Source organism: Pseudoalteromonas sp. NZS71, assembly GCF_015864715.1.
Classification (GTDB): domain Bacteria; phylum Pseudomonadota; class Gammaproteobacteria; order Enterobacterales; family Alteromonadaceae; genus Pseudoalteromonas; species Pseudoalteromonas arctica.
This window is the reverse complement of sequence record NZ_JADYWS010000006.1, coordinates 1-57671: the sequence shown is the minus strand read 5'-3', so window position 1 is coordinate 57671 and position 57671 is coordinate 1. Positions and strand designations below refer to the sequence as shown.

Sequence of the window (57671 nt, the reverse complement as noted above, 5' to 3'; positions counted from 1 at the left end):
GCAATACCATCTACAAATTGTTGATGCACGGTGGCAAGTACCACTTTTTTGTTTTCGTTACGTACGCCATCTAAAAACAAAGGCTCGGTGGTATTAACCATTACCTCGCTTTTAAAACCACGCTTATGAGCGGCAAGTGCCAAACCAAACGGATGGCAACCACCATGACCCGATGTCATAAAAATGGTGGTACCTTCACGCCAAAGTGCTAACTCATGTGATTGGCTAAGCTCAGTAGTTGGCTCAAGTGCCCCCATTGCCATTAATAGCGCAGCAGGTCCGCACGTAAACTCGGTAGTTTGCTGATACCACGGCGTTAAACGCGCCACTTTTAACTCACTCGTTTGTCGAATGTTTTTTTGCATTCGTAGTGCGTCACTGTGGTCGTCGTAATAATCGCTATATTGACCAAACACTCTGTAGCCTAAGCTTTTGTAAAGCCCAATCGCACCTTCGTTATTTACAGCCACTTCTAAACGAAGGTAAATACGAGCCCGCTCACACGTTTCTTTTTCTAGACTAGTAAGCAGTGCTTTTGCAATGCCTTTACCTTGCATTGTGGGTTTTACAGCAAGCGAATATAAACGCGCTAAGCGAGTCCCTTTATGGCACCATACTAGCCCATAGCCGCATATTTGCTCGCCACTTTCTGCAACGAGTAAAATACCGTGTTTTGCACTAAGCCAGCGCTTTAAACTGCGCGGGCTAAGTTTGTCGTTATTAAAGCAAGCGTTTTCAACGTCAATCAGTGCAGTTAAATCACTGCCAAGCGCCTTTCGAATAACAAGGTTGCTCATGTTATTACCCACGGCCTCGTGCTTCTAAGCGTTGTTTAAACTCATCCATAATGATCATGTATAGCTCGTCGCCTAAATAGCCGTCTTCTACTTTGTGATCAATACTTGGGTTGTCGTTTACTTCAAGCACGTATGCTTTGCCTTGATGCTCTTTAACATCTACGCCATATAAACCCCTACCCACTGTTTTACATGCTTTTAATGCTGCATCTAATACCGCTTTTGGTAACTCAAAGGTTGGCAAGGTTTCAAAGCCACCAGAGAAAAACCGTTTAGCGTCGTGGTTATAAATTTGCCAATGGTTACGCGCCATTAAATAGCGGCATGCATAAATTGCACGGCCATTTAACACACCCACTCGCCAATCGTATTCGGTATACATGTACTCTTGTGCAAGCACTAATGCGCTAAACTCAAACAGCTCTGTAAGCTTAGCTGCTAGCTCATCACGGTTTGAAACTTTAAACACACCTTTTGAGAACGACCCTTCAGGCATTTTTAAAACAAGCGGATACGTAAACGCTTCTTCTAATTGCTCAAGCGTTTCATTTGCTTGATCAGCCACTACAACCGTTTTTAAACTTGGCACTTTTTGGTAATTAAACGCATCGTGTAAATACACTTTATTACAACAACGTAAAATAGACTCAGCGTCGTCAATAACCACTAAACCCAGGCTTTGCGCTTTGCTTGCAAGGCGATACGTTGGATGGTCAATCGCTGTAGTTTGGCGAATAAATAACGCATCAAACTGGGCAATATTGTCAATTTCGTCAAAGCTTAATGCTTGTGCATAAATCCCGTGCTTAGCCGCTGCTTTAATAAAGCGTGCAATGGCGTCTTTATCACTCGGCGGCACTTTTTCGTTATGATCAACAAGTATTGCCATGTCCCATCTAAAACGACGTTGTACCGAACTAATACGCCACTGCGTTTTAGTAAAGTTATCTAGCTTGGCTACAAATTCGCAGTACTGTTGCTCGCTTAAAGACGACATCGATCCTTGTTGTAATAAGCCTTGCTCATCAACAAATAAAATAGGCGCTGGGTATTGTTTAAATACCGACTTTGCCGCTTTTGATTGTAAATCGTTTTGGGCATTACCAAAGTAAAGAGTGCCGTCTATTTGGCCCACATTTAACATAGGTGCTTGGCCACTACGAAGAGCATTAATGGTTTTTACACTGGGTAAAACTTGGTGCTTGCGCGCTTCAGCAAGTAATGAGCAATAGTAACCTTTGCTCAAGTATTGGCTTGAGTCGCACAGATTAATAATGCGTGTTTTTGGTTCGTTATGTTTTGGGTAATCACGTAAGTAGGTATTAAACGTAATTACATTTTCGAACGATTGAGCAAGCGTTTGCTCGTTGTTATCAACCACAATTAAGGTTTTAAACACGACTTTTCCTAGTTAAGTCAAAATATAAAAAGCATGCTTAGTAAAATACTAAGCATTATAAATAGAAACACCCATCGTACTAAGTGGGCATTGCGCGTATCACTTAATATGATGGGTGCTTTAACAGGTACCTACTGTACGAGTTAGCGCTTAAATTGCTTAAGCGACATGTGCTTTATATGCCCTTTTTTTAAAACGCACAAACGAGATATTTTTAGCGTGAAGATGAAAAATATTGATTAACTAATAATGCAGATTAAAATACGCAAAACAACACCTTATGAGAGTTAAAAATGTCGCTGCCTGCTTGCCCAAAGTGCCAATGTGAATATGTTTACGAAGACCAACAACTGCTTATTTGCCCTGAGTGCGCTCATGAGTGGAACCCAAATAACACAAACAATGAAGACGCAATTTTAGTTAAAGATGCCAACGGCACTGTGCTAAGTGATGACGACAAAGTGACAGTAGCCAAAGATTTAAAAATTAAAGGCAGCTCGCAAGTAATTAAAATTGGTACCAAAGCGGTAGTTAGAAGAGTGCTTGATAAAAAAGACCACGAACTAGATTGTAAAGTAGATGGTATTGGCGAAATGATGGTAACAGCAAAGTTTGTGAAAAAAGCTACCTAAAATTGGATATTTAAAATATAGGATGTTAGATGAAAAATCATAAAAATAAATTCATCCAAGCCTTATGCTCTGTCATTGAAGCCTATTATTAGTGCGTGTAATAGATTTTTTTAACTGCTATTAGTTGGTGTATATCTAATGGTCCACCTACATTTAATAAGGCAAATTATCGCTTAGGTGTGTTTAAGCATTTAACCTCTTCACCTTAATGAGGAGGTACTTCTTGAACTGATCAGTTTACATTTCAGTTAAAGTGCTTTTTAAGCTTTCATTACCCAGTAAAGAAATCAAATACGTTACCAAGTGTTGATGATGAACCTTTATAAAATTCAGTAAAACTACATCGACTGCATGTCACAGCGGTGTACTTTTTATTTTGAACATCAAAAATTCTTGACCAAAAGCCACCCGAAACTCTTATTTCACCGGTATCAAATTCGTTATTATTACACTTAGAGCAAGACCAATTGTTATGTCTCATATTTCAACCTCCATATTATTTATGTACGGTATATTAAACACTTAAGGAACGTGTGTAGCAATTTTTTTTAATAAACAAACCATAATTTAGTTCTTATATTGGTTAAATTGGAATTTTGATAGATATTTGGATGGCTTTTTAATAATTGCTTTTTATAATAATTAGTATGGGGGTCATACTAATTTCACTCAGGGATTACCTACTTGTTAGCTGTATATTGCGTTAGCAACAAAAATTTTCGTAAGTCTCGTTCTTGTCTCATTACGTGCAAAATATATACTTTATTGTTATCTTTTTTGTAAAATATACGACAAGGATTCACGACCAGTTCAAGATAATTTAGGTTAGCTAACTCAATTGGTTTTTTACCTGATTCAGGAAAAAGTTCGAGACGTTCAACTTTTTCAAATATTTTGGAAACCAATTTTTTCGCTGACTGAAAATTGCTTAATGCGATATATTCAGCGATATCGTTAAGATCATCCAAAGCTGGATTAGTCCAAATTATTTCAGCCATTTATTCATTTTATCTTTAGCTTCAACATTCGACATGGTTTCACCACGACTTATTGCCTGCTCTCCTTTTGCAAGAGACTCAAGAATTTGCATACGCTTTTGCATAAATTCATAATCATCAACATCTACTAAGTATGCAGATGGTTGTCCATGTTCAGTTATCAACACAGGTTCTTTAGAGGAATGAAGTTCAGATAATATCTTCGTTGCTTGACGCTTCAATGTTGTTACTAGTTCTACTCTCATAATAATCCCCAAACAGATGTATCACTATAGTAGCACCGAGTAGCCAACTTGGGAAATACAACTAACGAGGCTGTATAACCACTAAAATCAATTAAAAAGGGAGCACCTAACGTCAACCCTGCTCACTTTTAAACTATTAGGTACTTCTCATTATATGCCTTTGTAGAAATTGAAATACACACCACGTTACGCTATAAAAACATAGCTGTAGGTTGGATAAATGGCGGAGCCATGCCATCCGACAATTAATTTATGAATATAAATAAGCGATTATTACGTTGGCATAGCTTTGTCAGATGGTGTTCTCTTAAAAAACCAAAGCTTTATAAAATCTCTACCACCACATATTCGTGGGCTTTACCTGCAATTGTTAACGTAATTTCATCATCAATCTGTTTATTTAGTAACTGCTTACCCATTGGTGCGCCGGGTGTTACAACAGCAATTGCGTGCTTTTTAACGTTTACTGTTAAACCACCAGCTGCAGGGCCTAAATAAAACCATTTTTGGGCTGCGTTATCATCTTCTAAACATACCAGCGAACCGATAGCTATTTTGTCGGTTGGTTTTTCATTAAAGGCAGGTTCGAACAATTCTATGCTTTTATAGCAATCGTTTACGCGCTGGGCTTGGCCTTGTGCTAAATAAGCGGCTTCGAGCCCTAGAGTATCGTATTTATTTTCGGCTATGTTTTCTTCATGTGTGGCGGTGTCGTGCGCAGTTTTTGCCGCTACTTTTGCTGTTGTAAGCTGCGCTTCTAGCGCAAAACGAAGGTGTTCGATTACGTGGGTTTTATTCATGGGGATTAGTACAATACAGGCTGTAAAAATAAGGCAGCTAGTTTAACATTTTTGCGGGGCTTAAAACCATTGTTTTAAACCCCGCAAGCTTGGTGGGAATACTAGCGGGGCTTAAATTTGCATTAAACTAACAAAGAGCCGTTGGTTGGTGCAGCTCTTTACTTGTGTTTTATTAAAAACCTTATGGCATATCTAATAATGTTTGCGTGTGGGCATCTACTTTAACTTCGTAGTTTTTAGCGCTTAAGCCCAATAGCTCCGGCAAGGTTGCCGCTATACAAATAGACGAGAACGTACCCACTACAATGCCGGTAAATAATGCAATAGCAAAGCCTTGCAGTGGTGTGCCTGCAAGTAGCCAAACGCTTGCAACCGTTGCAAGTGTGGTACCCGACGTTATTAAGGTGCGCGTTAGTGTGCTTTTAATCGCATTATTAATAATAGTCGCTGGGCTAAGTACATTGTTTGATTGAACACGTAAAAGCTCGCGTACTCTATCCCCTACTATTATTGAGTCGTTAAGTGAGTAACCAATAATAGCCAGTAAACTTGCCAGTACGGTTAGGTTAAATTCAATTTGTAATAGTGAAAATAACCCAAGTACGAGTATTAAATCGTGCACTAGCGCTACCACAGAGCCAACGGCTAATCGCCATTCAAAACGCACTGCAAGGTAAATCATTACCGCAATCATTGCAGCAAACATTGCTAAACAGCCTTGATCAAATAACTCATCGCCGACTTGTGAGCCAATATAAGCTGACGATAATACCTGTGCGTTTATATCATCGTTTTGTGTAACAGCGCTTTGCCAATCAAGGCTATTAGCTGTTGTTGATGCACTTGGCGCTTCTCTTAATTGAAAATGACTATTACCTTGCGCGGTTAGCTCAAACTCACCGTTGTGATTTTTAGCAATAAACGATTGAAGCTCTTTTAGTTCAACACTTTGGCTGGTTGTAAACTCAGTTAAATAACCGCCGGTAAAATCTAGGCCAAAATTTAGACCTTTTTGCGTAAGCGTAAATACGGATAGCAGCACTAAAATGGCACTTAAAAGCATACCCATAAAGCGTAAGCGTGTGCCCTTTTCACCTTTCAAAAAATAATTAAGCATGTGCTTTTTCTCCTACTTTTTTACCCATTTTTAAATACAACGTTTGGCTTAATATTTTTGATACGTACACACCTGTAAATACAGACGTTAAAAGTCCCAATGCTAATGTAATGGCAAAACCTTTAACGGGCCCATAGCCTATGCCGTATAAGATAAGTGCGGTGATCATGGTGGTTATATTGGCATCAAATATTGTATTTGCGGCTTGTTTATAACCCTCTTGAATAGCTTGATATGGTGCACGGCCTTGGCGACGTTCTTCTTTAATGCGTTCAAATATTATTACGTTAGTGTCTACCGCCATACCTATGGTTAGCACCAGACCTGCAATACCCGGAAGCGTTAACACAACCCCTGGTAATAATGACATTAAGCCCACAAGCGACGTTAAATTTAATATAAGTGCCACATTTGCAATAAGGCCTAAACGGCGATACCAAAGCGCCATAAATGCAAGGGTAATACCCATACCTAACATAAGCGCGGCTAAACCATTACTAATGTTTTCACTGCCGAGGCTTGGCCCTATTGTTTGTTCGTGCACAATTGTAACGGGTGCTGTAAGCGAGCCTGCACGTAGTAACAATGCCAGATCGGCTGCAGCTTGTTGGCTTTTCATATTGGTAATACTAAAACGCGAACTTAAATGCTGAGCAATATTGGCAACATTAATAACTTCGCTTTTTTTAACTACTTCGCCTTTAGCGTTTTGAGAATACTCAGAGTAAACTGTCGCCATTGGCTTACCAATGTTGGCTTTTGAAAACGCCGACATTGCATCGCCGCCTTGGCCGTCTAGGCTTAGTTGTACAAGTGGTTTACCCCAATCGTCGCGCCCTATGTTTGCATTATTAATATGATCGCCTGTAAAAATTGGCACAGGATCGAGCTTTATGGTTCCGCCCGATTGCATATTAAATGTTTGCCCGCCAATTTCTTTTAATTGATAAAAACCAAGCGATGCTGTTGCACCAATAATACGTTTTGCTTCGGTTGGATCTTGCACGCCTGGTAGCTCTATACGAATGCGGTGCTTTCCTTGGCGCTGTGTTACCGCTTCGGTAATGCCTAACTCTTCAATACGTGAACGAAGGGTTGTGAGTGTTTGCCCCATTACTTCTTTATCAAAGCTGCTGCGGCCTTGCTCCGAATAACTAAATTTGGCAGTTTTAACGCTGCCGTTATTGCTTGTTACAACGGCTAAATTAGCAAATCGGCTTTGTAGCTCTTCAATAACTGGGGTTAACTTGTCGGTTGCATTAGGCAATGCGTTTATTTCAAACCCCTGCTGAGTTTGCTGCGCTTTTACGCCATGTGCTTTTTGCTTAATAATAATTGATTTAGCTTGTTGATACGTACTGACTAACTGCTCATCAACGGCTTTATCTAAATCTACGTCTAGTACAAATAGCACACCGCCATTTAAATCAAGGCCCAGCTTTATTGGTGATAAACCAAAATCTTGTAACCATGTTGGGCTGGTTGCATGCTCAACAATTTTAACTTGCATGTTTGGGTATTGCGCTTTTATAGCCGCTTGCGCCTGAGCGCTTTTAGTTGGCTCGTTTAAAAGTACATTAATAGTCGATTGCTTATCTAAACCCTGCTCAACCTCTAACCCTTGGTTATTCAAAAAAGTAACTAGCGTTTTAGTGCTCGGTAAAGATTGCGTTTCGCTGTGCGGAGCAGCACTGATGTGCAACCACGATTTATTTGGATATAGGTTTGGTAATGCGCTGATAGCTAATAAAACCAATACTATTAGCATGGCTATATAGCTTAATTTGAACTTAGCCGAAGACGGCTTTTTATCTTTTTTAAAACTTAACATGTTGAATCCTTATTGCCAGCAAAGCTAGCAACGTGCTTTTTAAAAGCACAATTAATCTGCAGGCTAAAACTTTAAAAGTTAAAACCTAATAAAATTAAATAAGGAAAATTAAGCGTGGTAGGTAGTTACAGCTCTGTAGAGTAAGTTTACGTCTTTCCAGCCACTCAAGCGCGACTTTTTACTATTAGTTACAAGCGTATACCAAGGCTGTATAGGATTAATCGCTCTTGGTCGTAAGAATATATGCCTAACAAGATTTTGAGCAAAAAATTCAAAAACCACATCGTATTCTGGCTCACTTTGAACAGTGTGCAAAAACAATGATGAATTATTGGCTGTTAACCTTGGTTGGTGCGCGTCAAAATCGGTTTGATGCGTTTTTTTATGCTGCGAAGTATCTACAGACTTACTAATAGCCTGTATTTTAGTTAAATCGGCAATATCAGTAAGCGAAACCTGCGTACTAACAGTAGTATTTAAATTTTGTGAGGCGCCCATAGCATTGCTCTGCACACTAAAAAGTGCAGCAAGTAGCAAAAAGGCAGTTAAAAACACTCTAAATTTAAACATTCACGTTTTAAAACTAAAATAAGGGATGCGTAGTATATAAGGGCAAGCATTTAAAATACAATGCTTATTAATTAAGTATTTAGTTTTAACAGAGATCACTAATGCGCCCCAGACAAAGCACAGAAAAACGCCCAGACGCCATGAATTTACGCCAAAGTGTAATAACACTGTGGCCCTACCTTACAAAATTTAAAGGCCGTGTTTTTATTGCACTTATGGCGCTTATAGGCGCAAAAGGTGCCACGCTTTTAATGCCTTGGGCACTTAAAGAAATAATAGACTCTGTAGATAAGTCCATTAACCCACTGTTAGTTATTCCTGCTTTATTATTATTGATGTACGGTGGACTGCGTTTTGCTAGCGTATTTTTAGGTGAAATAAGAGATGCTGTATTTTCTCGTGTAACCGAGCACGCTATGCGTGATATTGGTTTAAAAGTATTTAAGCATTTGCACTCACTTGAGCTGGCTTTTCATTTAGATAGGCAAACCGGTGGCATTAGCCGCGATATAGAACGCGGTACGAGCGGGTTAAGCTTTTTAATGCGCTTTTTAATGTTTAATATAGTGCCTACTTTGTTTGAAATACTTACCGTTGCGATTATTTTTGGCACGTTGTTTTCTGTTTGGTTTGCGCTTATTACATTACTGGCAGTCGCTATTTATATTACCTTTACTGTGGTGGTTACTCAGTGGCGAAACCGCTTTATTAGAGAAGCAAATGCTGCCGACAATCAAAGTAATACCCGCGCCATAGACAGCCTACTTAATTATGAAACTGTAAAGTATTTTAATAACGAACAGTTTGAAGCAAAAACGTACGACACCTTTTTAGCAAACTGGGAAAAAGCCCGTTTAAAAAATAGAATGTCGCTGCTCGCCCTCAACTCAGGCCAAGCACTTATTATTGCTTGTGCTATTACCGCGTTAATGTGGTTGGGCTCAACCGAGGTAGTTGCAGGTACGCTTTCTATTGGTGAACTTGTGATGATTAACGCGTATATGATTCAGCTATTTTTACCGCTTAACTTTTTAGGTTTTGTGTACCGCGAAATAAGACGCGCCCTAACCGACCTTGAAAACATGCTTGGGCTACTTAATAAGAAACCACAAATAACCGATGCACTTAATGCTAAAGAGCTAAATATTAGCCAAGGTGAAATAACATTTAACAATGTAAGTTTTAGTTACGATGCGCATCGCCCTATTCTTAATAACCTTAGTTTTAGTGTTAAAGCTGGCAGCAAAGTAGCCATTGTTGGTGCCAGTGGTGCTGGTAAAAGTTCATTAGCGCGACTGCTTTATCGTTTTTATGATGTAAGCGCTGGTGAAATTAGTATCGATAATCAAGCAATAAACTCAGTAACACTTAATAGTTTACGAAAAGCCATTGCTATTGTGCCGCAAGATACTGTGCTGTTTAACACCACCATTCGTGAAAATATCGCTTACGGTAGGCCATCAGCAAGTGATGCAGAAATTGATGAAGCCATTGCAATGGCGCATTTAAAAGACTTTATAGCAACACTTGATAAAGGCGATAAAACGCTGGTTGGCGAGCGTGGTTTAAAAGTATCAGGCGGCGAAAAACAGCGTATTGCCATTGCACGCGCTATTTTGAAAAAGTCCCCTATTTTAATTTTTGATGAAGCAACTTCAGCCCTCGATTCTCATTCTGAGCAAGCAATACTCGCAGCAATGCGTGAAGTTGCCAGTAACCATACGAGCGTTGTTATTGCTCATCGCCTTTCTACTATTACCGATGCAGACACTATTATTGTGCTCAAATCCGGAAAAATTATTGAGCAAGGTAAGCACGACGAGTTACTTACTCTCGCCGGAGAATATTCCCGTATGTGGGAGCTTCAGCATAAAAAATAAATAGTGTGTAACCCCTCTTAGCTCGGATACTTTCAAGTATTCGAGCTAAATAAAGCTTTTATAGCACCTATTAGCCTTTCTCTTTTATTCTATATTAGTTTTATCGAGCACTGTGGTGATTCACCTCAAAAGGTTTGTTTGTATGATTAATATCAATAACAATCGATAAGTTAAATATTCGTAACAATAAAAATGATTCACTGCTGCTTTAATTCAATCAGTGATACTCAGGAGTAAGTAATGAAAAAGAGTTTAATTGCCGCAGCATTAGCTGCCACATTTATTACCGGTTGTTCAGAGCCGCAAACAACAAAAACAGACGAGCAACAACCTAAAATAGCCACTGCAGCAGTAACAGAAAAAGCAGAGTTAGGTAGTTTTGGTGTTGACCTAACAGCCCGTAACGAAGCAGTTAAACCAGGCGATGACTTTTTTATGTATGCCAGTGGCACGTGGTATGACAACTACGTAATGCCTGCAGATAAAACCCGCTACGGTGCATTTTCAGGATTAGCTGAGCGCAGCGAAGGCGATGTTAAAGCTATTATTGAAGAAATAGCAGCACGTAAAGATTTAAACGCAGAAGAAAAACTCGTTGCTGATTTTTACAATGCGTATATGGATACCGAAACACTTAATAAACTAGGTGTAGCGCCTATTAAGCCATTGTTAAGTGAAATTAATGATATATCGTCGACTGACGATTTAGCTGAAATGTTTGGTAAGTCTTGGTTAACCGGTAATAAAGCCCCTTTTGGCGGCGGCATGTGGTTTAATCGCCTAGACCCTAATAAATATGAAATGTCACTAGGTGCTGGTGGGTTAGGCTTACCAGATCGCTCTTACTACCTTGAAGACGCTGAGCGCTTTGTAAAAACCCGAACAGCTTATGTTGCTCACATTGCTGACATGCTTGAGTTTGCAGGCACTGAAAATACCGCTGAGCGCGCTCAAGCAATTGTTGATCTTGAAACCAAAATTGCACAAGATCATTGGCCTCGTGAAAAGCGCCGTAATCGCGATTTAACCCTAAACCAAGTTGAACGTGCTGATTTAAGCACTGCTTATCCTGGCTTTAACTGGGATTTATACTTTGCGCAAACAGGTTATAAAGTACCTCAGTTAAATGTGTCTCAGCCTGAGCCAATAAAAGCGATGATTGAGCTAATCAATCAAGAAGATATTGCAGTATGGAAAGACTACCTAACGTATCACGCTATTAGCGGTAACGCAGGTTTACTATCAGAAGACGTATTTAATACTAACTTTGCTTTTTTTGGTAAAGAACTAAACGGACAGCAAGAACCTCGCCCTCGTTGGAAACGTGCAATAAGTGAAATGTCAGGCACAAGTTCGCTTGGTTTTGCTATTGGTAAAATATACGTAGCGCGTTACTTCCCTGAGTCATCAAAACAACAAATGTCAGAGCTGGTTGAAAACCTTCGAACAGCCCTTGGTGAACGTATTGATAATCTAGAATGGATGGGTGATGCAACTAAAGTAAATGCGCGCGCTAAGCTTGCTGCATTTGTACCAAAAATTGGTTACCCCGATGTTTGGCAGTCTTATGAAGGTTTAAGCATTACTAAAAACGATTTGATTGGTAATGTGAAAAACATGCGTGAGTTTTTCCACGCAGAAAGTGTTGAAAAAGAGCTACAAAAAACAGACCGTAACCGCTGGGGCATGACGCCACAACGCGTAAACGCTTACTACAATAGCTCGTTTAATGAAATTGTATTTCCGGCTGCGATACTACAACCGCCGTTTTTCGATCCAAATGCCGATCCGGCTGTAAACTATGGCGGTATTGGCGCTGTAATTGGTCACGAAATGGGTCATGGATTTGACGATCAAGGTTCAAAATCAGACGAAAACGGTGTGCAACGTAATTGGTGGACTGATGCTGACCGCGCTGCATTTGACAAAAAAGCCGACCAACTGGCTGCGCAGTACAGTAAATACGAGCCAATCGAAGGTAACTTTGTTAATGGTCGCAATAGCCTTGGCGAAAACATTGGTGATGTAGGTGGGTTATCAATGGCCTATCACGCGTACAAGCTAAGTTTAAATGGTAAAGAAGCGCCTGTTATTGACGGTGTTACTGGCGATCAACGTTTCTTCCTTGCGTGGGCACAAGTATGGAAAGAAAAACGTACTGAGCAAAGCATGCTTAACCAACTTCGTGGTGGCACACATGCCCCAGGTCGCTTTAGAGCACAAGCGCCACGCAACCACGATGCATGGTACAAAGCGTTTGATGTAAAACCAGGCGATGAGTTATACCTTCCTGAAGATGAACGTGTACGTATTTGGTAAGTAATACTTACTTTTTATTACTTAGTAAGGCAACCTGTTATACAGGTTGCCTTTTTTATTGAGTTAAATTTACAATAATAGATATAATTCCAACGTCTAAATGCCTCGATAATCTCCTCACTAAAATGCACTTTAGATGGACTTTAAACGCTACAGTTTTAATCGGCTTTAATACTTACTAGCCCTTGAATGCATTTACCTTTAGAATACGCATTATAATTTCATTCTATTATTTACATATATTAAGGCGAAACGCAGATGGGAAGAGCTTACCAAAACAAAAAAGATTCAATGGCTAAGACTGCGGGTGCTAAAACTAAAGTTTATTCTAAGTACGGCAAAGAAATTTATATTTGTGCTAAAAACGGCGGTGTAGATCCAGATGGTAACTTATCATTACGTCGTTTAATTGAACGCGCTAAAAAAGACCAAGTACCAGCACACGTTATTGACCGCGCAATCGACAAAGCAAAAGGTGGCGGCGGCGAAGACTACTCAGCAACACGTTACGAAGGTTACGGCCCTGGTAACTGTATGATTATTGTTGACTGTTTAACAGACAACAACAAGCGTACCTTTGCTGATGTACGTGTTTGTTTTACCAAAGCAAATGCTAAAATTGGCGCTCAAAACTCTGTTTCACATTTATTTGATCACCTTGCTATTTTTGTATTTGACGGTGATGACGACGAAGCAGTACTTGAAGCATTAATGATGGCTGATGTTGATGTAACTGACGTAGAAGTTGATGACGGTAAAGTTACTGTTTTTGCTCCTCACACAGAGTACAACAATACACGTACAGCGCTTGAAGAAATGGGTGTGACTGAGTTTGACGAAGACCTAATTAGCTTTGTGCCACAAATTGAAACGCCGATTGAAGGCGAAGACGTTGAAGTTATGGAACGCTTTTTAATGATGTTAGAAGATTGCGACGACGTACAAAACGTTTACCATAACGCGCAATTCTAAAGAGCGATTTAGTAAGTTAGAACGACTTTAAGCCAACAGCTATGTTGGCTTTTTCATTTTTAGAACATGGTATAAATATGAACTCCCTTAAAGAGCTTAAAAGTGGCAAACTTGTTGGTGCTACTCACCTGCAATTAGTAGAAGAGCTAACGACATTTCCTGAAGAAATCTTTAGCTTAGCTGACACGCTTGAAGTTCTCGATTTATCAAATAATAACTTATCAACACTACCTGATGAATTTGCCTGTTTAACACACTTGAAGCGTGTATTTTTATCGTTTAACCAGTTTAAGCATATTCCTAAAGTGCTCGCTAAATGCCCTGCTTTAATTATGGTCGCGTTTAAAGGTAACCAAATTTCTGAATTTGCTTTAAACAGCCTGCCAAAAAATATTGAGTGGCTAATACTCACCGATAATACGTTAAGCGAATTGCCTGAAGACTTTGGTAATTACACCCAGCTTAAAAAGCTCGCGCTTGCGGGCAATCAACTTAAGCAACTGCCAAGTAGCATGGCGCAGTGTAAAAACCTCGAGCTTGTTAGGCTCTCCGCTAATAACTTAACACACGTAGACGACTGGCTGTTTGAACTGCCTAAACTTGCTTGGCTTGCGTTTGCCGGTAACGATTTTAATAAAGCCCAGTGCCTTACAAAGTGCAGCTTAGAAAATAAGCCTCTTGACGATTACACGCTTAGTCATGTTATTGGCCAAGGTGCATCGGGCGTTATTCATTTAGCACAAGCTGCTAATAGCGCTGTAGCGATTAAATTATTTAAAGGTGCAATTACCAGCGACGGCTACCCGCTTGATGAAGTAAATTGCTGCTTACAAGCAGGCGATCACGCTAATTTAATTAAAGTACTTGCCTACATTGAACAAAGTGATCAGTTAGGTTTAGTGATGGAGCTAATAGATAAAAGCTTCGCTAATTTAGGCCTGCCCCCAAGCCTTGAAACCTGTACGCGTGATACCTTTAATAATGATTGCCATTACTCAACTCAAGCTATTTTAAAAATTGCACAGCAAATGGTAAGTACACTGCATCACTTACATGTTCGTAAAGTAAGTCACGGCGACATTTATACGCATAACACTATGGTTAACCAAAACCATGATGTTCTGTTTGGTGATTTTGGTGCTGCAACTAATTTAACGAAGCTAAGTAAGTATCAACAAAAACAACTAGAGTGGATAGAAGTAAGAGCTCTGGGCTGTTTAATTGAAGACTTATTAGGCACGGTAACCGGCGATGATAGGCAAAGTGAGCTATTTGGTGAAATGTCCGATATAGCAAAGTGTGCTATGCAACCTTCATTAAATCAAAGACCTACATTTACTGAGTTATTAGAAGAGCTAAACATATAATTGAGTAGAGTCATAAAAAAGAGCAACGCGTAGCACGTTGCTACTTTTTTAGTTTATGTTTATTCAATTAGGCGAGCTCATTTAGTGCGCTTAAATGGGTAAACCTGTTGTTTAAGCATACCTACCGGCATGTAATCCCCGACTACACCATACGCTTGTGGCCACTCTTTTTGGCCTTTAACAGCAGTACCAAACGCGTAGTCTAAAAATGAAAAATGCGCAGCGTAATTGCGGTCAATTGCGGCTTTATCTGACGCATGATGCCAATGGTGAAACTGCGGTGTAACCATAAAATATTTTAGCCAACCAAATTTCACACGTACATTTGCATGGTTAAACACAGCCTGTAAACCCACTATTATTACGTATAAACTAATTATTTGCTGTGAAAATCCAAGTACAAATATGGGTGTGAGCACTAAGCTGCGAGTTACAAGTATTTCAAGAATATGTTGGCGAGATCCCGCTAACCAATCCATTTCTTTAGCACTGTGATGTACGCCATGAAAGCGCCATAATAAAGGGACTTCGTGATAAGCACGATGCACCCAATACTGCATTAAATCGGCCACGAGTATTATTAAAAACAACTGCACTACAAATGGTGTTTGCTCTATATAACCTTGTACTGTAGATGATACAGCCCAGCCAAAACCATAATGCACAAAGTGGTTAGTAACGAGTAACACAAAACCAATAATTAAATGGTTTACGAAAAAGTGGTTTAAATCGCCTCGCCATTCGCTACGTAATATTTTTTGCTCTTTTCGATGGGGTAGCAGCTTTTCAATAACAATAAATATGAGTGTTGAGCCGAGTAAATCTAAAATAAACCAATCTAGCCCTATGTAAGGTGTGTCGCTAGCAAACTCATTTACCTCAACGTTTGGTCCGCCAAACATAATTGCCAGAACAATAAAAAACCACGCTGTAGCTCCTAAGCGTTTATTGGTATTACGTACAAAGTTAAGTAGCCCTAAACTGCCCGAGACCAATAATGATGCAAACATAAGCTGACGTAAAAAGTCGACACTGTAGCTTTTGCGTAGTTCTGGTGTGGTTAAGTATTCAGGAAAGTGAAACGCTAATACGCCTAAGCAACTCAGTATTGCTAAAAAGCAGGCTATGTAGCCACTTATGTTGCCCTCACCTATCTGAAGATGATTTGTGCGAAATACCTTTCGTAATAAAGCTCTGATCATTTTTATTATTCCTTGCTTCGTTGAGTTGATTAAATACAACGAAATTCCATTGATTTACACACCCACATATTAACAAAATTTAGGGTATAAAAAATACAAATAGTTCCTTCCATAGTCTGAGTTGCAAATATACAGATAAACCAAACGCAAAAAAGCCACGCAATGCGTGGCTTGGTTGGATAAAGCTAAAACTTTACATCATTAGGGCTGTATTATAAAAACGCACCTAATGCTTTAACTTGGTCTAACATACGGTTTGAGAAACCCCATTCGTTGTCGTACCAAGCCATTACTTTAACTAGATTGCCATCGGCTTTAGTTTGCGTTGCATCAAAGATAGATGACGCTGGGTTATGGTTAAAGTCGATAGAAACAAGCGGAAGCTCATTATATTGTAAAATATCTTTCATTGAACCCGTTGACGCTTCTTTCATGATTGCATTGATTTCTTCTGCAGTCGTATCGCGCTTAGTAATAAACGTAAAATCAACTAAAGATACGTTGATTGTTGGTACACGTACCGACATGCCGTCTAATTTACCAGCAAGTTCTGGTAATACTAAACCAACAGCTGCCGCAGCACCTGTTTTAGTTGGGATCATAGATTGAGTCGCACTACGAGCACGGTATAGATCTGGGTGGTATACGTCAGATAGGTTTTGATCATTCGTATAAGAATGAATCGTTGTCATACTCCCCTTTTCAATACCTACGGTGTCGTTAATTGCTTTTGCAAGTGGTGCTAAACAGTTAGTAGTACACGATGCATTTGAGATGATTTGGCTATCAGCGTTAATTACATCGCTGTTTACACCATGAACCACGGTTGCATCCATATCTTTACCTGGAGCAGAAACGATTACTTTTTTAGCACCCGCTGTAATATGCTTAGCAGCGTCATCACGTTTAGTGAAAAAACCAGTACATTCTAAAACGATATCTACGTTTAGTGCTTTCCACGGTAAATTTGCAGGGTCGCGTTCTTGCGTTAACGTAATTACGTCATCGTCAATTAACATGGTGTTATTTTCAAGTGTTACTTTTTTAGAAAATTGACCATGAACTGAGTCATACTGCGTTAAATGGGCATTAACGTTAGCAGGTGCTAAATCGTTAATTGCTACAATTTTAATTTCGCTGTTTTGAGCTGACTCATAAAGTGCACGTAAAACATTTCTACCGATACGGCCGTAACCGTTAATTGCTACATTAATCATTTTAGACTCCTATTTAAGTTCACTTGCTTGGCGAGCAAGCGCTTCAATTGCTTGCCAGTCTTTATTTTCAATTAGTTGTTTATCTAGCATCCACGTACCACCAACACAAATAACGTTGTTAAGCGCTAAATAGTTCGGTGCAGTTGCTAGGCTAATGCCGCCAGTTGGGCAAAAAGTAATATGTGGTAATGGGCCACCGATTGATTTAAGCATTGCTGTTCCGCCTGCAGCTTCTGCAGGGAAGAATTTTAAATACGTAAAACCATGCGACGCAAGTTGCATAACTTCACTTGCAGTTGCAGCGCCTGGTAAAAATGGTATATCTGATGTTTTAGCCAAAGCAATAAGCTCATCGCTCACACCTGGACTCACCATAAAATCTGCACCAGCGGCAACCGAAAGATCAAAACTTGCTTTATCTACTACCGTACCAGTACCTACATAGGCTTCAGGTACTTCTGCTTTCATCAGCTTTACAGCTTCTGCAGCAATAGGTGTACGTAGTGTTATTTCTAAGGCTTTTAAGCCACCGTTATATAACGCTCTTGCAAGTGGTGCTGCATCTTCTAATTTTTCGATTACAACCACTGGCACTACGGGTGCCGATGCTAAGATTTTTTCAATACTCATTACTTGTTCCTCATTACCCAGTATGGCTAATATTTATTCAAGTCCAAAAGCACTCGCGCCTAAATCGGCACTGCTTACGATATTTCTAAATCCAGTAAATAATTCGCGACCTGTACCAAATGTTGCACTTGGCAGGCTAAGTTCTGCTTCACGTTTAGCAAGTTCTTCGTCGCTAACGTGTACTTTTAATATTCCGTTTGGCGCATCAAGTGTCACTAAATCACCTTCTCGGATTTTAGCAATAATGCCGCCTTCTACTGCCTCTGGTGCTAAGTGAATAGCAGCTGGTACTTTACCTGATGCACCCGACATACGACCGTCAGTAACAATGGCTACTTTAAAGCCTTCATCTTGAAGCGTTGCCATTACTGGCGTTAATTTATGTAGCTCTGGCATACCTTTCGCTTTAGGGCCTTGCTCTTTTAGCACGGCAATAAAGTCTTGGTTTAATTCGCCACGCGTGTATGCATCTTGCAGAGCACTTTGTGAGCTAAATACTTTTGCAGGAGCAGTAACAACCTGATGTTCGATAGCAACAGCTGACACTTTAATAACAGCTTTACCCAAGTTACCCGTTAGAAGTTGCAGACCACCTTGCTTACTAAAAGGGTTACTCACTGGGCGAAGTACTTCTTCATCGTGTGAGTTTGCTGGGCAATCTACCCATTTAACTTTAGTTGGCCCGGTTGAGTTGCTCATGATCAGGCTATCGTCTTTATCCAAACGAGGCTCTGTCATGTAAGGTGCTAAACCATCGCCTAGCATTGTTTTAACGTCTGTGTGTAAGTAACCAGCGCTTGCTAGCTCTCGCATTAAGAAACCCATACCGCCAGCTGCTTGGAAGTGATTTACATCTGCAGAGCCATTAGGGTAAATACGTGTAAGTAGTGGTACAACTTCTGATAAATCAGACATATCTTTCCACGTAACCTGAATGCCCGCCGCTTTTGCTATCGCAACAATATGAATTGCATGGTTAGTAGAACCACCTGTAGAAAGAAGACCTACTAAACCGTTTATAATCGTTTTTTCGCTGATCACATCGGCCAAACACGGGCTTTCTTTATCATCTGTAAGCTGCTTAAGCATAGTTTCTACAGCATTACCTGTAAGACCATCGCGAAGCTCAGTGTAAGGATTAATAAACGAACTACCAGGAAGGTGTAAGCCCATTATTTCCATTAACATTTGGTTTGAGTTTGCAGTACCGTAGAACGTACAAGTACCCGCGCTGTGGTAAGACGCGCTTTCAGCCTCTAATAAGTCTTCGCGACTTACTAAACCTTGTGCAAATTTTTGACGAATACGTGCTTTTTCTTTATTAGGAATACCTGACTGCATTGGACCTGCTGGTAAAAAGAACACAGGTAAATGACCAAACGACAATGCACCAATTAATAAACCCGGGACGATTTTGTCGCAAACGCCTAAACAAAAAACGCCATCAAACACATCGTGTGAAAGCGATATTGCCGTAGACATAGCAATTACATCACGAGAAAAAAGCGAAAGTTCCATGCCGTCACGCCCTTGCGTAACACCATCACACATTGCAGGAACGCCACCAGCAACTTGTGCTGTAGCATCGTATTTGGTAGCAATGTCTTTAATTAAATCTGGGTAGTCTTTGTATGGCACATGAGCCGATAGCATATCGTTATATGAGTTGATAATAGCAAGATTTGGCTGCTCATCAGCCTTTAAGCGCGCTTTGTCATCACTGCTACATGCAGCCATAACATGGGCTATATTTCCGCAACCTAAACCGGCACGAACTCTTGTTTGTTTTTTTGCGTGCGAAATACGTTCTAAATAATCTTGACGGGTATTTTTACTGCGTTCGATAACGCGCTGGGTAACTTCTTGAATACGAGGATGTAACATAATTTAACTCATCTCTATTAGTTAGAGGATAAAGGCTCAGTAGCAACTACAGACTCCACGTAAATAACTGTACTGAGCATCTTTGATTTACCCGTTCAAAGGTACGCTACCAGGGAGCCTCTCACAACAGCCCTGACACCGGTGTCACTGTATTAACGCATAGCAATGACACCGGTGTCAACCCCGGGTAACAAAAATAGTTTAATATTTTAACATGACCGAATAATGACCTAATTGATTTTTAGGCACAAAGTATATTTTAGCAAGTTCAGAGCAAAAAAAGCCCGAATAAGCGTCACTCATATTCGGGCTACTGTGAAAGTGTTTTTAACTCACTATTTTATCGCAGAGGTAGACTCGCGTGTAATCAAGCGTGACTCAAGTGTTACCTGATACGGCTGTTCTTGCGGTTGAGCTATGTGTGAAATAAGTTGAGTTACGGCTTGTTTAGTCATTTCTTCAACGGGCTGTGCAATAGTCGTTAAACCAGGCCAAATATGACGTGCAATGGGTGCATTATCAAAGCCGGCTATTGAAATGTCATCAGGCACTTTTAATTGGCGCTGGGTAGCTAATTTTAATACCGCTGCCGCCATGTAATCGTTTGATGCAAATACAGCTGTTGGCCTAGGAGATAAATCTAAAATACTGCGTGCACTATCTACACCTGAGTGATAACTAAAGTTACCCTCCTCTACTAAGCGCTCATCAAACTCTATTCCATGGCTTGCAAGTGAACGCCTGTAGCCTTTAAAGCGTTGTTGCGTGGCACTGTGATCCGGGTGCCCTTTAATAAACGCTATAGATTTATGCCCAAGGCTAATTAGATGCTCAGTAATTTCAAATGCGCCTTGCTCATCATTACTACGAACTGAAATAGAATCATCTTGAAGTAAAGCTGACGCAACTCTTGCGTAAGGGATTTTTTTAGATTTTAAAAAAGCAACAAGCTCAGCAAAATCACCAAAAGGAGGTGTTAGCACAATGCCATCTAATCGAGAAGTCTGTAGTAATTGCTCAATATTATTTATAAGGGCTTCACCACGAAACTCACAAGGGTGTATCAATAAATTATAGTTATTTTCTTTACATGCTTCTAAAGCACCCGTTTGCACGCGAGTAATGTAGCTTTTACTTGGGTTATCGTAAAGACACCCAATAATAAAGCTACGATTTTGTGCGAGGCCTCGTGCAATTGGATTTGGGGTGTAATCGAGTTCTTTAAATACCGCAAGCACCTTTTCTCGGGTTGCAGCACTAACATTAGGCTCGTTATTTAAAACGCGTGATACGGTTTTTTTAGAAACACCAGCATGACTTGCCACACTGTTTATTGTTACTTTTTTCATCACTCTATTTTTCCAAATGCGAACAAGGAAAGCTCCTTATTTGCTGTTGTGCAAACACGCTGCGGCACCAATTAGTGGAATATTATCTTGTGTTACAAGTATTACAGGAATTTGCCCTGCGTATTGCGACATAATACCCTTTTGAGAAAATCGTTCAACAAAACGACTTTCTAGAAGTCTTGCTTGCATACGAGGCAGTATTCCACCGCCAATAAATAGTCCGCCTAAAGCGCCGTAAACAACGGCTAAATCGCCAGCTACACTGCCGATCCAATCACAAAATTGATTAAGCGTTGCATCGCACACAGCACATTCACCGCTATTTGCTAGGCTACTTATTTGCGCAGCATCTAAATTTTTAGCTGTTACACCCTTAACCGCAGACATCGCTTTGTATAAATGCGTTATGCCAGGGCCTGAAAATACAGTTTCGATAGAAACATGGGGATGATCTTTACGTAATTCATTTAATAGTAAAGTATCGAGTTCATTAACTGGTGCAAGCGATATATGCCCCCCTTCTGAACTTAAAACAGCGGTAGATTGCGACGTTCTAACTAAGCACGCGGCACCAAAACCAGTACCTGGACCTATAACACCAATGTTAGCATTGTCATCAGCTTGGCCTGATTTAACAATGACATTTTGTTTAGGATCTAAGTAAGGAGCCGCATATGCAAAGGCAGCAAAATCGTTAATGACCTCTAGTTGCTGTAAATCAAAATGAGTTTTAAATTCACTAACACTAAAATGCCAACCTAAATTGGTTAAATGTACCTGCCCAGCTTTTATTGGACCTGCAACGGCTAAACATGCGCGTTTAGGTGTAATATGCGAGACTGTTTGTAAATATTGCTCAAGCGCACTTTCAAGTGAACCAAAATTAGCACTAGGAAAAATATTAATGTGCTCTATTACAAATTGGTTAGTATGTTCATTAAAAGCAGTTATTAAAGCAAAGCGGGCATTAGTGCCGCCAACATCAGCAACTAAGATGGGATCAAATTGGGCAGAAGAGTTTAGGCTCATAGTATTATCTCTTTTGTTAAGCGACTCGTGCTTATTATTTTACAATGGTATACCATTGTTATTTATACTTTGAGCTATCACCTCAAAGTAGCTATCACAGTAAAAAATGCTGCCTATAAAATATATAAACAGCGAATACGTTTTGACAACAAAATGATAAAACATTTATATTATGACACCGGTGTCAGCCGTTTATCAATAAAAATATACGTTAATTCACAAAAAGCTTGAAATTATTCATTAATAACCGAAAATGGCACAATTATTTATCAAATTAATTAAGTTGTAACAATGAAAGGTAAAGCCACCTCATTTGATATTGCCCACTATGCAGGGGTATCTCAATCAACTGTATCTCGCGCTTTACGTAACAGCCATCTTGTTAATGAAGAAACACGTAAACGTGTTTTCGATATAGCTAAAAAGCTTAATTATAAAGTTGATAAAAATGCCAGCAACTTGCGTACACAACAAAGCAGCACACTTGCATTACTTCTTTTCGAAGACCCTACTTCTGATGAGTCACAAATTAATCCTTTCTTTTTAGCCATGCTTGGCAGCATTACCCGTGCTTGCGCTAAAGAAGGTTACGATTTATTAGTATCATTTCAATCGGCCAGTGCTGATTGGCAAGCAGACTATGAAGATAGCCACAGAGCCGATGGTATTATTTTACTCGGTTATGGCGATTACATTGATTACCAACCAAAATTTAATACCTTACTTGAACAAAACACTAAGTTTGTTTGTTGGGGTGCAACGGTCGATAATCGCCCAGATTTAACTGTTTGTTGTGATAACTACGGTGGCGGTAAGCTTGCCGCTGAGCACTTTATTGCTCACAGCAGAACTGACTGCGCTTTTATTGGTGATGCATCTGATCATAGCCCTGAATTCTTTAGTCGTTTTCAGGGCTTTAAAGATGAGCTACTGGCTAACAACGTAAAAATAAACGAACGTAAAATGGCTAATGCTATATCTACTGAAGAATCTGGATATCACGCCACTCGTTCGCTTATCGCTAATAATATTAAATTTAACGCCTTATTTGCTGCAAGTGACTTAATTGCTATTGGGGCTATACGTGCACTTAAAGAAGCAAATATTAACGTGCCAAAAGATGTTGCGGTAGTCGGCTTTGATAACATAGCCATTGCTAGTTATGTAAACCCACCGCTGACGACGATAGAGCAAAACACCACTGTTGCTGGGCAAATGCTCGTAGAGAACTTATTAAAACTGATACGTGGTGAAGAAGTACAAAGTACCCTATTAGCTCCTATTCTCATTCCTAGAAGGTCAAGCTGAGCCTATTTTTTAAGCAAACACCGGCTACATCTGTTCACATCCATTTACAAACAATAAAATTGTATAATAAACAATAGATTAAAATAAAAATAATCTGAAAAACTATACTTTTCCGTCAAAAAGACATCAATTCCTCCCCCCTTAGCAATAGCTAGTCGTTAACTGTATTTACTATTTTGTTTCTGTAATGTAAATTTATTGTGCCGCTATAACCTTACTCTGTAACTTTATAGCTTAAATAACAATAATACCTCAGGGATTTACATATGTTTAAAACTAAAGCTCTATCAAATGCAATAAGATACTCTTTATTGCTAGGCTCTGTAGCCTTAGCGCCTAACGCGCTAGCTCAAGAAAATGACTTGAATTCAGACGTAGAATTAGAAGAAGAAGCACCTGAACGAATAGTTGTAACAGGCTCACGTATAAGAAAAGCTGAATTTTCAAATGCATCACCAATTCAAATTATCAATGGCGACTTATCTCGTGAAATGGGTTTATTTGATGCAGGCTCAATGCTTCAATCGACCAGCCAAGCGGCTGGTGCTCAAATAGATAATACATTTGGTGGTTTTGTACTAGATAACGGTCCGGGCGCTGCAACAATCGGATTTCGTGGTTTAGGTGCTGAACGAACTCTTGTACTTATTAATGGCCGAAGAATGGCTCCTGCTGGCGTTGGTGGTGCACCAACATCACCTGATTTGAATTTAATACCTGGCGTAATGATTGAGCGTGTAGAGAATTTATTTGATGGCGCATCAACCGTTTATGGTTCTGATGCGGTAGCGGGTGTAGCTAACGTAATATTGAAAAAAGATGTTGAAGGTTTTATTTTTGATGCATCTTATCGTCAACCTAAAGGTGAAGGCGGTGAAGAAACTGTACTTTCGGGTATGTGGGGCAAAACCATGGATAATGGTTTTATCACTGTAGGCGTTGAATATTCAGAACAAAAATCTCAATCTTTATCTGGTAACCCTTTTGTTAAAGGGTGTGAAGAGCGTATTTGGGAAGCTGAAGATGGCAGTATCGTAACGAGAAACAGTGGCTATGGTCCTGTGGCGAGTGGTGAAGATTCATGTGATATTTTCCCTCTAACAAATCGTATTAGCGTACCTTCTTTCTTTGGCAGTGTTTATTACACTCCTAACTTCACAAATACTGGTATTCCAAACTTCAGCGAATCAACTGTACCATCAAGTCTTGAAGGATTTTTACCTTCATGGGTAGCTGGCGATTTCGATGGCGATGGTATTAACGATGGTGTATTTGTTGATGGTAACGGAGATGGTTTCCGTGACGTTGATTTCCAAGACCCTCTATACGCTTTCCAACAATCTGATTACTACAAAAGTGGTGATTACAGAAGTAAAAATGAACGTATTTCACTAATGCTTAATGGTGAATATAACTTCCAAGATGATAACGATACAACTTTCTACTACGAAGGTTTATATGCGAGTCGTAAATCACCAATTTTTAGCCCTGGTGCACAAATATTTCAACAAGTAGCGGCATCAAACCCATATAACCCTTGTGGAACAAACGGTATTGACTGTTTTGGCGTGTTAGGTGTGGGCCCTGGTGGACCAGAAGCCGTTCAGCCAATCATCAATATTCGTGGTGACCGTGATCAAACTGAAGTTGAAGTTTCACAATATCGTTTAGTTACTGGTGTTACTGGTAACCTCGGTATGTTTGAAAACATTGGTTTAGACAATTGGTACTACGACGCGTCTGTATCGTACAGCGCATCTAAAGGTACTGACCACCGTGTTGGTATTGATGAAGAGCGCTTAATTAACTCATTAGAAACCGCTGTTCTTAATGATGATGGTACTGTTACCTGTGGTACCGGTTCTGATGGATGTGTTCCTGTTAATTTATTTGCAGACAGTATTTACCAAGAAGGTGGCGGTACGCTTTCACCTGAAGAAGCGGCCTATTTATTTATTGATCGCGACATCGAAACTAAAGTAAACCAGTTTGTTTTTAATGCATTCATGGGTGGTGACTTCTTTGCACTACCATGGAATAACGAAACTGTTGCAGGTATCGTTGGTATTGAATATCGTCGTGATGAGATTGAATCAAATCCTAATGCAGCAGCATCACAAGGCTTACTATGGGGCTACTTTGCTGACCAAGGCGCTGATGGTTCTCGTAATCTAAAAGAAATATTCACAGAAGTTGACTTCCCTTTACTTAAAGGAGTTAAAGGTGCTGAAGAACTTACATTTACAGCTTCTGGCCGTGTTTCTGAAGAATCTTTCTACGATGCTGAATCAACTTATAGTCTTAAAACTATCTACCGTCCTGTTGATTGGTTTACTCTTCGTGCTACAAAAGGTACTTCTTATAGAGCGCCAAACTTACGTGAACGCTTCTTAAACGGTACGTCTGGTTTTAATACAGTTGCCGATCCATGTGTTGTTCCGGAAGATGCTCGTGATATTGACCCATTGAACCCAGGTTCAGCAGCTACATATAATGCAGCTGAAGAAACACGTGACACAGCGGTACTAAACGCCTGTCAAGCATCAGGTATTGATCCAACCACTCTTGGTTTAGGTCAAGGTGGGACTGATTCATATACTGGAACTTATAGCGCTGAGATTGAAACTGGCGGTACAACTGAGCTTAGTGCTGAAACATCAGTGGCTAAAACATACGGTTTTATCTTTGAACAACCGTTCACTGATGCATTTGATTTAACAATGTCATTAACTCGTTTTGATATTGAAGTAACAAATAGTATTGCAGAGCCAAGCGCTGGTTACAGTATTGGTCAGTGTTATTCTGCTGATGGTAATGATGCTTTCTGTAGCCGTATCGGCCGTGACGAAAATGGTCAAATTGATTTAGTTGATGCTAGCTTTATCAATATTGGTTTAATCTCTTCTAAAGGTTTTGATTACAATATCTACTTTGAAACAGATACGGTAATTGCAGAAGAAAACTTAGGTATTACACTAGACCTTCAAGCTACGCGTATGACAGAGCAAGTTTTTGATGTACTTGGTACTATTGATGACAATATGGGTGAGCCAGATTCACCAGAATGGCGCGGTACAGCACGCTTACAACTTAAATATTCTGATTTTAGATTTAACTGGGAAACACGTTTCATCGGTAAAGGTCGTGAAGATGAAGATGATTTAGGTGAATTCGAAGAAGGTACTGCAGGTTGTCGTGGTTTAACTGACGCAAATGGTGCTCCACTTAAATGTCGCCCTGTTGGTTTCACTGATGACTACTTTGTACATAACATCGGTATGACTTGGTCTAACGATGCTTATAAAGTGAACTTTGGTGTACGTAACGTATTTAATGAAGCTCCACCAAAAGTAGATCCAAATGGTTCTTTCTCAAATACTAACATTCCTCTAGGTGTTGGTTATGATACTTCAGGACGTAGCCCATACATCAGCTTTACAGCTTCTTTTTAATTAGAATTGGCTGAGTATATATTCAATCCAGATGGCCTAAAATTTTAGGCCATTTTTTTTGAGGGAATAAAAAATGAAACTTAAAAAAAGAATGTTAGTAGGATTTACCTTACTAAGCCTATCTTCTTTCGCTAATAGCGAAACTGAAGATGCGACACAAGTGAGCAGTATTGATGCTTTCTCAATGTCATCGGCTATCCGTAGTGTTGTAGCATCACCTGATGGTAAGAAGCTTGCTATTTTAAGAGCGACTACCAAAAATGGTGACTATATAATTGAGATAAGAGATCCAAATAACCTAGAATCAGACCCCGTAAGGTTGGGCGCGGATAAAATGTTGATATCTTCCATCGTATGGTTAAACGATGAAAAAATAGGCGTTATGTTTAGACAAATACTAGAAGATGGAAGTCGCAAATACTGGGTTAATAAGTTTGCAATAACTGATGCAGATGGTAAAGGCGACTGGTTATTACCATTTAAGAAAAAGCGAAATGTTCAATTTAATATAATAAATATACTTCCAGACAAAGAAGATGAAGTACTTGTAGAAGTTGATATTAATAATAACTACATTCCAGATGTCGTGAGATTTAATATTAACACTGGACGAAGCGTTACTGTAATGCGCGGAAATGAAAAAGTATCAGGCTCATTCGTTTCTGACTACGATGGTGAAATAAGAATAGCCCAAGGTTGGAATAAATCTGATAACGCAATCGATTATTATGCCCGAGATAAAGGCAATGATGATTGGAAAGTAATTAAGCAAGTTAGTCCTAAAAAGCGTGAAAACTTTGAGATATTAGGATTTGCAAAAGGTAATCCTAACGAAGTTTATGTTAACGCTAACTTAGGCGAAAATACGACTGGCATTTATATTTACAATATTAAAACAGGTCAGTATTCTGAACGTCAATTTGGTCTTAAATCTGTAGATACCGACGGTGTTATACTTGATACAGACGGCACTTTACAAGGCTTTCGCTATACAACCAAGCAGCCTAAGTTTTATTTCACAGACCCAAACCTTCAAGCACTTAACGAATCTGTTGCTTCTTTATTTAAAGATAAATTTGTACAAATCATTAGTAGCTCTGATAACGATAACGTATTAGTAGTGAGAGTATCTGCTGACGATAATCCTGGCAGCTATTACATTGTTACTAATAAACAAAAGCTGACTAAAATTGGTGATCGACTTCCGTTTATTGATAAAAGTAAATTAGGATCCGTTAAATATATCTCTTATAAAGCAAGAGATGGACGCAAAATAAAAGCGTATGTAACCATCCCTGCGACTAAAGGTCCTTACCCTGCGATAGTACTTCCTCACGGTGGTCCTTGGGTGCGTGACTCTGTTGTATTTGATGACTGGGCACAGTTACTCGCCTATCATGGTTACGTCGTTATTCAACCAAACTATCGTGGATCTACGGGGTACGGTCTGGAGCATTGGATAGCCGGTGATAATAACTGGGGCTTGAAAAAACAAGATGATTTAGACGACGCGGCACAATATTTAATAGATAAAGGCTTAGCAACAAAAGATAAGCTTGCTTTATTTGGTTGGAGTTATGGCGGTTATGCTGCATTTGCTGCATCTATGCGTGAAAACAACATATATAAATGTGTTGTTGCCGGTGCAGGGGTAAGTGATTTAAGCCGTATTAATGCAACTCTTAACGAAAATCGCTTTTTAAGTATTTTACAACGCCCTACGATTACAGGTGTATCCCCTGTAGAGCAAGTAAATAAAGTAAATATTCCTATACTGGTTGTGCATGGTGATATCGACAGTCGTGTTCCAGTAAAACACAGTAGAGACTTCGTATCTGAGCTTGAAAAGTACAAAAAAGACTTTAAATATATTGAGCTTGAAGATGCCGATCACTTTTCTGATACGCTTTTCTACGATCATAAAAAAGAATTTTATACCGAGTTGTTATCATGGTTTGATAATAAGTGTGGCCTCAAATAATGTAACTAAAAAGTGACATTCATTTTATTTGAAGAGCATTTTTTTGTTTTAATATTAAGTGAGTACATAACAAAAAGGCTTCTAAATAAATTTAGAAGCCTTTTTTAATAACTACAGCATTTTATACCAATCCGCAATAATACTTAATCATTTTGCGGGGCTAAACGTGTCGCTAACTGCGTTAAAAAACTCTTATTTAGAACAACTAAATAGCGAATTTTTTGCCTAGCTATCAACACGTTTTTCCTGCCTCAAAATAGATCACTTAATTAAGCGAATTGGTATTATATATTATTTTTTTAGAGACTCGGCAACCACCGGATAATAGTCCCAAACTTGTTTATCACTGAGTGAGCGTACAAGCTTAATGTATTCTGCATGTGTCCAAGCCAGAGGTGTTGCTGAGTTTGTGCCCTCACCTAACGCATAACCTGCTTCATTTACACCCACGCCATCCCATACTTGCTCAGGTAGCATCATGCCGCTATTAGCAAACTGCTCTAAGCCTTTTACGTAGCTATTTTTAATGTCCGCTTGTTTTGCATCATCTAGCGTATTATTTGCGTTTGCGGCCGCTATTTCATAGTGTCCGCGTTCGCCTGTAAAAAATGGCCATACACGACCACGTTGGCCTGGCGTGTTGCTCCCGCTTTCGGCGTAATTAGTACCTGTGGTTTCATCTTCACCGTAACCGTCGTTGCCATAACGGCGATAGCCTGCAAATGTGCCGCTACCATCGGTAAAGTTAAAGCTGTATTTAACTTGTAAGTTATCTTCAAGCGTTTCGTCGTCATACTCAGGTAGGGTTTTAACTATACTTGAATCGTTGGCACTTCTTACTCCATAACGGACTAATTCTAAAAAACCACCATCTAAAATCTGCTTTTTGTTAAAACCTTCACGGCCATTGTTGGCGTTAATTTTAGTATTAGAGTTAGCGTCGGTGTCTTGACCTATACGAATAAAATACTCGCCATCGGTGCTATCACCTTTTAAATTACCTTCGGTGGTAAACATTTGCGATTCTATATCACTGTTGTACTTTTTAGCCGTTGCTAAATAACGATCTGCATTTTGAGTATCACCACTGAGTGTTGCTATGTCACTGGCTGTTATAAGGCCAGCAACAACGGCAGCCGTTGTAGAAGGAGAATAACCACTTTGCTCTTCCCAGCGCTCTTGCTGTGTTGCAGGTGGAGTGATTTGCATGTCGTTCCATAAAATTTTAGCTCTTCCGCCATCAACTAAAAAGTCAGCTGCCGGTTTTAGCATGCGTGCGTACCAATCTTTAAGTTCGTTATCACTTAGTACGTTTGCTTGATGTAACTTCCACGCGAGCATAATTGGCATAGCTGTTTGATCTAGCTGTACCCCTACCCATTCAAGTTCACCATCAACATGTGTTTTTTGTAAAAACCATCCTGTATCACCATTGTTACCGGGGGTTTTGCTAGTAACTTGTACTTTTTCAAGGTATTCGAAGGCCGTTTTTGCAGTCGCTGTATCGCCTAAGGCCATAAATGCCATAGCTACTTGATAAAAATCACGAACCCATACCGCTTTGTAACCAGTCGAACCCTCTTTGGCTGAAACAGTTTCACCCCAAGGATTAGAAAGTGAGGCAATGAGCGCACCCGCATTAGTTTTGTCTTCTTGCGCTTTTAGTACCATTGCACTGGTATAAAGTAGCTTACCGTCATCGGCTGTTTGCTTAACCATTGTATTTAATGGCTCAAGGCTTTGTAAATAATCTTCCCAGCCTAGCGCTTCACCTTTACCGTTGTAGGCATCAAGCACATTTTGATAACCTTTAGATAAGCTCTGTGCACCTTGTTGCTGGCTTTGCTGCTGCGTTTTACCAAAGCTTAGTGCTAAATCAAATGTGGTATTACTATCGATAGTACCAAGCTCTGCCAGCAGAGTGACGTTACCGGCCTTATCGCCTGTGTTTGAATATTTTTTGCTTAGTGTGTGTTGTTTTTTAAGTGAGGTGATGCCATCACTCACACCTGTAAAGCCTACACTTTGCATTTTGAATGACGTAGATGATTGCAACGTTAAAAAATTATCATCTTCCCATGCTACTAAGCCTTGCTCAGTGGTTTTTGCAAAATCACCTAAGCCGTTGTTGTTTATATAAGGGTTAACAGCAACATACGCTTTCACGCCTTTAAGTGATGTATTAAAAATACTGCGTACAAACAATGTTTGTCCGTCAGGGTCGGTGAATATGTGTTTTTCGAGGGTAAAACGCCCTTTCTTATCTGTACTTGTTACTTTGTAAGCAAGCGATAGTGGTCTGCCTTTATCGTCTTTATGTAAGTAATCAATTGTAACGTCTAAGTCGTCAGCTTCAGTGACTGTAAAATCTTTACCGGTTACTACAAACTGCATATCTTTAATTTGAGCTTGGTGAATGAGTCCAAACATAGTTTCGGTGATCATACCTTTGGCAATTGAAAACCATACTTTTGATATTTCACCTGTCGCAGCGTTGTTATTATATTGGCCGTTTTGGTATTGCTCAAAAGAAGTACCAATTCCGGTTTTACCCGCGTAAGCCCAAAATGGTTCAGCACCTGGTGCACCTGGTGCGCCAGGAGCGGCTGAAACTGTAGCGTCAATATTTTCGTTATTCGTATTTTGTGCACCACAGGCTGTTAAACCCAAAGTTAAAAGAGCGGTGGTAATAAGGTTATATTTTTTCATTGTGTGACCCTTAGTTTGAATTTTTAACGCGCATTACAGCAATTGCAGCAACAACGAATGATGCAGCACCAATTAATAATGCGTAAATAGGCTGATTAGAAAATACGTGGCGTAAAATAAGCCCTAAAATACTAGCGGCAAGCAATTGCGGTATAACAATAAAGAAGTTAAAAATACCCATATACACGCCCATTTTGTTACTCGGTAGTGCATTACTTAACATTGCATAAGGAAGCGATAAAATAGAAGCCCATGCAAAGCCAACGCCTATCATTGGAATAAGGAGCATTTTTGGATCTGTTATAAACATAAAGCTCGCAAGGCCCAATGCACCTAGTAGTAAGTTAAAGCAATGTGCGCCTTTTAAGCCCATCTTTTTAACTAAGAATGGAATACACATAGCGGCAATAGCCGCAAAGCCATTGTAAGCTGCAAATAAAATACCGACCCAATCAGCCCCATCGTTAAAGGCTTTACTTGTTGCATCACTGCTGCCGTAATGAAAGCTTGTTACTGCGGCTGTGGTGTATATCCACATAGCAAACAACGTAAACCAGCTAAAAAACTGTACCCAAGCAAGCTGCTTCATTGCCTCTGGCATGGTAAATACATCTTGTACTACTTGGTAAAAACCGCCTTGTATTTTGTTAGCAGCCTTTAATGCGCTTGCTATCCACTGCACAATACCAAACGCTAGTAAGCCACCAGCAAGTAGGTATAACTCTTTTTCAAGCGATAAACCCATTACTAATGCAAGGGTTGCTAAACCTAGCACCACAAAAATAATGGCACCTTTATTGAAGTTGATATCTACTAATGCGGTGTTAGTCGGTTTGGCAGTGTGGTTTTCAAAAGCAGCTAATTGCTCAGGGCTATATTCTTTGGTTCGCATAACTGTCCAGAGAACTGCGACTAGCAATACGACCCCACCCCAATAAAATGAATATTTAACAGATTCAGGAATTTGCCCTAGCGCAGCGGTATTACTTACATCAAACCAATTGGTCATCATCCATGGTAGCGCTGAGGCTAATACCGCACCAATACCAATAAAAAAGCTTTGTAACCCGTAACCTGTAGCGCGTTGTTTTTCTGGCAGGTTATCGCCTACAAGTGCTCTAAAAGGTTCCATAGTGACATTGATTGAGGCATCCATAATCCATAACATACCTGCAGCAATCCAAAGGGTTGGTGAATGCGGCATGATAAAGAGTGAGATAGTAGTAAGTACCGCCCCTATGAAAAAGAATGGACGACGACGACCAAAACGCCCCCATGTCTTATCACTCCAATAACCAATTATTGGTTGCACTATTAAGCCCGTTAGCGGTGCTGCAACCCATAAAATAGGAATATCATCAACTTGTGCGCCTAGGGTTTGAAAAATACGGCTCACATTGCCGTTTTGTAGTGCAAAACCAAATTGAATACCTAAAAAGCCAAAGCACATATTCCATATTTGCCAAAAACTTAGATTTGGTTTGTTGCTGTCATAATTATTATTTTGATTATTCATGATTAGCCTTATTAGTTAAAACTGCGCTACTAAATGCATCTAGCGAAAGCATAAGCTTTGTAACTTCTTTGTCAGTGATGATCTTTACCGTGTTTTGTTCAAGTAAGTCGTGTAGCGGTCTATTTCGCTCAAAGGTATTTGCTTGCTCTGGTGTTAAATTAATTAATACCGTTTGTGGCTCCTCACTAAAATTACTAAAAACATAAACAGATTGCTGTCCCAGCGTGCGTACAAAACCAACAACGCGTTCGCTATTGCTAAGTGAAAGCTCTGACATGGTTCCACCTACAACAGCGGGCAAACTATTAAGAGCCATTATTGCTTTATAATAATCACGAAGTGATGCTTGCTCGCTCGATAAGTTAGCCCCGTCGAATTTGCCGTTGTTCATCCATGCTTGATGCGCTGGTACACCAATGTAGTCAAAAATACTGGTGCGGGTAGATGTACCAAAACCTGCGTTTTCAGATCCGTCCTCCCCCACATCTTGGGCAAAATATAATAAAGTAGGAGCGCGACTAATTAAGCTAGAAACGACCATTGCTGGTTTACCCCAGCGTGCATCACCTGCAAAATCAGGGCTCGCAATGCGTTGTTCGTCGTGATTTTCTAAAAAGTGCAGCATGTGCGCTTCAATATCAGCCACTTGGCTTTGGGCTGCAAAAATAGTATTAGCAGCTTGCTTACCCTGCATAATGGCTTTTAATGTGTCGTAAAAGCCGACTTTGTCATATAAGTAATCCATTTTTCCTTGCCGAATATACGCTCTGTACATTTGTGGATTGTAAACTTCAGCCAATAAAAACGCATCGGGCTTTTGCATTTTTATTGATGAATTTAAAAAGCTCCAAAATTCAACCGGCACCATTTCGGCCATATCGTACCTAAAACCATCAACGCCTTTATCAAGCCAGTAAAGAGTGATATCTCTAAATTTATACCAGCTATTAGGCAGTTCCTTATTTTGCCAAAACGCATAATGGGCGCGATAATCTTGGTTTTCTAGCTCTTTAGGTAATACAGGAAAGTCATAGCTGCCATCAGGCTTAACGCCATAATTCACTCTTACGGTTTCGTACCAATCGTTAATATCTGGCTTGGGTGCACGCGCACCATTCCCCGTCCATTTCGCTGGCGTTTCATCAAAAAAACCGTCAGCTAAAGGGTGAGTATTACCCCCTAAAACTGTATAGCTTTGTGATGTTGGAACCTGAAAAGACTGGCCTGGTACATAATAAAAGTTATTATTTTTATCGTACTCTTTGCTGGTGTCGTCTTGTCCACCAAAGTCTTTTATTCCTTTGGGTTTTGCTACTGATTTATAATTACGAGCCACATGGTTAGGTACAATATCTATAACCACTTTCATGCCATGCTTATGAGTGCGTTCAATCAGATCACTAAACTCACCCATTCTATTGGTCACATTTATAGCTAAATCTGGGTTTACGTCGTAGTAATCTTTTATTGCATAAGGTGAACCTGCACGGCCTTTAACTACATCAGGGTCGTCTTGCGTAATCCCATACTCGGTATAATCGCCCACTAGCGCATGATGTAAAACACCGGTATACCAAACATGGGTCGTACCCAATTCTTTAATACCTTTAAGTGCAGCATCGTTAAAGTCGGCAAATTTACCTACGCCATTTTGCTCTTTTGTACCCCAGGGCACATTCGCGGTCTGTGTGTTACCAAATAAGCGTGTAAATACTTGGTATACAACAGGCTTTGTTAACTCATTTTGTGCCTGTTTAGGGGCTTGCTGTTGTTCGGTTTCATTATTGTCTGAGCACGCACTTGTTATAAGTGCGCTACACAGTAATGCGGGTACATAAACTGATTTTTTCATTGTGTGTCTTTTTGTCAGTAGTGTTATAGCTTTATACTAAAGATATCTGCAGCAAGCATACAGTTGCTGCATACGTATTCACTTAAACATTCACGGCGTATTAATCACTAATACCGTAGCAGTCATTGGCTCTAAGTTAATACTGTTAGTTAGTTTAAAAGTGTGTTGTGTGAATAATGCCTGCGCATTGGCATTTTTTGGTATAACTTCTTGCATGTAATCAAGATTATGCTTTTGTGTTACTTTGTTTTTATTCATAAAAACTAATACTGTTTGCGTATCACTAACGCGAGCATAACTATAAACACCATTGTTCGGACTGAAATGAACGAGCTTACCCTTTGCAAGCGCCGGGCTTTGCTTTCTAAAGTTAAGTAGCGTGCTTATAGTTTCGTGCATATCGCGCTGATCTTTACTTAACCCGACTCCAGTAAACGCATTAGCGTTTTGATTTTTGAACCCACCAGGAAAATCAATGCGTATATCACCATGATCTTTACTCGGCGTATTATCCAATAATATTTCGGTTCCATAATATATTTGAGCAATGCCGCGCGTTGTTAAAAACAAAGTCATCGCCATTTTAGTTTTAGCTAAGTCTTGCCCAAGCTCCGTATATACACGGCTCATATCGTGGTTATCAGCAAACACCATAATGTTATTGGTGTCTGGGTATAAAAAATCGTTAGCTAATGACTGATATACTTTAACCCAGCCTGTGCTCCAACCCTCGTCTTCATTTAAAGCTCGAATTACCGCCTCTTGCAACGAAAAGTCCATCACACTGGGTAAGCTTGACACATACCCATCTTGATTTACTTTACCGCGCTGCCAATACGACGCTATTGCAGGGTTTGAAGTCCACTCTTCGCCAACAATATTAAAGTGTGGGTATTCATCCATAATGGCCTTGGTCCAATCACTTAAAAATGCTTTGTCTGAATAAGAATAGGTATCTACACGAATACCGCTTAAATCTGCGTATTCAATCCACCAAATTGCATTTTGAATTAAATACTCATTTAATAATGGTTGGCGCTGGTTTAAATCGGGCATGCTAGCGACAAACCAACCATCGCTAAACTGGCGTTTATCGTAGTTACTTGCGTGTGGATCTTGAATTGTTTGGCGCGCATGGCTTGTGGCATTTTTGCCATTTTCAAACTGCCCATTAAAGTTAATCCAATCTTGAGTTGGTTTATCCTTCATCCACGGGTGCTCAGCACCAAAGTGATTAAGCACCATATCCATAACAAGCCCAATGCCCTGCTCTTTAGCCTTTATTGATAACGTTTTGTATAGGTTATTCGATCCCATTCGCGGATCAACGTTGTAAAAGTCTGTAATCGCGTAACCATGATAAGAGTAATCTGGCATGTTGTTTTCAAGCACTGGAGTAAGCCAAAGCTGTGTTACACCTAAATTATTTAAATACGGTAATGCGTTAATAACACCTTGAATATCCCCTCCATGTCGCCCGCCTTTAAAGCCTGGATTTGCAGCTTCTAGCATGCTTTTAACGGTGTCATTTGTGGAGTCGCCATTTACAAAGCGATCTGGGTTAATTAAATATAAAGCATCTGCACTTGTGAAACCTTGGCGTTGCGCGCTATTTTTATCTCGGGTAAATAAAGGAAACTCAAAGCTATGCGCTGTATTAGTGCTGTTAAACTTGAGCGTTCCTGCTTTGGCGTTATCGCTAATATTTAAATGTAGGAAAGCATAATTAGGGTTGTCGGTACGTGTTACGTTATTAAGTTCAACCCCTTTATACTTATCTAATTTAAATTCTTCGTTAGCTATATTTTGCTCATGCACGAGTACTGTAATGTTATTTTTATTCATGCCGACCCACCAATTGGCAGGCTCTACATTAAGTGCATAACTAAAGCTTGGTAAGCTACATACGCTTACTAGTAAAAGTGTGTTTAAAAATCGCATTGTTATACCTTTTTAATGCTGGCTAAAAAATTCTGGTGAGTTGGTAACTGCGTTACAGTTGAGCTGATCAACGTTTTTAAAGTAGAGAATAAATCGCTCAGTTGGTCATCACTTAGTGAATCAACAATACTGTTATAGTCATCAGGGATAAGCCCTTGCCCTATCATGACTTGCTGCCAAGCAACTTCGGCGAATAGTTCATCATCTTCACGTATTACTTTGCCTGTGTGTTTAAATAAATTCAGTTTATGGGTAAGGGAATTTGGTATATCCATTTGCATGCATTGACGCCAAAACGGGGAGTCTTCTCGCTCGGTGAGTTTATAATGCAAAATAATAAAATCACGTATGTGCTCTAATTCAATAACGCTTTGTTTATTAAACTCCGTTACTAACGCATCGCTAATACCGTTGTGTGGAAATAGCTTAATTAAACGCGTAACCGCAGTTTGAATTAAATGAATACTGGTTGACTCTAGCGGCTCTAAAAAACCACTTGAGAGGCCAACCGACACCACATTTTTATGCCATTGCTTTAAACGCCGACCTGTTTTGAATTTTATAATACGGGGCTCTGTAATTGGCTCAGCGGGTAAGCTTTTTAGCAGTAACTGCTTAGCATCATCATCTGACAAGTATCTACTGCAATAAACAAGGCCATTACCAATACGATTTTGCAGTGGTATTTGCCATTGCCAACCAGCACTATGTGCAATAGATCGCGTATAGGGCTTAAGCTCATGAGTACTTTTTGTTTGTACGGCTACTGCACTATCGCATGGTAAGTAATGAGACCAATCAATAAACCCTGTATTTAGTGTTTGTTCAATTAATAGTGCACGCAGCCCGGTGCAATCTATAAATAAATCCCCACTAATTTGACTGTCGTTATCCAGTGCTAGGCTTTTAACATTGCCTGTATCGCATTGTTCAACATGGCTTATTTTTGCATCTATGTGTTTAACACCGCGCGATATAGCCAACTTTTTTAAGTATTCAGCGTAAAGCGTCGCATCAAAATGATATGCGTAACTCAGCCCAGGTAGTTGGGTATTAGGAATTGTATTGAGGGGTGCAAATTTATGCTGTTTAGCCGCTTGGTAATTGAGTGAAAAATCCCATAAGTCGTCTTCGTAGCCCGTAATTTGACCTTTTAACCAAAAGTTATAAAAATCGCAAAAGGGAAAATCTTTACCTAACGAGCCAAACGCATGCATGTAGCTATGCCCTGGCGTTTTCCAGTTTTCGAACTCTATACCTAATTTTATTGAAGCATTAGTGGCATTAATAAAATCTTGCTCGTTTATACCCAGCGCGTTATTAAGTTGAATAATGGGCGGTATCGTTGCTTCACCCACTCCTACCGTACCAATAGCTGATGATTCTATTAGTGTGATATTAATTACTTTACCTAACACTTTATTAAGCAGTGCTGCTGTTATCCACCCTGCGGTACCACCGCCTGCAATTACGACATGTTTTATTGGTTTCATATTATTGCCCACACTTTAATACAGCGCTCAATAAACTTAATTAAGCGAATTGGTATTAATCAGTGTTTGATAAACTAGCTATAAAAAAGCCCTTGTAAAACAAATCACAAGGGCTTCTACACACAACTTTTATTATAGCTTGTAACTAAAGCCTAACAAGTAAGTACGACCGTAATCTTGGTAGTCACGTACTTGTAGAGCATTATCGCCAGAAAGTGACGTAAACGGTTCTTCAGTTAAGTTTTGTACTTGAAACTGGACAGATAAACCTTCAAGGCTTTCAATACCGGCCTCAGAGAAGTCATAACCTGCTTGAACATCCCAAATAGTTTCACCTAAAATATCAACTTGTTCAGTGTTAAAACCTAAACCATATACATCGCCTTTAAAGGCACTGCGTTTGCGCATACTGGTACGTAATTGCATACCATGCATTTCGTAGTAAACTGTTAAGCTTTGAATTTTATCCGAAAGACCTGGTAGCTCGTAATCGTTACCGTTTTGATCTTCAATATCAGACTCAATACCAGTATGGCTGGCAATTAAACCAAAACCTTCAAGAGATGGGTGGAATATTTTAAATGGTAACGCTAGTGAAAGCTCGTAACCATATAAATCGCCACCGCCGCCATTTATTTTACCGCTGCCTGTACCTGATGATGTTGCAGGAACTTCACCTGTTGAAGGGTCAGCTACGCCTGACATATCAATTGCGTACGTGCCGTCAAAAATCCACTGGGTTAAGTCTTTATAGAAAAACGCAGCAGAGAAGTAACCTTCATCGCTAAAGTAATTCTCGTAAGTAAAATCGTAGCCGGTTGCTTCTTTAGGTTCTAAATTTGGGTTACCACCCGATACAGACCAGTAGTTACCATTTTCATCAGGTGTTTGATTATATGAAGCATTAACTGATGAATTCATTTCGTCTAAGCGTGCACGAGAAATTGTTTTAGCAACACCAAAACGTATCGTTTGTTGCTCATCAATCGCAAGTGACAGGTTTAAGCTAGGTAATACGTGCGAGTAATCATGACTTATGTTTGTAGGTGATGTAACAACCACACCATCAACAGTACTAAATGCATTACCTTGTGATGATTGATCAGTTTGTACATAACGCACGCCCACATTACCCGTTAATGCAAGACCGCTTACTTCAGCATTAATATTTGCTTGAATAAATGCAGAAGTAATTTCTTCTTTTACAGTCCACGATTTAGTTGCATGACTTGTATTTGTTAAGCTCTCTGCCAGTAAGTCGTAATAACCGTCGTTAACTAAGCCATTTACGTCATAAGCAATCATATCGCCCATGCCTATAAAACCTAAATCAACACTTCCGTTTCGGTACTGTTCTGGCACATTAAGCATGCCTGGGTTATCAAGCGAAAAGCTAGATAACGTCATAAAGTAACCTTCTGAATCTTTTGTTTTCTCACGTTCTTTGTAAGACATACCAAATTCAATAGAGCTTATGTACTCGTTTTCTAATACCTTTGAAGCCGCTATTTTTAATGTTGATAGCTCATCTTCAATGGTCGGTGCATTAATAAAACCATCTTGCGCTTGGTTTTCATACTCAGTACCAGTTAAACCATATTTATCGTTAAGTGCAGAGCTTGCACCCCACGATAGCGGGCCACCTAACTGTATTAAACCATAATCGCTATAATCTAAATCATGTGAAAAAGTAGCCCCAGTGTTACCACCATTAAATGTGTAACCCAAGTTATCTGCAACACCGCGAGCATCGCCACGGCCAGTGCCTGAGTAGCTCTCAACACTCCAGATTTTACGGTCTACTTGTGAATAACTTGCATCAAACTCTACTGACCACGAATCGTCAATATCGTATTTAGTATTAAAACCAAAAGCTGTAAGTTCGGCTTCGCGTTCTTCATAATCGTTTCGAACTACTACACGTTGGCCTTGTGTTACTGCACTTGTTATAAAGCCAGATGCTTCATCAACTACAACACTATTTGCATCAATACTGCCTTGTCCCCATGCAAATGGAACTTCAATACCGCGTAGAATTTTTTCATCTGTAAAATCTACATATAACGCATCAAACGTCATGTTTAATTTGTCAGTAGGCGCCGCTTCTAAAACAAGCATTGCAGAATCACGCTCAAGCGTTGATGAACGCACGTAAGGTTTAGCACCACCTAAAATTGAATAATCGTTACCATTTTCAGTGAATTCTGGGTAGCCCCATGAGTTCCAACGTTTTTCTTGATTTGGTGAACTCATTGTATTTAAAGCAAAGGCAACACCAATTGTATCGTCAGCAAACTGGTCAATGTATGAAATAGTGCCTCGGTAACCGTCATCATTACCGTCTGGATTTAATTTACCAAAGCTGGTTTGCTCATACTGCCCATTTACTTGCACAACACGTTCGCCTTTACTTAAAGGGCGCACGGTTTGCATATTAATAACACCGGCAATACCTTCAGCATCAATACTTGCATTTGGCGTTTTATAAACGGTTACACCGCTCATTATTTCTGATGGATAAAGGTCAAACTCTACACCACGGTTATCACCAATCGATACCTGCTCACGACCGTTAAACGTTGTGCCACTTTCATTCTCGCCAAAACCACGAATAGAGACACGACTTGCTCGGCCGTCTAAGCGCTGTGCGGTTAAACCGGGTAAACGCGCAATCGATTCAGCAATTGAAGAGTCTGGCAGCTTACCTATATCTTCTGCAGAAATAGATTCTACAACCTGTGTAGAAAAACGTTTTGTGTTGATTGATTCTACAACACTGCCACGAAAGCCTTTAACTTCGATAACTTCTACATCATCTTTTTTTATTGTATCTTCTTGAGCAGCCTGTGTAGCAAAGCTTGATAAGCCTGCAGCTGTTAATGCTAAAGTTAATATACTTGGTTTGAACATAGACATAATGTTTTCCCGTTACCCATATTGTGATACCCGCGTTCAATGTTTAAGTGATAGTTAAACAAGGCGAGCTAATTTTGTTGTCAGGATGAATATTAACGCCAGATTTATTTTATTAACAACTTTATGCATACGTATTCAACAATTTCAATGTAGCCTAACATTAACATACATTACACGCATATAATTTTAACCATATGATTTTATTAAAAATAAACAAAACAAAAAACACTGAAAGGGCATGATAGATTAAATCTATTCTGTAGAAAACTAATAGCCTTCCTACTTGAATGTAAACAAGATGAAATTAATTAGCGCTGTTATATAACGTTTAAATAATTGCACATTTACTAAGTGTTAAATTGGTCAGACCATTTCTAGTAAAACCAAGGGTATATTTCCTTTATAGTACAAACTGTTAGGTTAAATTTAACTAAAAAATGAATGAATAACATAATTGGTAAACATTAAACACACAAAACGAACACCGCTAAAGATGCGCTAAGCGCTTATTTTAAATAATTTTATTGCATTATTTTTAGTGCATACGTATGCAGACTTTTTACAGAATTACAGGCTTCACGTATGCTTTTTGAAAATAACGTGATTAATCGTAATCACAATGAAGAATAGTCTAAATACTGTGTGGAATGACGGAGAAAAGCATGACCCAAAAGCAGTGGTATAAAGGTGCGGTTATTTATCAAGTTTATCCGCGTAGCTTTCAAGATAGCAACAACGATGGTATTGGTGACTTAAAAGGGATTATTAATCGTATTGATTACATTAAAAGCTTAGGCGTTGATGCAATTTGGATTTCACCTTTTTTCAAATCGCCGATGAAAGACTTTGGCTACGATATTAGTGACTACCGTGACATTGACCCGCTTTTTGGTGATTTAAACGATTTTGATGAACTTATTAGCCAAGCCCATGATCGCAATATTAAAATTATAATTGACCAAGTACTAAGCCATACATCAGATCAACACCAATGGTTTACAGATAGCCGCGAAAATCAAAATAACGATAAAGCAGATTGGTATGTTTGGGCTGAAGCTAAAGATGACGGCACAGCACCTAATAATTGGCTGTCTATTTTTGGTGGTGGCGCGTGGCAGTGGGAACCTCGCCGTGGGCAATATTATTTGCATAACTTTTTAACCGAACAACCCGATTTAAACTTTCATAATCCTGACGTAAGACAAGCTGTACTTGATAACGTAGAGTTTTGGCTTAAAAAAGGTGTTGATGGCTTTAGATTAGATGCTATTAACTTTTGTTATCACGATGCACAACTTCGCGATAACCCAGCTAAACCAAAAGATAAGCGCCAGGGTCGTGGTTTTAGTGAAGATAACCCATACGCATTTCAGTATCATTACTACAACAACACTCAGCCAGAAAATATTGAGTTTATGCAAGACATTCGCACATTACTTAATAAATACCCAGGTACTGTATCGCTTGGCGAAATCTCATCAGAAGATTCATTGGCGACAATGGCGCAATACACCCAAGGTGGCGATAAGCTGCACATGGGATATAGCTTTGAGCTCTTAACAAATGATTATTCAAGTGAATATATTAGAACTACGGTTCAAACTCTTGAACAACGTATGACTGAGGGTTGGCCGTGTTGGGCATTTAGCAACCATGATGTAGAGCGCGTAGCAAGTCGCTGGAGCGAAAATGGCGAAATAAACCCTCAGCAATGTAAAATGCTAACCGCCCTACTTGCTTCCCTTCGTGGCAGTGTGTGTATGTACCAAGGTGAAGAATTAGGTTTAGGTGAAGCATCTGTCGCCTTTGAAGACTTACAAGACCCATACGGCATTACATTTTGGCCTAACTTTAAAGGGCGTGATGGCTGTAGAACGCCAATGCCTTGGGAGCAAGTTGATTCATCTCATGCCGGTTTTAGTGATGTAAAACCTTGGCTACCCGTTGATAATGCACACAAACAGCAATCAGTCGCTGTGCAAACTAATGATAGCAACTCAATTTTAAACGCCTACCGTGAATTTATGGCGTGGCGCAAAAGCCAAACTGTTTTACTTGAGGGTGATATTGAGTTTATTGAAACGCCTGAGCCTGTGCTTGCTTTTTATAGAACGCTTGGACCGCAAAAAATGCTGTGCATGTTTAATCTAAGCTCTCAACAAACAAGTATTGATATGCCAACATCAATCGTTAAAGAATACAATGAGCTTAGCCACCACAGCGCAAAATTAAGCCAAGACACACTAACACTTGAGCCTTTCGCTTGCTTTTATGCAAAGTGTTAATGACATCAATAATTACACTTAATATTACAGCTAAGCTCTAAACATAAAAAGCCCAAGTAAATTACTTGGGCTCTTTTATGCGTTTAATTTTTCTAATGACTTTGGGTTTTACTGTTTAAGTAGTCAGTTAAAGCAAATAAAACGCCTGACATTACAAACGTGACATGAATAGTCACTTTCCAAAGTAGCTCATCACTTGGATATGCGCCTGAGTTTATAAATACTTTTAATAACTCAACAGCCGAAATAGCGACTATCGCACTTATTAATTTCATCTTTAGACCTGAAAAACCAACTTTTCCCATCCAAGATGGTCTGTCTTCGTGATTATCAATATTAAGCTTAGAAACAAAGTTCTCGTAACCACTAAATGTAATGATCAGCAATAACCCCGCTAATAATGCCGTATCAACTAAAGTTAGAATACCGACAAGTAACTCTTGATTGGTTGCTGTAAATGTCGCAATACCCATTAAATAAAGCTGCTTAAAAAACTTTATTAACAACAGTACAACTGCAAATAGTAAACCCACAAAAAATGGGGCTAGTAGCCAACGCCCTTTAAAAATAAAAGATTCTAATGCATGCTCTACTTTATTAGCTTGGCGTGGTTTTTTATTAGGGGTGTGTGATGACATTGGTTTGTCTTTTAATTAAAAAAAGCGACCTTAGCTTATAAACCACTGCAACACAATGCTGCGAAATCCTGACAAGTAAATTACTCATCCTCACGATAAAAAAATTTCGTTATCTTTTATTTCGTTTTCGTTTAAAAATCAGTGTACCAACAGAGTTGTTCTGGATTGGGCACTACTGGTTTAAACCTAATCTTAAACTGGGTAAATCAGTCATCACACCATTTTTTTAGGAATAAACGAATGAAAAAAGCATTGCTAGCATTAATCGTAGCTCCACTATTTGCAGTATCTGCGACTTACGCGGTAGCAGACGATGCGCCAACAGCTTCAGCCGAAATGGTAAAAGAATACACAGAAATGTGTGTTAACTGGGCTAAAGATGATGACGTAAGCAATGAAGAGCTAAATGCCTACGTATTAAAATGCGTAAATGATGAGCTTGAATCTGAAGGCTATAAAAAAGTATCTTCTGTTAAGATTTAATCATACCAATTGCATTAAATTAGTGATCTATTATAGCGCTAAGAAAATAGCTCAATAGCAAGTGAAATAGCATGACATATAGTTGTTTTATATGAATGTTTTTTAACGCAGTGAGTGGGTTATTTAGTGCAATATAATGACCATGTTTTTAATAAAATTGGTATCTCCAATACGCTTAGTTGAATGTACTGCTAATAAAGCCGTTGCGAAAACATTTAACTAGGCACAAAAAAACCGGAATAGACACAAGCTGTGCGTTCCGGTTTTTTTATGGTTTTTTAAAACCTATAAGAAGTTATGAATAAGCGATAACGTGCTTATTCATCTTCTTTTTTAGCTTTCGCTTTAGGCTTTGCTTTAGCTGGTGCCTTTTTTGCAGCAGCTTTCTTTTTAGGTGCTGCCTTTTTCTTCGCTTCTTCTGTCCATTTACCTGCTTCATAATGAGCAGTCCAGCCAGTAGCTTTACCGTCAACTTCAGTCATAACATACTGAGCTTTATTTTTACGGCTGTAGCGTACAACAGCAAGATTACCATCAGGATCTTTAGCAGGTGCATCTGCTAAGTAATAAAACTTAGGCGAGATACGGTCTCTAAAGCGTTTTAACTCTTCTACCTTAGGTGCACGTGTTTCACGAGACTTAGGAAAAGTATTTGCAGCTAAAAATATACCAGCGGCGCCATCACGTAATACGAAATACGCATCTGACTTTTCACACTCTAACTCAGTAATGTGAACAGGATCTTCTTTTGGTGGAGCAGCTTCGCCACTTTTAAGTAGTTTACGTGTGTTTTTACACTCGTCATTATTACAGCCAAAATACTTACCAAAACGACCCGATTTAAGTTCCATGTCAGAGCCACATTTATCACATTCGATAATTGGTCCGTCATAGCCTTTAATTTTAAAGGTGCCTTCTTCAACAATATGCCCTTTACATGCGGGGTTATTACCACACACATGTAATTTACGGGTTTCGTCGATTAGGTATGAATCCATTGCAGTTTCACAAATAGGACAACGTTTCATCTGCATTAACTTTTCAGTTTCTACATCTTCTACATCAGCTGCAACTGCTTCATCACCCGACACCAAGTTCATTGTTGTAGTGCAACGCTCTTTTGGCGGAAGGCTGTAACCAGTACACCCTAAGAAAACACCAGTTGATGCCGTTCGTATACCCATTTTTCGGCTACACGTAGGACATTCAATATCGGTTTCAACCATCTCGTTAAGACGCATGCCACCGTTCTCTGGCTCGTCTTTAGCGACAGTTAATTGCGTTGAAAAATCAGCATAAAACTTATCTAGAACTTGAGTCCATACACGCTCGCCTTCAGCGATATCATCTAAACGGCCTTCCATTTTAGCTGTAAAATCAAAGTTCATTAAATCAGTGAAATTTTCAACCAAGCGATCGGTAACTATTTCACCCATTTTTTCAGCGAAGAAACGGCGGTTTTCTACACGTACATAACCACGATCTTGAATCGTTGATATAATTGACGCATAAGTAGATGGACGACCAATACCGCGTTTTTCAAGCTCTTTTACTAAACTTGCTTCACTAAAGCGCGCTGGCGGTTTAGTAAAATGCTGCTTAGGATCGAGTTCGATTAAAGTAAGGACTTCACCTTCTTTAACAGCCGGTAGTGATTGATCTTCTTCGTTTTTCTTACGTATCGCAGGTTGTACTTTTGTCCAACCATCAAAGCGTAGCACACGGCCTTTCGCTTTAAGCTGGTAGTCGTTAGCTGCAACAGTTAGTGTTGTTAAATCGTATTCAGCAGGTACCATTTGGCACGCTACAAACTGACGCCAAATTAGCTCGTACAGCTTTTTAGCATCGGCGTCTACACCTTCAACATGACCAGATAACACGGTAACGCTTGAAGGACGTATTGCCTCATGCGCCTCTTGTGCATTGCCTTTAGAGCTGTAGCTAATTGGATCTTTTGGTAAGTATTTAGCACCAAACTCGTTTGTTACATACTCACGACACATTTCAACGGCATCTTTTGAAAGATTAGTTGAATCGGTACGCATATACGTAATATAACCACCTTCATACAAACGCTGAGCAAGCATCATGGTCTTTTTAACGCCATAACCTAAACGCGTACTTGCCGCTTGCTGCATGGTTGAAGTAATTAATGGCGCACTTGGGCGACTTTTACTTGGTTTTTCTTCAACGCTAATTACTTTGTATTCTGCATTCTCAAGGCTTTTAACCGCTGCGCTAGCCTGAGCTTCATTTACAGGCTTAAAAGGCTTTCCTGCTTGTTTGGCTACTTCTAAACGTAATTCAGACTCAGTATTTTTAACGTCAGCATGGATATCCCAAAATTCTTCAGGGATAAACGCCTTAATTTCGCGCTCACGCTCTACTAATAAACGTACCGCAACAGACTGAACTCGTCCTGCAGAAAGTCCACGGGCCACTTTGGCCCACAATAAAGGTGATACCATAAAGCCAACAACACGGTCTAAAAAGCGACGTGTTTGCTGAGCATAAACCATATCAGTATTAAGCTCGCCAGGTGTTTCAAACGCTTGCTGTATTGCGTTTTTAGTAATTTCGTTAAAAACTACGCGCTTATATTTAGCAGGATCACCACCAATGATTTCTTGAAGGTGCCAAGCAATTGCTTCCCCTTCTCTATCCAAATCCGTTGCGAGATATATTTGGTCTGCATTTTCAGCCAGCTTTTGTAATTCTTGAACAACTTTTTCTTTACCAGGCAGTATTTCGTAATGCGGATCCCAGCCTTGGTTTGGGTCAATACCCATACGCGCGACTAAGTTTGTATAATCTCGTTGCTTTTTATACGCTGCTTTCTCTTCAGGTTCCATTTTACGAACTTCTGCTGGCGTTTTAGTTGCCGGCACTTTAGCTTTGCTCGAACCTGAAGTAGGTAAATCTCGTACATGCCCAATACTGGACTTTACGATGAAGTCATTACCTAAATATTTATTAATTGTTTTAGCCTTAGCAGGAGACTCTACAATTACTAGCGATTTGCCCATAGTTGCCTATTTCTAACCAAATATTAAAAATGTGTTTTGCCGACATAAGCGGCGCGAATATTTATAGGTATATCTACAAACACTAGTTGTTACAAGCTTTTAATACAAACTTTTCAGTATTTACTGAATAAACGAACAATTTTTGTCGTTAAATTAAACAAACTAGTGTTTTTAGATTAATTGATGTGGAATATATAGAACAGAAACAAAAATGCCAACCTAAAGGTTGGCATTTTTAAAATAAAGCCTTATTTACTATCGTAAATTTCGATTCCTTTGGAGACTGTTTTAGTGCCACCAGCCTGAGTAGTAAACTCAAATGTTATTGAAAGTACACCGTCAAATTTATCATTACCATCCGCTTCACGAGAAATACGAACATCTGAATACATTGGTTTATCCGTATTCGTACTTGGAATAATAGCGTTATTTTCGATAATAGATAAGTCACCATTTGTAGAGGCTATAGATACAGTTGTACCCGCTGGTAGTGGATTACCAAACTCATCTGTGTAGTGAATACGAACTGTAATACCACTTAGACCTATATCAATAGTAAGTGTTTCAGGATCTGTTTCATCTGGATCCGTATCATCATAATCTGGGTTATCAATAATAACGTTAACCGTAGATAGATTAATAGATTCAGCATCACAACGTTCTAGCACATCAGAACCTTCCAGAGAAGCAACAATAGAGCTTGAGCAATCTGCTGGTACGTAAACAGGATACGGCGCATCAAGAATATCCGTTGTTTTCAGCACAGAAAAACGAACATATGGGTTATCTCCAGACATAACCAATTCAATTTGTTTACGCACCTCAATTAGCTCTCGAGAACACTCACCTGCATTTTCAGCGGCTTCGCTACATAATAAGCCATTATATTTACCATCTGCAAAGTCATAAATACCGTCATTATCTAGGTCTCGCCATGTTTCATTATGACCACCTCGTGAAATTAACTCAGAACATTCATCCGTAGACGGGTCATAATTTGAAGCATCTGCATCACTACAGTTTGCTTTATCGAAGGCAGCATTTTCATTGTGATCTATAAATGCTTCAGGTAAATCGTAACTAGTATAATATTCACCAATATCAAACAAGCCATTGGTGCGTTTAACATCATCAGTAGTTTGCTCATCTACAAAGTTCTCTTGTCCTTTAGTGACAGCGAGAACACTTACACGCCCTCCCATAACAACACCATCAGCATTATTTTTAGCGCGTGTAATACCATTTATACAAGGAGCTGCAATACCAAAATATGGGTCACAATTTATAATACCTGTTTTTGGATTAATACCTTCAGTAGTTGTTGCGTCCCCATCAATATCGCCAATTCGGTTACCCCACTTATAATCATAAAATGGACGGTCCCCTTGAGAGCGCCAGGTTACAACACAGGTAGCATCGTCAGTTTTACAAGTAACTTCATTGCTAGATGAGCCAATAACACCAGCTTCAGCTAAAATAGTTGCTTCTACACCGTCACCGTTATAATTATTAAATTGGTCACCAAAATATACCGTAATATCATTTAAAACACCGTTATAATTAAGTGAGTTAGTATTAAACGTATTTGGGCTTGCATCAAAACTGTTTTGGTCTGTTACGCCCGAAGCCAGTGTTAATTGAGCCGATACAGAACTTATCTGCTCGCTCAATGGTACTAAAGTAAGTGTTCCGTCTGGACAAATTTCATTGTTTGGTTCTGATGTACACAGTTCTACATCATCAACCCAACATGTTAAGTCATCACCTTCAGGTAAATTATTAACATCTTCTTTAGAAATAAAACACGCTTTTACCACTAATGGACCAGGCACTATGCCAGATTCAACCGTTGTTTGAACAAAGCCTTCATTATTTGTATCACTTGTTCTAAGCGACAGTTTAGCTGCACCCACTGAATCTGTTAACTTGAAATCAATACGTTGCTGCGTGGATGCAAGGCCATCCGCATCTATTAGCTTAAATCTAACAATCGATTGAGTCGGGGCGCCGCCTTCACCTGGAGGTAATGCAATAAATGTTTCGCTGACATCAACAAACTGTATTGATTGTACCGCTGATGTTTCCACAGGAATAATCGTAGTAGCAGTAAAGTTTTTACCACCTGTCTCAACCGTGATATTAATATCATCATCAATACTACAACCTGTAGCTCGGTATGTTGATGTTGCGATACCACTTGATGATTTTACTGATGCATCAATTACTGAGTCGCCACTAATTACACAAGTTGAGCTGAACTCAACATCTGTTGGAGTTAAGTATAAATTACCATCTTCATCTAAAAGTGTTACTTCAATAACGGTACTACCACCTGCTTTTAAAGGAATAACATTTCCTGAAGTATCTTTATTAAGCCCGTTATCAACCTCTAGGGTTAAATCAGCAATACCTACAGCAAAATTAGTTGAATTACTTTCACCTACAGACGTTACAGTCACAGTACCTGCGCCACCAGTATTTCCAGGCTGCAATTTTAGTAAAGCAATACCAAAGTTATCGGTAAGGGCTGTCCCAGATGAAGGGAGAACAGAACCTAAATTTGTTGAAATATTAACAAGCGAATTTTTACTACCTTCACCACTTTGCTCATCAATGACTTCAACAAATAATTCACCTAGTTCTGATGAAGAGATTGTATTAGCTACCGTACAACTCGATGCTGCTTGTGTAGGGTCAAGTTTTACACTAGAACGATTATCGTCCCAGCCTGCGTTACAGCCTGTTAAGAGCTTTACTGATATAGAGAATTGTGCCAAATCAACTGGTGCAGAATCACCTGATGAATAAAATACAGCTGTATTACTCACTTCTGTTGAGTTCGTAGGATTATAAGTTGCAACAACTTGACCTGCGCCTTTAAAACTACCACTAGAGAGAGTCACTTTTGCCTCACCCGCTGAGTTTGTAATTGCAGTTCCTAAGTCTGGCGTTATTTTACCTGTGAAGTTTGTAGTAAATGTAACAAGTTGCTCGCTAAGTGCAACTCCATCATTTTTTAAAGTCGCTGTAACCGTGCCTAAGTTGTCAGTTGTAACCGGATTTGTATCCGAATACTTAGCACCATTTTCATCGACAATATTTACTGTTAGAGTTGTTGACCCACTAACACCAGTATCATCACCCTGCCCACCGCTTGATTGAAAAGCAAAAGTACTTGTATAAGATTCACCATCGACTGTATAAGTAGCGGTTACTTCTCCAGCACCGGCTTGAGCACCGGCTGTAAGTTCAACGGTTGCAATACCATCGTTCTGGGTTAATGCACTTGATGGAGACAGTTCACCAATCTCATCTTCTAATGTAAACGTAATGCGCTTACCCGCAACAATTACCCCGTCTTGAGTAAGAATTGCGCGTAAATCTAAAGAGGAGGTAGCGGTAACAGAATTTGACTCTGTTGCGTCTGTTTGAGAATACCCATTTAATGAAACCGAGTATGTAGCAGCCTCTGTAGTGGAATCACCATCACTTATAGAACCGTCTTTTTCAAGTGACCCACCGCCACCACAGGCTGTGAGTAAAAAACTTAGCAATGAAATGCCGAGCAGTCGCATTAAAGGCATGAACCTCTCCCTAGCGTTGTTATTATAATTAAAATTAATTTACACTTAATATTAACCTATAACTTAGTCTAAAATCACAGTTTTTTATTACTTTTTTGTGCAAAATATTTTTAAATAAATACTAACTTTTTCTGTAGTAAATATTTCCTTGCTGGTAGTCTATGGCAAATTTATAAAATGTAGATCAGGAAATATGTCAAAAATCCGTTCAATGAGTTTAACCACTCGCATCATGATTGGTATGGCGCTTGGGGTTGCAGTAGGTTTTATATTTCAGGCTATATTAGCTGGTGAAGACGATTATCTAATACCACTTGGGTTATTCTCTTTGCCAATTAAAGCCTTTTTTGTTGATGGTATTTTCCATGTCGGTGGTCAAATATTCATTGCCAGCTTGAAAATGTTAGTTGTGCCTCTTGTTTTTGTATCGCTTGTTTGTGGTACCTGTAGCTTAAGCGACCCTAAAAAACTAGGCCGCCTAGGTGGTAAATCTATTGGTTTATATTTATTAACTACAGCTATTGCTATAACAGTGGCGATTACACTTGCCTTATTATTTAGCCCTGGTGAAGGTATAAGCTTGCCATCTAATGCAACCTACGATGCTAAAGAAGCACCTACCCTTGCACGTGTAATTATAGACATGTTTCCTACAAATCCTTTTGAAGCAATGGCCAAAGGCAATATGCTTCAAGTTATTGTGTTTGCGCTTTTATTTGGTGTAGCAATGGCATTAAGTGGTAAAGCAGGAAAACGTGTTGCTACCGTATTTGAAGATTTAAACACTGTGATTTTAAAACTAGTTACGCTTTTAATGAATATTGCCCCTTATGGTGTGTTCTTTTTAATGGCAAAACTGTTTACAACAATTGAGCTTAACTTAATTGTGAGCTTAGCGAAGTACTTTGGCGTTGTAGTGCTTGCACTGTTATTACATGCTTTTGTAAACTACACATTGCTTTTAAAAATATTAACGGGCTTAAACCCGCTTATTTTCTTAGCAAAAATGAAGCACACATGCTTATTTGCATTTAGTACCTCGAGCTCAAGCGCAACTATGCCTATTACACTTGAAACTGCTACTAAAAAGTTAGGTGCTAATAACTCGGTTGCCTCATTTACTATCCCACTGGGTGCTACCATTAACATGGATGGCACTGCCATCATGCAAGGTGTGGCTACCGTGTTCATTGCACAAGTGTTTAGTGTCGATTTGACAATATCTGATTATTTAATGGTTATATTAACAGCAACACTTGCCTCTGTAGGTACAGCAGGCGTACCTGGTGTTGGTTTAATAATGCTGGCAATGGTACTTAACCAAGTTGGCTTACCTGTAGAAGGGATTGCAATTATTATCGGTGTAGATAGATTACTTGATATGACACGTACAGCAGTTAATGTAACCGGCGATTGTATGGTTACCTGTGTTGTTGCCAAGTCTGAAGGTGAGCTAGATGAGAGCATCTTTAACGACCCTAATGCAGCTAAAGACTTAGAAGATTATCATAAATCTATTGATTCATAAGCTACATTTATATAGCTATAAAAAAACCTTGATGCAATCCATCAAGGTTTTTTTTCGAGTAAAAATAATTAAACTGAATCCTGAAAAAGATTCTAATCTAAGGATTTAACGACTTAAACTTAGAAAGTAAGTTTATTCCCACTTTATTTACACCACTACTCAAGCCAAGAGCTAGCTTATCGCTCAACCCTTTTTTAACTTTGTATTTAATCTTATAAATTTGGCGCTCATGTTGCTGCTCTAGCAATGCATCATCACTTGTTTTTATAACATCTACCAAGCCTTTATCAATCGCTTGAGTTGCAAACCAATGCTCACCTGTCGCAACTAAGCTTATATCTAAGCTTGGACGTTGAGTGCTTACAAACGTTTTAAATAAATCATGTGTTTGTTCAATTTCTTCACGAAATTTTTCACGGGCCTTATCTGTGTTTTCACCAAATAAAGTAAGTGTGCGTTTAAATTCACCTGCTGTTATTTGCTCAAATTCAACATCATTTTTCTTTAATATTTTATTAAAGTTAGGTATTTGAGCTATCACACCAATAGATCCAACTATTGCAAAAGGCGCTGCAAGTATCTCGTCCGCGACACACGCCATCATGTAACCACCACTTGCTGCCACTTTATCAATTGCAACACTTAGAGGAATACCCGCACTTTTAATACGCTGTAACTGAGATGCAGCAAGTCCGTAGCCATGTACAACACCGCCACCACTTTCTAAACGAATAAGTACTTTGTCTTTACTTGGATCGGCAATAGAGATAATAGCCGTTATTTCTTCTCGTAAGCTTTCTACTTCGTGAGCGTCCATACTACCCACAAAGTCAATTACATATAAACGAGGTTTAGGCTCATCTTTATCTGCTTTTTTACTCTTTGATTTAAGTTGTTTTTGATGCGCTTTAAGCTCTTTTTTACCCAACGTATTTTGTAAAAAACTTTCTTTAAGTTCAACTAGCTGCTCTGATATATCGTCAATTTGTATTTCACCTTTTTTGGCCTTTGGCTTAACTGCAGCGCCAACTATTAGCATTAAAATAACTGCTATAGCGATAACAAAAGTAATTGTTTTAGCAAAAAACAAACCGTATTCGTATAAAAATTCCAACTGGTTTCTCCATTTATAAATTTCAGCTAATTTAGCATGCTTTAAAGCAAAAAAAAGCCACTTTTCAGTGGCTTTTAAAGGTTAATTATTTTACTGGTTATTAATCAGTCACAACCTCAGGGTTGGAAACTAATAACATCCGTCCGCGAGCAGCTAAGTAAGTAGCTACTTGCAACTGCATTTCCGCATTAGCGGCAGCACTGCCTTCAACAGTTGCAGCCTTTGCAGCATCTTGAGCTGGAGTTAATATAGAACCATGATGCCCTTTAGTAAATTTAACTAAGTAGCTTGCTGGTGTTTCACTCAATGATTGCGAAGAACTTACTGTCTCAAGACCCATCAAGTTAGCTAATGGAATTGTGCCAGAAATAGGATTATTAGCTGCCATTGGTGGTATCACTTGGTCAGGCTTGTTATCAACACCATCACCCACAACAACATTAGTATAAACAGGAGTACCTAATGCTTTCACAGTGGCTGCGTAGTTCGTTGGATCACCACTATCTAGCGCTGTTTGCGCCGCAAAAGCAAACTGTGTAAATACACCTTGAATGTTAGTAAGTTTAGTCGTTTCACCCGCAGTGGTAAGTGATGCAATATATTCGTTGTAACCACATGTCAAGTAAGCTTCCATGTCTGGTATTAATGAGCCACAGTTAGAAACTGCATCTCCTTGTAAGTATGCAGTAAATTCATCAGCTTCTGTTGTACCAGCTTGTGAAAGTACTGAACCTTGAATAAATGGACCAAACGCAGCAGATTCAAGTAAGAAGCTTGCTATACCGCCACCACCACTTGCAAGAGCTACCGTGTTTACATTAAATAGCGGATCAAGCGTTTCTGCCATTGGCGTATTAGCTTGAGCAATAAATGCTGGAGCAACAATAGAACCTAGCGAATGCCCAATGTAGGTAACGTCTTTACTATTAATAGTTGTATCGTTAATAAAGTTTAAGCCTAAACGAAGGCCTAATAAATCAGCAGCCGATTGACGTAAGCTATCACGTGCAACAAGTAATGAACTTAAGTTCATGTAACTAAGCACAGAACCCGTTGTTGCATTAAAGTCGTCTGTTCCATCACCATCAACATCTATTCCGCGCTCACCATGTCTTGGATGGTCAATAGCAACCGTTGCAAAGCCTTGAATAGAAAGCTGCGCAGTTAAAGCAAGCATACTTTCTTTTTGTGTTGTAATACCGTGCTGCATAATCACAACAGGCCATCCACCTTCAGGCATTGCGATAGGATCTAATTGTAACTGTGCACGGACACCATTAATTATCGGTAAAATAGGTTTAGTAACTTGCACTGGCACATTTGCCATGCTTTGTACTTTTGGAATTGAGTTGTATTTTGTTAAATGACGTGTGCTGTCTAGTCCTAAGTCACGTAATTGTCCGTCACTTAATGCAGAACATAAACCATCATTTTCACTAATAGGATCTGTCGGAAATGCATCGCCTGCAACGGCCTTATAACCAATTATTGCCACCGCGTTATCACACATACCTTGCCAATATGTATCACTTAAATCACTAATATCTGTACCCGTTGGCGTACCTAAATACATCGGTAACATAATGCTACCTTTTTGATATTGCACACCAGAGAAAGCAGCAGAGACTTCTACACCCTGAGAAGCAAATACTTGTTGTACATTTACCATAGGCTGTTCAGGAACTTGAAGCGCAGGAGTTGGTAACGCAGGCTGTTGCAAGCTTGCAGCTAGTAACTTTTTAATTGTCCCAAGTACAGGGCCTGCTGATTGAATAGTCATCGCACTAGAAAAAATAATATCTTCTTTTGCGATATCTCCCGAGCTTACAACTACATTTTCGTAACTGTTAACAGCACCCTGCAAACCAAGTTGAGCTTCTGTAATTAATGGTGCTTCTTGTTTAACCAGCCCATAAGTAGAAGAAGGCTCAATAGAGCGCCCTAATGAATCTTTAAGACCAGTAGTTAATACATTGATGTATGAGCTACCTGCCGTAAATGGTTTTAAAGGAATAATTGCAACGCCATCACCTGAAGCTTGAGTTACAAAGTCAACACCAAAAGTAAGCTCACCGATCAATTTACAAGCAGTACCGGCAGCTACAACTGAACATTCTGCATCAGTTAAACTTGCACCCATTACAACTTCAAAAATTCTTACTGTACCAGGGGTCCCAGCAGACGCTTCATCTAAACTCACATTTGGTGGGAATGTTAAATCGATTTTATAAGGAACCTGCGAAGACCAACCATCAAGTGCACCTAGTGCAAGTTGAGGGTTTGCATAAGCTGCGCGCGAAATAGACACATTGTTGTCATCTAATTCACCAGGAATATTAAGTGTACCGTCTTGAGTTCCACTCATTAATAAATCATTAGGTACCGATAAGATACCTGCTGCTGGATCAAATGTAACTGTTGCTGTTGGGATAACTGGTGCTGTGTCGTTTTTGACATCTGTTAACGTTTCTCCACCGCCACAACCTGCTAAAGCAGCTGTAACCGAGAGTGAAAGTAGCATTTTTTTCATATTGTTGGCTCCGCACGTATTTTATTTTTATAGTGTGTTTAATCAGTGTATTAAGTTAAAACAATGTAATCAGGTTATTAATGAGACATTAGACCAGTTAAACTTAACGTAAAGTTTCTATTTTCGCCACCTAATTTTACAATAAATTCGATTACTTCACGTTTCGCTATGTTAAAATCAAAAAAATTATATGAATTGGTACTTTTATGCACACATATCAAGCAGCTGAAAACGCACTTAAAGATAAAGTTATTTTAATAACAGGCGCCGGTGATGGTATTGGCCGAGTTGCAGCAATTACGTATGCAAAATACGGCGCTACAGTTATATTATTAGGAAAAACAACTAATAAACTTGAATGTGTTTACGATGAAATTGTTAATGCTGGCTACCCTAAACCTGCAATAGTCCCTATGGATTTAAAAGGCGCAACGAAGCAAAACTACCGTGACCTTGCTGCAACAATCGAATATCAGTTTGGACGCCTTGACGGGTTGCTTAATAATGCAGGTATTTTAGGGTCACTCGGTCCGCTTGAACATTTTTGCTCATCTACGTTCGAAAACATAATGAAAGTAAACGTGACTGCACAAGCAATGATCACTAAAGCACTTTTTCCTGTTCTTCGTAAGTCTGATAATGCATCGATCGTATTTACATCATCAGGTGTAGGCCGCAAAGGTCGTGAATTTTGGGGGCCTTATGCCATCTCAAAATTTGCAGTAGAAGGTATGATGCAAACATGGGCATGTGAAGTAGGCAAAACGAATATTCGTGTAAACTGTATTAACCCAGGCGCTACTCGTACTTCAATGCGAGCTGCTGCATATCCAGGTGAAGATAGAGACGCACTTGCTACACCAGAGGATTTAATGCCTACATATTTATATCTAATGAGTGACGATTCTAGTGAAGTGAATGGCGAATCGTTAGATGCTCAAGTAAAAAAGTAATTTAGAGTTTAAATAATTTAAACAACACATTAAAAAAGCCGCAATTAGCTAACACCGATCAGTTAAGGTATTTTTGATCGGTTGACTGATCTTTTGGTTGCTTCACAATACCCTTATCATCTTT

38 protein-coding genes (1 of these 38 running past the window's edge) are annotated in these 57671 nt (G+C 39.4%); 12 read left to right on the top strand and 26 right to left on the bottom strand.

Annotated elements, in window-relative coordinates:
- Positions 1-797 carry the 5' portion of a GNAT family N-acetyltransferase/peptidase C39 family protein gene (locus tag I6E85_RS05505; RefSeq protein WP_197236695.1) on the bottom strand. The gene continues 316 nt to the left of window position 1, outside the view, so 797 of the gene's 1113 nt are visible here — the first part of the coding sequence; its start codon is at positions 795-797; its stop codon lies beyond the left edge, outside the window.
- A gap of 4 nt (positions 798-801) precedes the next feature.
- Positions 802-2196 (bottom strand): RimK family protein, encoded by a 1395-nt coding sequence (locus I6E85_RS05500; RefSeq protein ID WP_024590117.1) that lies wholly within the window; start codon positions 2194-2196, stop codon positions 802-804.
- Between the two features lie 293 nt (positions 2197-2489).
- Here I6E85_RS05500 and I6E85_RS05495 point away from each other — a divergent pair, with 293 nt between their 5' ends.
- Positions 2490-2828: a zinc ribbon domain-containing protein YjdM gene (locus I6E85_RS05495; RefSeq protein WP_024590116.1), complete on the top strand. Its 339-nt coding sequence runs from the start codon at positions 2490-2492 to the stop codon at positions 2826-2828.
- A 271-nt stretch (positions 2829-3099) separates the two neighbouring features.
- On the opposite strand, the gene I6E85_RS05490 is transcribed toward I6E85_RS05495, so the two are convergent.
- The 7 genes from I6E85_RS05490 to I6E85_RS05460 all read right to left on the bottom strand — a co-directional run bounded on the left by I6E85_RS05490 (position 3100) and on the right by I6E85_RS05460 (position 8389).
- Complete coding sequence (locus tag I6E85_RS05490; RefSeq protein ID WP_007582647.1) at positions 3100-3309, bottom strand: zinc ribbon domain-containing protein; 210 nt, start codon at positions 3307-3309, stop codon at positions 3100-3102.
- A 199-nt stretch (positions 3310-3508) separates the two neighbouring features.
- Entirely contained in the window at positions 3509-3826 is a 318-nt protein-coding gene (locus tag I6E85_RS05485) for a type II toxin-antitoxin system RelE/ParE family toxin (protein WP_024590115.1), read from the bottom strand.
- Positions 3814-4071, bottom strand: a complete 258-nt coding sequence (locus I6E85_RS05480; RefSeq protein ID WP_010555056.1) for a type II toxin-antitoxin system Phd/YefM family antitoxin — start codon at positions 4069-4071, stop codon at positions 3814-3816. The genes I6E85_RS05485 and I6E85_RS05480 overlap by 13 nt, the downstream gene beginning before the upstream one ends.
- A gap of 323 nt (positions 4072-4394) precedes the next feature.
- Positions 4395-4871 carry a GreA/GreB family elongation factor gene (locus I6E85_RS05475; protein ID WP_010555055.1) on the bottom strand — a complete coding sequence of 159 codons (477 nt, stop codon included), beginning with the start codon at positions 4869-4871 and terminating at the stop codon, positions 4395-4397.
- Positions 4872-5052: 181 nt separating this feature from the next.
- Complete coding sequence (gene secF / locus I6E85_RS05470; protein ID WP_024590114.1) at positions 5053-5988, bottom strand: protein translocase subunit SecF; 936 nt, start codon at positions 5986-5988, stop codon at positions 5053-5055.
- On the bottom strand, positions 5981-7819 hold the full coding sequence (secD, locus tag I6E85_RS05465; protein WP_024590113.1) for a protein translocase subunit SecD: 1839 nt from the start codon (positions 7817-7819) through the stop codon (positions 5981-5983). Before secD ends, secF begins: the two co-directional genes overlap by 8 nt.
- Positions 7820-7927: 108 nt before the next feature.
- A complete protein-coding gene (locus I6E85_RS05460) occupies positions 7928-8389 on the bottom strand; it encodes a hypothetical protein (RefSeq protein WP_024590112.1) in 462 nt (153 codons plus the stop codon).
- A gap of 101 nt (positions 8390-8490) precedes the next feature.
- Here I6E85_RS05460 and I6E85_RS05455 point away from each other — a divergent pair, with 101 nt between their 5' ends.
- The 4 genes from I6E85_RS05455 (at position 8491) to I6E85_RS05440 (ending at position 14927) form a co-directional block, all read left to right on the top strand.
- The gene (locus I6E85_RS05455) at positions 8491-10269 is read left to right on the top strand and encodes an ABC transporter ATP-binding protein/permease (protein ID WP_024590111.1); all 1779 of its coding nucleotides are present in this window, start codon (positions 8491-8493) and stop codon (positions 10267-10269) included.
- A gap of 240 nt (positions 10270-10509) precedes the next feature.
- Positions 10510-12588 (top strand): M13 family metallopeptidase, encoded by a 2079-nt coding sequence (locus I6E85_RS05450; RefSeq protein ID WP_024590110.1) that lies wholly within the window; start codon positions 10510-10512, stop codon positions 12586-12588.
- 258 nt (positions 12589-12846) lie between these two features.
- Positions 12847-13560, top strand: a complete 714-nt coding sequence (locus tag I6E85_RS05445) for a YebC/PmpR family DNA-binding transcriptional regulator (RefSeq protein ID WP_024590109.1) — start codon at positions 12847-12849, stop codon at positions 13558-13560.
- Between the two features lie 77 nt (positions 13561-13637).
- A complete protein-coding gene (locus I6E85_RS05440; RefSeq protein ID WP_024590108.1) occupies positions 13638-14927 on the top strand; it encodes a leucine-rich repeat-containing protein kinase family protein in 1290 nt (429 codons plus the stop codon).
- Between the two features lie 77 nt (positions 14928-15004).
- On the opposite strand, the gene I6E85_RS05435 is transcribed toward I6E85_RS05440, so the two are convergent.
- The 6 genes from I6E85_RS05435 to glk form a co-directional block, all read right to left on the bottom strand.
- Positions 15005-16129: a sterol desaturase family protein gene (locus I6E85_RS05435; RefSeq protein WP_024590107.1), complete on the bottom strand. Its 1125-nt coding sequence runs from the start codon at positions 16127-16129 to the stop codon at positions 15005-15007.
- A 212-nt stretch (positions 16130-16341) separates the two neighbouring features.
- Positions 16342-17346: a type I glyceraldehyde-3-phosphate dehydrogenase gene (gene gap / locus I6E85_RS05430; RefSeq protein WP_007582622.1), complete on the bottom strand. Its 1005-nt coding sequence runs from the start codon at positions 17344-17346 to the stop codon at positions 16342-16344.
- 9 nt (positions 17347-17355) lie between these two features.
- Positions 17356-17976, bottom strand: a complete 621-nt coding sequence (gene eda, locus I6E85_RS05425; RefSeq protein WP_024590106.1) for a bifunctional 4-hydroxy-2-oxoglutarate aldolase/2-dehydro-3-deoxy-phosphogluconate aldolase — start codon at positions 17974-17976, stop codon at positions 17356-17358.
- 33 nt (positions 17977-18009) lie between these two features.
- The gene (gene edd, locus I6E85_RS05420; RefSeq protein WP_007582619.1) at positions 18010-19860 is read right to left on the bottom strand and encodes a phosphogluconate dehydratase; all 1851 of its coding nucleotides are present in this window, start codon (positions 19858-19860) and stop codon (positions 18010-18012) included.
- Between the two features lie 335 nt (positions 19861-20195).
- A complete protein-coding gene (locus tag I6E85_RS05415; protein ID WP_010555045.1) occupies positions 20196-21209 on the bottom strand; it encodes a LacI family DNA-binding transcriptional regulator in 1014 nt (337 codons plus the stop codon).
- A 36-nt stretch (positions 21210-21245) separates the two neighbouring features.
- Positions 21246-22238: a glucokinase gene (gene glk / locus I6E85_RS05410; protein WP_010555044.1), complete on the bottom strand. Its 993-nt coding sequence runs from the start codon at positions 22236-22238 to the stop codon at positions 21246-21248.
- A 291-nt stretch (positions 22239-22529) separates the two neighbouring features.
- On the opposite strand from glk, the gene I6E85_RS05405 reads away from it, so the two are divergent.
- The 3 genes from I6E85_RS05405 to I6E85_RS05395 all read left to right on the top strand — a co-directional run bounded on the left by I6E85_RS05405 (position 22530) and on the right by I6E85_RS05395 (position 28979).
- Entirely contained in the window at positions 22530-23546 is a 1017-nt protein-coding gene (locus tag I6E85_RS05405; RefSeq protein ID WP_007582612.1) for a LacI family DNA-binding transcriptional regulator, read from the top strand.
- Between the two features lie 266 nt (positions 23547-23812).
- Entirely contained in the window at positions 23813-26998 is a 3186-nt protein-coding gene (locus tag I6E85_RS05400) for a TonB-dependent receptor (RefSeq protein WP_197175260.1), read from the top strand.
- Between the two features lie 73 nt (positions 26999-27071).
- Positions 27072-28979 carry a S9 family peptidase gene (locus I6E85_RS05395; protein ID WP_197236694.1) on the top strand — a complete coding sequence of 636 codons (1908 nt, stop codon included), beginning with the start codon at positions 27072-27074 and terminating at the stop codon, positions 28977-28979.
- A gap of 291 nt (positions 28980-29270) precedes the next feature.
- Here the strand turns inward: I6E85_RS05395 and I6E85_RS05390 are convergent, their stop codons facing one another.
- The 6 genes from I6E85_RS05390 to I6E85_RS05365 all read right to left on the bottom strand — a co-directional run bounded on the left by I6E85_RS05390 (position 29271) and on the right by I6E85_RS05365 (position 41406).
- Positions 29271-31688, bottom strand: a complete 2418-nt coding sequence (locus tag I6E85_RS05390) for a glucan 1,4-alpha-glucosidase (RefSeq protein WP_197236693.1) — start codon at positions 31686-31688, stop codon at positions 29271-29273.
- Between the two features lie 10 nt (positions 31689-31698).
- Positions 31699-33204, bottom strand: coding sequence for an MFS transporter (locus I6E85_RS05385; protein WP_197236692.1), 1506 nt, complete (start codon positions 33202-33204; stop codon positions 31699-31701).
- Entirely contained in the window at positions 33197-35056 is a 1860-nt protein-coding gene (locus I6E85_RS05380) for an alpha-amylase family glycosyl hydrolase (protein ID WP_197236691.1), read from the bottom strand. Before I6E85_RS05380 ends, I6E85_RS05385 begins: the two co-directional genes overlap by 8 nt.
- A 90-nt stretch (positions 35057-35146) precedes the next feature.
- Positions 35147-36997 (bottom strand): glycoside hydrolase family 13 protein, encoded by a 1851-nt coding sequence (locus I6E85_RS05375; protein WP_024590101.1) that lies wholly within the window; start codon positions 36995-36997, stop codon positions 35147-35149.
- Positions 36998-36999: 2 nt separating this feature from the next.
- A complete protein-coding gene (locus I6E85_RS05370) occupies positions 37000-38490 on the bottom strand; it encodes a tryptophan halogenase family protein (protein ID WP_024590100.1) in 1491 nt (496 codons plus the stop codon).
- Between the two features lie 132 nt (positions 38491-38622).
- Positions 38623-41406, bottom strand: a complete 2784-nt coding sequence (locus tag I6E85_RS05365) for a TonB-dependent receptor (RefSeq protein ID WP_024590099.1) — start codon at positions 41404-41406, stop codon at positions 38623-38625.
- A 662-nt stretch (positions 41407-42068) separates the two neighbouring features.
- Between I6E85_RS05365 and I6E85_RS05360 the strand changes: the two genes are divergently transcribed.
- Entirely contained in the window at positions 42069-43691 is a 1623-nt protein-coding gene (locus I6E85_RS05360; RefSeq protein ID WP_024590098.1) for an alpha-glucosidase family protein, read from the top strand.
- A gap of 92 nt (positions 43692-43783) precedes the next feature.
- Here the strand turns inward: I6E85_RS05360 and I6E85_RS05355 are convergent, their stop codons facing one another.
- The gene (locus tag I6E85_RS05355) at positions 43784-44329 is read right to left on the bottom strand and encodes a TIGR00645 family protein (protein ID WP_007582598.1); all 546 of its coding nucleotides are present in this window, start codon (positions 44327-44329) and stop codon (positions 43784-43786) included.
- Between the two features lie 240 nt (positions 44330-44569).
- On the opposite strand from I6E85_RS05355, the gene I6E85_RS05350 reads away from it, so the two are divergent.
- Entirely contained in the window at positions 44570-44812 is a 243-nt protein-coding gene (locus I6E85_RS05350) for a hypothetical protein (RefSeq protein WP_007582596.1), read from the top strand.
- 317 nt (positions 44813-45129) lie between these two features.
- Here I6E85_RS05350 and topA read toward each other — a convergent pair whose 3' ends face one another.
- Together topA and I6E85_RS05340 are read right to left on the bottom strand one after the other, a co-directional pair.
- The gene (gene topA, locus I6E85_RS05345; protein ID WP_024590097.1) at positions 45130-47838 is read right to left on the bottom strand and encodes a type I DNA topoisomerase; all 2709 of its coding nucleotides are present in this window, start codon (positions 47836-47838) and stop codon (positions 45130-45132) included.
- A 248-nt stretch (positions 47839-48086) separates the two neighbouring features.
- Positions 48087-51422: a hypothetical protein gene (locus I6E85_RS05340; protein WP_024590096.1), complete on the bottom strand. Its 3336-nt coding sequence runs from the start codon at positions 51420-51422 to the stop codon at positions 48087-48089.
- Positions 51423-51615: 193 nt separating this feature from the next.
- Between I6E85_RS05340 and I6E85_RS05335 the strand changes: the two genes are divergently transcribed.
- Positions 51616-52950: a dicarboxylate/amino acid:cation symporter gene (locus tag I6E85_RS05335; protein ID WP_024590095.1), complete on the top strand. Its 1335-nt coding sequence runs from the start codon at positions 51616-51618 to the stop codon at positions 52948-52950.
- A gap of 97 nt (positions 52951-53047) precedes the next feature.
- Here the strand turns inward: I6E85_RS05335 and sohB are convergent, their stop codons facing one another.
- A complete protein-coding gene (sohB, locus tag I6E85_RS05330) occupies positions 53048-54064 on the bottom strand; it encodes a protease SohB (protein WP_024590094.1) in 1017 nt (338 codons plus the stop codon).
- A 100-nt stretch (positions 54065-54164) separates the two neighbouring features.
- Positions 54165-56594, bottom strand: a complete 2430-nt coding sequence (locus I6E85_RS05325) for a VolA/Pla-1 family phospholipase (protein WP_024590093.1) — start codon at positions 56592-56594, stop codon at positions 54165-54167.
- 206 nt (positions 56595-56800) lie between these two features.
- Between I6E85_RS05325 and I6E85_RS05320 the strand changes: the two genes are divergently transcribed.
- Entirely contained in the window at positions 56801-57547 is a 747-nt protein-coding gene (locus I6E85_RS05320; RefSeq protein ID WP_007375386.1) for a YciK family oxidoreductase, read from the top strand.
- The last annotated feature ends 124 nt before the right edge of the window (positions 57548-57671 follow it).

Bases quoted from the DNA above. Each gene is read 5' to 3' on its own strand.
- I6E85_RS05495 (WP_024590116.1), top strand. From the start codon at position 2,490: ATGTCGCTGCCTGCTTGCCCAAAGTGCCAATGTGAATATGTTTACGAA.
- I6E85_RS05490 (WP_007582647.1), bottom strand. From the start codon at position 3,309: ATGAGACATAACAATTGGTCTTGCTCTAAGTGTAATAATAACGAATTT.
- I6E85_RS05485 (WP_024590115.1), bottom strand. From the start codon at position 3,826: ATGGCTGAAATAATTTGGACTAATCCAGCTTTGGATGATCTTAACGAT.
- I6E85_RS05480 (WP_010555056.1), bottom strand. From the start codon at position 4,071: ATGAGAGTAGAACTAGTAACAACATTGAAGCGTCAAGCAACGAAGATA.
- I6E85_RS05475 (WP_010555055.1), bottom strand. From the start codon at position 4,871: ATGAATAAAACCCACGTAATCGAACACCTTCGTTTTGCGCTAGAAGCG.
- secF (WP_024590114.1), bottom strand. From the start codon at position 5,988: ATGCTTAATTATTTTTTGAAAGGTGAAAAGGGCACACGCTTACGCTTT.
- secD (WP_024590113.1), bottom strand. From the start codon at position 7,819: ATGTTAAGTTTTAAAAAAGATAAAAAGCCGTCTTCGGCTAAGTTCAAA.
- I6E85_RS05460 (WP_024590112.1), bottom strand. From the start codon at position 8,389: ATGTTTAAATTTAGAGTGTTTTTAACTGCCTTTTTGCTACTTGCTGCA.
- I6E85_RS05455 (WP_024590111.1), top strand. From the start codon at position 8,491: ATGCGCCCCAGACAAAGCACAGAAAAACGCCCAGACGCCATGAATTTA.
- I6E85_RS05450 (WP_024590110.1), top strand. From the start codon at position 10,510: ATGAAAAAGAGTTTAATTGCCGCAGCATTAGCTGCCACATTTATTACC.
- I6E85_RS05445 (WP_024590109.1), top strand. From the start codon at position 12,847: ATGGGAAGAGCTTACCAAAACAAAAAAGATTCAATGGCTAAGACTGCG.
- I6E85_RS05440 (WP_024590108.1), top strand. From the start codon at position 13,638: ATGAACTCCCTTAAAGAGCTTAAAAGTGGCAAACTTGTTGGTGCTACT.
- I6E85_RS05435 (WP_024590107.1), bottom strand. From the start codon at position 16,129: ATGATCAGAGCTTTATTACGAAAGGTATTTCGCACAAATCATCTTCAG.
- gap (WP_007582622.1), bottom strand. From the start codon at position 17,346: ATGATTAATGTAGCAATTAACGGTTACGGCCGTATCGGTAGAAATGTT.
- eda (WP_024590106.1), bottom strand. From the start codon at position 17,976: ATGAGTATTGAAAAAATCTTAGCATCGGCACCCGTAGTGCCAGTGGTT.
- edd (WP_007582619.1), bottom strand. From the start codon at position 19,860: ATGTTACATCCTCGTATTCAAGAAGTTACCCAGCGCGTTATCGAACGC.
- I6E85_RS05415 (WP_010555045.1), bottom strand. From the start codon at position 21,209: ATGAAAAAAGTAACAATAAACAGTGTGGCAAGTCATGCTGGTGTTTCT.
- glk (WP_010555044.1), bottom strand. From the start codon at position 22,238: ATGAGCCTAAACTCTTCTGCCCAATTTGATCCCATCTTAGTTGCTGAT.
- I6E85_RS05405 (WP_007582612.1), top strand. From the start codon at position 22,530: ATGAAAGGTAAAGCCACCTCATTTGATATTGCCCACTATGCAGGGGTA.
- I6E85_RS05400 (WP_197175260.1), top strand. From the start codon at position 23,813: ATGTTTAAAACTAAAGCTCTATCAAATGCAATAAGATACTCTTTATTG.
- I6E85_RS05395 (WP_197236694.1), top strand. From the start codon at position 27,072: ATGAAACTTAAAAAAAGAATGTTAGTAGGATTTACCTTACTAAGCCTA.
- I6E85_RS05390 (WP_197236693.1), bottom strand. From the start codon at position 31,688: ATGAAAAAATATAACCTTATTACCACCGCTCTTTTAACTTTGGGTTTA.
- I6E85_RS05385 (WP_197236692.1), bottom strand. From the start codon at position 33,204: ATGAATAATCAAAATAATAATTATGACAGCAACAAACCAAATCTAAGT.
- I6E85_RS05380 (WP_197236691.1), bottom strand. From the start codon at position 35,056: ATGAAAAAATCAGTTTATGTACCCGCATTACTGTGTAGCGCACTTATA.
- I6E85_RS05375 (WP_024590101.1), bottom strand. From the start codon at position 36,997: ATGCGATTTTTAAACACACTTTTACTAGTAAGCGTATGTAGCTTACCA.
- I6E85_RS05370 (WP_024590100.1), bottom strand. From the start codon at position 38,490: ATGAAACCAATAAAACATGTCGTAATTGCAGGCGGTGGTACCGCAGGG.
- I6E85_RS05365 (WP_024590099.1), bottom strand. From the start codon at position 41,406: ATGTCTATGTTCAAACCAAGTATATTAACTTTAGCATTAACAGCTGCA.
- I6E85_RS05360 (WP_024590098.1), top strand. From the start codon at position 42,069: ATGACCCAAAAGCAGTGGTATAAAGGTGCGGTTATTTATCAAGTTTAT.
- I6E85_RS05355 (WP_007582598.1), bottom strand. From the start codon at position 44,329: ATGTCATCACACACCCCTAATAAAAAACCACGCCAAGCTAATAAAGTA.
- I6E85_RS05350 (WP_007582596.1), top strand. From the start codon at position 44,570: ATGAAAAAAGCATTGCTAGCATTAATCGTAGCTCCACTATTTGCAGTA.
- topA (WP_024590097.1), bottom strand. From the start codon at position 47,838: ATGGGCAAATCGCTAGTAATTGTAGAGTCTCCTGCTAAGGCTAAAACA.
- I6E85_RS05340 (WP_024590096.1), bottom strand. From the start codon at position 51,422: ATGCCTTTAATGCGACTGCTCGGCATTTCATTGCTAAGTTTTTTACTC.
- I6E85_RS05335 (WP_024590095.1), top strand. From the start codon at position 51,616: ATGTCAAAAATCCGTTCAATGAGTTTAACCACTCGCATCATGATTGGT.
- I6E85_RS05325 (WP_024590093.1), bottom strand. From the start codon at position 56,594: ATGAAAAAAATGCTACTTTCACTCTCGGTTACAGCTGCTTTAGCAGGT.
- I6E85_RS05320 (WP_007375386.1), top strand. From the start codon at position 56,801: ATGCACACATATCAAGCAGCTGAAAACGCACTTAAAGATAAAGTTATT.